Origin of the sequence: Stenotrophomonas sp. GD03794 (genome assembly GCF_029842145.1) — a bacterium.
Taxonomy (GTDB): domain Bacteria; phylum Pseudomonadota; class Gammaproteobacteria; order Xanthomonadales; family Xanthomonadaceae; genus Stenotrophomonas; species Stenotrophomonas riyadhensis.
On the sequence record NZ_JAOCFV010000008.1, the window covers coordinates 1 to 52,933 of the forward strand.

Consider the following 52,933-nt stretch of genomic DNA (forward strand, 5'->3'; position numbering starts at 1 on the left):
GCATCCCCACCCGCCCGGCCAAGCTCACCAATCCAACCGGGCGATCCGCGACCAACCCCACCCCCGCCACGAGGGGCTGCGCCGTTCGCTGAAAATCCATGTAACCGCTTACACGGAAACGGATTTTTGCCGTAGCGGGTATCATGACCGGCTGACTTCACACAGGAGCCACCCGCTCATGCGCCGCAAGATCGTCGCCGGAAACTGGAAGCTGCATGGCAGCCGTCAATTCGCCAATGAACTGCTGGGGCAGGTCGCCGCCGGGCTGCCGCTGGAGGGGGTGGACGTGGTGATCCTGCCGCCGTTGCCGTACCTGGGCGAGCTGGTCGAGGACTTTGGTGATACCGGCCTGGCCTTTGGCGCGCAGGACGTGAGCAGCAACGAGAAGGGCGCCTACACCGGCGAGGTCTGCGCGGCCATGCTGGTCGAGGTCGGCGCCCGCTATGGCCTGGTCGGCCATTCCGAGCGCCGCCAGTACCACCATGAGAGCAGCGAGCTGGTCGCGCGCAAGTTCGCCGCCGCCCAGCACGCCGGCCTGGTGCCGGTGCTGTGCGTGGGCGAGACCCTGGAACAGCGCGAGGCCGGGCAGACCGAAGCGGTCATCGCCAGCCAGCTGGCGCCGGTGCTGGAACTGGTCGGCGCAGCCGGCTTCGCCAAGGCCGTGGTCGCCTACGAGCCGGTCTGGGCCATCGGTACCGGCCGTACCGCGACCAAGGAGCAGGCGCAGCAGGTGCACGCGTTCATCCGTGGCGAAGTCGCGCGTATCGATGCTAGAATCGCTGATTCACTGCCCATTGTTTACGGCGGTAGCGTGAAGCCCGACAATGCCGGGGAACTGTTCGCGCAGCCGGATGTCGATGGTGGGCTGGTCGGCGGCGCCTCCCTGGTGGCCGCGGACTTCCTGGCCATCGCAAGGGCGGCGGCCGCGAACTAATCCTAGAAGTATTGTCCGAGGGCGGTTTCCAATGCTGATGTTGATCCTCAATGTCGTCTACGTGCTGGTCGCTGTGGCCATGATCGCGCTGATCCTGATGCAGCGTGGTTCGGGTGCGGCGGCGGGTTCGGGCTTTGGTGCCGGTGCCTCGGGTACGGTGTTCGGTGCGCGCGGCGCCTCGAATTTCCTGTCCAAGTCGACCAAGTGGCTGGCCGTCGTGTTCTTCGGCATCAGTCTCTTCATGGCCTGGTATGCCGGTCATGGCAGCCGCCCGGCGGCCGACCAGGATCTGGGTCTGATGTCCGCCCCGGCGGCAGTCGCTCCGGCGGCTCCGGCGGGCGAGCTGCCGGCCGTTCCGAAGGCCGATGCGGTCCCGGCCGCCCCGGTTCCGGCTGCGAATGTGCCGGCTCAGGCGGAATCTTCGGTTTCTGGTGAAGAAAAGCCTTCGGAAGGCTCCCAGAAACGCTGAAGCCGGTTACAATACGCGGCGCATCGGGAAGATAGTCTGATGTGATCGTTTGCCCAGGTGGCGGAATTGGTAGACGCACTACCTTGAGGTGGTAGCGACGCAAGTCGTAGGGGTTCGAGTCCCCTCTTGGGCACCATTTGTAAGTAAAGCGGGTTCGTCTGGCGCGCAAGGCGCCAGGCAGATTCCCGTCCACTCCCCCATGCCAAAGCGCCTGCAGGCGCAGCGGCAGAGGCAAGAGAGAATCGCTGTGCTGGCCGAATATTTGCCGTCTCTGCTGTTTCTGATCGTTGCCACCGGTATCGGCATTACGCTGATGCTGGTTGGTCGATTCCTCGGTCCCCGCCGCCCCGATCTGGAAAAGCTGTCGCCGTACGAGTGCGGCTTCGAGGCCTTCGAAGACGCGCGCATGAAGTTCGACGTGCGCTACTACCTGATCGCGATCCAGTTCATCGTCTTCGACCTGGAAATCATCTTCATCGTGCCGTGGACCCAGGTCTTCATGGAGCTGGGTGCCCGTTCGCTCATCACCATGGGCCTGTTCGTCGGCATGCTGTTCCTCGGTTTCATTTACGTCTGGAAGAAGGGAGCGCTGGAATGGGAGTGATTCAGACTCTCGATGGCCTCATGAACAACCCGTCGCCGGAAGGCCGGGTTGATGACATCCTGCGGCCGGAAGGCGACAACCCGCTGCTGGAAAAGGGCTTCGTCACCACCAGCGTCGACGCACTGCTGAACTGGGCGCGCACCGGCTCGATGTGGCCGATGACCTTCGGCCTGGCCTGCTGCGCGGTCGAGATGATGCACGCCGGCGCCGCGCGCCTGGACCTTGACCGCTACGGCGTGGTGTTCCGTCCGTCGCCGCGTCAGTCCGACGTGATGATCGTGGCCGGTACCCTGGTCAACAAGATGGCCCCGGCGCTGCGCAAGGTCTACGACCAGATGCCGGACCCGAAGTGGGTCATCTCGATGGGTAGCTGCGCCAACGGCGGTGGCTATTACCACTACTCCTATTCTGTGGTGCGCGGCTGTGATCGCGTGGTGCCGGTGGACGTCTACGTCCCGGGCTGCCCGCCGACCGCCGAGGCGCTGGTGTACGGGATCCTGCAGCTGCAGAAGAAGATCTGGCGTACACAGACCATCGCCCGCTGACCCCTTCACCTGACAAGAGCGCGCCAAGCCCCCATGGCAGAGCAAGCATCCTTCATCGACCGACTCTCCGCACGTTTCGCAGGTGCGAAGGTCATCGTGGTCGAACCCCGCGGCGAAGTGACGCTGGAAGTGCCTGCCGCCGAGTGGCACGCCACCGCCCTGGCGCTGCGTGACGAGTTTGGTTTCGAGCAGGCCGTGGATCTCTGCGGCGTCGACTACCTCGGTTATGGCTCCGACGAATGGGACACCGCCGACGTGTCCTCGCAGGGCTTCAGCCGTGGCGTCGAAGGCAAGGCCCAGGGCCGCTTCGCGTGGGGCGAGTTCCCCACCGAGGAAAACGGTGCCGACGGTGCCCGCCCGCAGCACATGCCGACCCAGCGCTTTGCCGTGGTCGCCCAGCTGCGTTCGTACCAGCACAACCTGATGATGCACCTGCGCTGCTTCGCCCCTGACGAAGCGTTGCCGGTAGTGTCCTCGCTGACCGGCATCTGGCCGGGCCTGAACTGGTTCGAGCGCGAAGCGTTCGACCTGTACGGCGTGATCTTCGAAGGCCACCCGGACCTGCGCCGGATCCTGACCGACTACGGTTTCGTCGGCCATCCGTTCCGCAAGGATTTCCCGCTGATCGGCAATGTCGAAGTCCGCTACGACGAAGAAAAGAAGCGCGTGATCTATGAACCGGTCACCTCGGTGGAGCCGCGTGTCGGTGTGCCGCGCGTGATCCGCGACGACGCCCGTCTGCAGACCGCAGAAGGTGAGCGCGCGCAGGAGGCAGTGAAGTGAGCGAGTTCCACCAGGCCCGCGAAGCGTTCGCGAGCAATCCGGCCGAAGCACGGCAGGAAATCCGCAACTACACCATGAACTTCGGCCCGCAGCATCCGGCCGCGCACGGTGTGCTGCGCCTGATCCTGGAAATGGACGGCGAAACCATCATGCGCGCCGACCCGCATGTGGGTCTGCTGCACCGTGGTACCGAAAAGCTGGCCGAGTCCAAGCCGTTCAACCAGTCGATCGGCTACATGGATCGCCTGGACTACGTGTCGATGATGTGCAACGAGCACGCCTACGTGCGCGCGATCGAGACCCTGATGGGCATCGAGGCGCCGGAGCGTGCGCAGTACATCCGCACCATGTACGACGAAATCACCCGCATCCTCAACCACCTGATGTGGCTGGGTTCCAACGCGCTCGACCTGGGTGCGATGGCGGTGATGCTGTACGCCTTCCGCGAGCGCGAAGAGCTGATGGACTGCTATGAAGCGGTCTCCGGCGCGCGCATGCACGCGGCGTACTACCGTCCGGGCGGTGTCTACCGCGACCTGCCGGACCACATGCCGAAGTACAAGGAATCGCGCTGGCACAAGGGCAAGGCGCTGAAGCAGCTCAATGCTTCGCGCGAGGGCTCGCTGCTGGACTTCCTGGAGAACTTCACCGTCGAGTTCCCCAAGCGCATCGACGAATACGAAACCCTGCTGACCGACAACCGTATCTGGAAACAGCGTACCGTCGGCATCGGCGTGGTCACTCCGGAACTGGCCCACCAGTGGGGCATGACCGGCGTGATGCTGCGCGGCTCGGGCATCGCCTGGGACCTGCGCAAGAAGCGTCCGTATGCCAAGTACGATGCCGTCGATTTCGACATCCCGCTGGGCAAGGAAGGCGACTGCTACGACCGTTACCTGGTCCGCGTTGCCGAAATGCGCGAGTCCAACCGCATCATCAAGCAGTGCGTGGCATGGCTGAAGGCCAACCCCGGCCCGGTCATGGTCAAGAACTTCAAGGTCGCTCCGCCCAAGCGCGAGGACATGAAGGACGACATGGAAGCGCTGATCCACCACTTCAAGCTGTTCAGCGAAGGCTATTGCGTGCCGGCCGGCGAGACCTATGCGGCAGTGGAAGCGCCCAAGGGCGAGTTCGGCTGCTACCTGGTCTCCGACGGCGCTAACAAGCCGTTCCGCGTGCACCTGCGCGCACCGGGCTTCGCCCACCTGTCCTCGATCGATTCGATCGTGCGCGGCCACATGCTGGCCGACGTGGTGGCGATGATCGGTACCTACGACCTGGTGTTCGGCGAGGTTGACCGGTAATGCCGTCCGCCACGCCAACGCCCGCTGCAGGCAGCCGGCGCAAGCCGGCGCCGCAGTTTCTGGAATTTCACGTTATGCATTTCGCTGAGGTCGGCCGATGAAGGCGACAGGTAATTTCGAGGCGGCGCGCGACGTCGACCCGATGGTGGTGCTGAGCGACAAGACCCGCGCTCACATCGATCACTGGCTGTCCAAGTTCCCGCCGGACCGCAAGCGCTCTGCCGTGCTGCAGGGCCTGCATGCGGCCCAGGAGCAGAACCAGGGCTGGCTGACCGACGAACTGATCGCCGGCGTGGCCAAGTACCTCGACCTGCCGCCGGTGTGGGCCTACGAGGTCGCCAGCTTCTACTCGATGTTCGAGACCGAGAAGGTGGGCCGCAACAACGTGGCCATCTGCACCAACATCAGCTGCTGGCTCAATGGCGCCGAGGACATCGTCCGCCATTGCGAGAAGAAGCTGGGCATCAAGCACGGTGAATCGACCCCGGACGGCCGCGTCTACCTCAAGCGCGAGGAAGAGTGCCTGGCCGGCTGCGGTGGCGCGCCGATGATGGTCATCAACGGTCACTACCATGAGCGTCTGACCCTGGAAAAGGTCGACGAGCTGCTGGACGGGCTGGAGTAAGGGCATGGCACATCACCACGAATCCAAGGGTCCGGTCGGCCCCGCGCCGCTGCCGCACCAGGTGGTCTACACCACCCTGCATTACGACACCCCGTGGTCGTACGAAAGCTACCTGAAGACCGGTGGCTATGCTGCCCTGCGCAAGATCCTCGAAGAGAAGATCCCGCCGGAGCAGGTCATCGAGATGGTCAAGGCCTCGGGCCTGCGCGGGCGCGGTGGCGCAGGCTTCCCGACCGGCCTGAAGTGGTCCTTCATGCCCAAGGGCAACATGCAGAAGTACATCCTCTGCAACTCGGACGAATCCGAGCCGGGCACCTGCAAGGACCGCGACATCCTGCGCTACAACCCGCATTCGGTGGTGGAAGGCATGGCGATCGCCTGCTACGCCACCGGTTCGACCGTGGGTTACAACTACCTGCGCGGTGAGTTCCACCACGAGCCGTTCGAGCACTTCGAGCAGGCCCTGGCCGACGCCTATGCGAATGGCTGGCTGGGCAAGAACGTGATGGGCTCGGGCGTGGACATCGACATCTACGGTGCGCTGGGCGCCGGTGCGTACATCTGCGGCGAAGAAACCGCGCTGATGGAATCGCTGGAAGGCAAGAAGGGCCAGCCGCGCTACAAGCCGCCGTTCCCGGCCAACTTCGGCCTGTACGGCAAGCCGTCGACGATCAACAACACCGAAACCTACGGTTCGGTGCCGGCGATCATCCGCAACGGTCCGGAGTGGTTCAAGGGCCTGAGCCTGACCGCCAATGGCGGCCCGAAGTGCTTCTCGGTGTCCGGCTGCGTGCAGAACGGCGGCAACTTCGAAGTGCCGCTGGGCACCAAGTTCCACGACCTGCTGGAAATGGCCGGTGGCCTGCGTCCGGGCCGCACCCTCAAGGGCGCGATCCCGGGCGGCGTGTCGATGCCGGTGCTCACCGCGGCCGAGCTGAAGGATCTGCCGATGGACTACGACACCATCCGTGCGCTGGGCTCCGGCCTGGGTTCGGGTGCGATCGTGGTGCTGGACGACAGCGTCTGCTGCGTCAAGTTCGCCTGCCGCATCAGCCAGTTCTTCCACAAGGAATCGTGCGGCCAGTGCACCCCGTGCCGTGAAGGCACCGGCTGGATGCACCGCGTGCTGGAGCGCATCGTCGCCGGCAAGGCCACGATGGAAGACCTGCACCAGCTGAAGGCGGTGGCCGGCCAGATCGAAGGCCACACCATCTGTGCGTTCGGTGAAGCGGCTGCATGGCCCATCCAGGGCTTCCTGCGCCAGTTCTGGGACGAATTCGAGTACTACATCGTCAACGGTCATTCGATGGTTGACGGCAAGAAGGTGGAGGCAGCCGCCGCATGAGCGCGCAACCCGTAAACCCGAACGTGCCACCGGATCACGTGACCATCGAAATCGATGGCAAGTCGCTGGTCGTGCCCAAGGGTTCGATGATCATCCAGGCGGCCGACAAGGCCGGCATTTCGATTCCGCGCTTCTGCTACCACGAGAAGCTGCCGATCGCCGCCAACTGCCGCATGTGCCTGGTGGACGTGGAAAAGTCGCCGAAGCCGGCGCCGGCCTGTGCCACCCCGGTGATGGATGGCATGAAGGTCGCCACCCGCAGCGAGAAGGCACTGAAGTTCCAGCGCTCGGTGATGGAGTTCCTGCTCATCAACCACCCGCTGGACTGCCCGATCTGTGATCAGGGCGGCGAGTGCGAGCTGCAGGACGTGTCGCTGGGCTATGGCCGTTCGGTCAGCCGCTTCAACGAGCGCAAGCGCGTGGTGCCGGACGAGGACATGGGCCCGCTGGTCGCCACCGAGATGACCCGCTGCATCCAGTGCACCCGCTGCGTCCGCTTCACTGCCGACGTTGCCGGTACCTACGAGCTGGGTGGCATGTACCGCGGTGAGAACCTGCAGATCGGTACCTTCGATGGCAAGCCGCTGACCACCGAGCTGTCCGGCAACGTCGTCGACGTCTGCCCGGTCGGCGCGCTGACCAACAAGGTGTTCCAGTTCCGCGCCCGCCCGTGGGAACTGACCGCGCGCGAATCGCTGGGCTACCACGACGCGATGGGGTCGAACCTGTTCCTGCACGTGCGTCGCGGCGAAGTGCTGCGCACCGTGCCGCGCGACAACGAAGCCGTGAACGAGTGCTGGCTGTCCGACCGTGACCGCTACTCGCACCAGGGCCTGTACAGCGAAGACCGTGCGGTCAAGCCGCTGCGCAAGGTCAATGGCGAGTGGAAGGAAGTGAGCTGGGCCGAAGGCCTGGCCGCGGCCGCCGAGATCCTCAAGGCCAACCAGGGCGACAACCTGGGCGTGCTGGTGCATCCGTCGACCTCGAACGAGGAAGGCGCGCTGCTGGCCCGCCTGGCCAAGGGCCTGGGCTCGAGCAACATCGACCACCGCATCAACAACCGCGATTTCTCCGACGCCGCAACCGCCGAAGTGTTCGGCCTGCCGCTCGCCGAGATCGAAGGCGCCGACCGCATCGTCGTTCTGGGCAGCAACATCCGCCACGAACTGCCGCTGCTGCACGCCCGCCTGCGCAAGGCGCAGACCACCAACGGCGCGAAGATCCACGTCGTCAACCCGGTGGACTTCGACTTCGCCTTCAGCATTGCCGGCAAGCAGATCGTCGCGCCGTCGAAGTTCGTCGACGCGCTGGCCAACGCCGAGCTGCGTTCGGCAGTGCAGGGCGGCAACAACACCGTGCTGATCGTCGGTGGCATCGCCGAAAACCACCCGCAGGCTGCCGCGATCCGCGCCGCCGCGCGTGACTTCGCCGCTGCGACCGGTGCCAAACTGTGCCGCATCCCGCAGGGTGCCAACGCCGTTGGCCTGACCCGCGCAGGTGTGCTGCCGGCCGGCAAGGACGTCGCCGCAATGCTGGCGCAGCCGCGCCAGGCCTACGTGGTGTACGGCCTGGAGCCGGGTCTGGACTTCGCCGACGCTCCCGCCGCGCGCAAGGCGCTGGTCGGCGCCAAGGTGGTGGCCTTCAGCCAGTTCGCCTGCGTCTCCACCCGCGACGTTGCCGACGTGATCCTGCCGATCGGTGCGCTGCCGGAAATCGACGCCACCCTGACCAACCTCGATGGTCGCGAGCAGTCGGCGCGTGCCGGCGGCAAGCTGCCGGGCGAGGCCCGTGAGGGCTGGCGCGTGCTGCGCGCCCTGGGCGGTGAGCTGGCGGTAGCCGGTTTCGACTTCACCGACCTGGCCGGCCTGCGCGCCAGCCTGGCCCCGGTGTCGGTCACCGTTGCCGCCTCGGCACAGCCGGTGGTTGCCGGCGAAGGCCTGGAAGTGGCTTCGACCGCCGCGATCTACCGCACCGATGCGGTGGTCCGTCGCGCCCCGGCGCTGCAGTCGCATCCGCTCAACAACGCCCCGCGCATCGTGCTGAACGCTGAAGATGCCGCTCGCCTGCAGCTGCAGGAAGGGCAGATGGCCAAGGTCGGCACCGATGCCGGCAAGGCCACCCTGCCGGTGGTGGTCGACGCCCGCGTCGCTGCGGGTTCGGTCTGGATTGAATCGGGCCACGGCGCGACCGCGCCGTTGGGTGCCGCTCGCGTAACGGTGGTGGCTGCATGAACGAATTGCTGTTGAACGCGGTCGATCCGCTGCACCAGTGGCTGCTTGGCCTTGGTGACATCGGCGCGCTGATCTGGATCATCCTGAAGATCCTGGTGATCACCGTTCCGGTGATCATCTCGGTGGCCTTCTACGTGGTCTGGGAACGCAAGCTGATCGGCTGGATGCACGTCCGCCACGGCCCGATGTACGTGGGCATGGGCATCTTCCAGGCCTTCGCCGACGTCTTCAAGCTGCTGTTCAAGGAAGTGGTCCAGCCGAGCAGCGCCAACAAGGCGATCTACCTGCTGGCCCCGCTGATCACCCTGGCCCCGGCTTTCGCAGCCTGGTCGGTGGTGCCCTTCGATTCGCAGATCGTGCTGTCCAACGCCAACGCCGGCCTGCTGTACCTGCTGGCGATGACCTCGCTGGGCATCTACGGCATCATCCTGGCCGGTTGGGCATCCAACTCGAAGTATGCGTTCCTGGGTGCGATGCGCGCCTCGGCGCAGATGATCAGCTACGAGATCGCCATGGGCTTCGCCCTGGTCGGCGTGATGATCGCGTCGGGCAGCCTGAACCTGAGCAACATCGTGATGGCGCAGGCCGGCAATTCCGGTTTCTTCGACTGGTTCCTGCTGCCGCTGTTCCCGCTGTTCGTCATCTACTGGGTGTCGGGCGTTGCCGAAACCAACCGCGCGCCGTTCGACGTGGTGGAAGGTGAATCGGAAATCGTCGCCGGCCACATGGTCGAGTACTCGGGCGGTGCGTTCGCGCTGTTCTTCCTGGCCGAATACGCCAACATGATCCTGATCAGCTTCCTGATCTCGATCTTCTTCCTTGGTGGCTGGCTGAGCCCGATCCAGGGCTGGGTCAACTTCGGCGACGTCTCACCGCTGGTCGACTGGATCTGGAAGGGCGGTGCACCGTGGCTGTTCGTCAAGGTGTTCTTCTTCGCCAGTGCCTACATCTGGTTCCGTGCCAGTTTCCCGCGCTTCCGCTATGACCAGATCATGCGCCTGGGCTGGAAGGTCTTCATCCCGCTGGCCATTCTGTGGATCGCGGTTACCGCCGTCATGGTGTTCTTCGGCGTGATTCAAAAGGGCGTCTAAGTGATGAACAGGATTACCCATTACTTCAAGAGCCTGCTGCTGCTCGAACTCCTGGGTGGCCTTTGGCTGACGCTGAAGTACAGCTTCAAGCCCAAGTACACGATGATGTACCCGATGGAGAAGTTCCCGCAGTCGCCGCGCTTCCGTGGCCTGCACGCCCTGCGCCGTTACCCCAACGGTGAAGAGCGCTGCATCGCCTGCAAGCTGTGCGAAGCGGTGTGCCCGGCGCTGGCCATCACCATCGACTCGGCCAAGCGCGAAGACGGCACCCGCCGTACCACGCGCTATGACATCGATCTGTTCAAGTGCATCTTCTGTGGCTTCTGCGAAGAAAGCTGCCCGGTGGACTCGATCGTCGAAACCCACATCCTCGAGTACCACTTCGAGAATCGTGGCGAAAACATCGTTACCAAGCCGCAGCTGCTGGCCCTGGGCGACCGTCTCGAGTCCGAGATCGCCGAGCGTCGCGCCGCCGATGCCGCTTACCGCTGAGGTCGAGAGATGGATTGGGTAAATATCGCTTTCTGGGTGTTCGCCATCGCGGCAACGGTTTCGGCCGGTGCGGTGATCAGCGTGCGCAACCCGGTTCACGCCGTGCTCTGCCTGGTGCTGACCTTCTTCTCCATTGCCTGCGTGTGGCTGCTGGTGGGTGCCGAGTTCCTCGGCGTCGCCCTGGTGCTGGTCTACGTCGGCGCGGTGATGGTGCTGTTCCTGTTCGTGGTGATGATGCTCGACATCGACCCCACCAAGCTGCGTGAGGGCTGGGTGCGCTACCTGCCGGTCGGCCTCATCGTCGCGGTGGCGATGCTGGCGCAGATGCTGATCCTGATCGGCGTCAAGGCGCGCTCTGTCACGCCGTTCCCGGCCGACAACGCCGCTGCGGTCGCCGCCGACAGCTCCAACGTCACCTGGCTGGCGCGCACGCTGTTCACCGAGTACCTGCTGCCGTTCGAGTTCGCCGCGGTCATCCTGACCGTGGCCGTGGTTGCCGCCGTGATGCTGACCCTGCGCCGCCGTACCGGCGTGAAGAGCCAGAACCCGGGCGAGCAGACCATGGTCAAGGCCGGCCAGCGCCTGCGCATGGTCAAGATGGGCGCCGAAGCACCGGTCGTGCACAGCAACAGCAAGCCGGCCGCCGGCGAGGAGACCCAGCCGTGATTACCCTTGGCCACATGCTTGCGCTTGGCGCGGTGCTGTTCGCCATCAGCCTGGCCGGCATCTTCCTCAACCGGAAGAACGTCATCGTCCTGCTGATGTCGATCGAACTGATGCTGCTGTCGGTGAACATCAACTTCGTCGGCTTCTCGCGTCAGCTGGGCGATCCGTCCGGCCAGCTGTTCGTGTTCTTCATCCTGACCGTCGCCGCCGCGGAAGCCGCCATCGGCCTGGCGATCCTGGTGACCCTGTTCCGTACCCGCCGCACGATCAATGTCGGCGAAGTCGATTCGTTGAAGGGCTGATCCACAGATGGAAATCACTCTCTCCAAGAGTCTGTTGATCGCAGTGGTGCTTGCACCGCTGTTCGGCAGCATCATCGCCGGCCTGTTCGGTCGCCAGGTCAAGCGCTTCGGCGCGCAGACCATCACCATCCTCGGCGTCGCGGTGGCCTGCGGCCTGTCGATGTACACGCTCTACCAGCTGCTCTGGGGCGGTGCGCAGCCGTTCAACCAGAACATCTACACGTTCTTCGAAGTCGGCCAGTACTCGGCCCACGTCGGCTTCATGGTCGACAAGCTGACAGCGATGATGATGGTGGTGGTGACCTTCGTGTCGCTGCTGGTCCACATCTACACGATCGGCTACATGCAGGACGATCCGGGCTACCAGCGGTTCTTCAGCTACATCTCGCTGTTCACCTTCTCGATGCTCACCCTGGTGATGAGCAACAACTTCCTGCAGCTGTTCTTCGGCTGGGAAGCGGTGGGCCTGGTGTCGTACCTGCTGATCGGCTTCTGGTTCAAGCGCCCGACCGCGATCTTCGCCAACATGAAGGCGTTCCTGGTCAACCGCGTTGGTGACTTCGGCTTCCTGCTGGGCATCGCCGGCGTGCTGTGGGTGTTCGGCACCCTGGACTACTCGCAGGTGTTCTCGCAGGCCGGCATGCTGGCTGACCCGCGCGCCCAGCTGCAGATCTGGGACGGCACCCTGTTCGGCATGCAGCTGCTGAACGAGCCGGTGATCTGGTCGATCGCCACCGTCATCTGCATCTGCCTGTTCATCGGTGCCATGGGCAAGTCGGCCCAGGTTCCGCTGCACGTGTGGCTGCCGGATTCGATGGAAGGCCCGACCCCGATCTCGGCGCTGATCCACGCCGCGACGATGGTGACCGCCGGTATCTTCATGGTCACCCGCATGTCGCCGCTGTTCGAGCTGTCGCAGACCGCGCTGAACTTCATCCTGTTCATCGGTGCCACCACGGCCTTCTTCACCGGCCTGATCGGCATCGTGCAGAACGACATCAAGCGCGTCGTCGCGTACTCCACGCTGTCGCAGCTGGGCTACATGACGGTTGCACTGGGCGTGTCGGCGTACTCGGCCGCCGTGTTCCACCTGATGACCCACGCCTTCTTCAAGGCGCTGCTGTTCCTGGGCGCCGGCTCGGTCATCATCGCGATGCACCACGAGCAGGACATGCGCAAGATGGGCGGCCTGCGCAAGTACATGCCGATCACGTTCGTCACCATGTGGATCGGTACCCTGGCCCTGGTCGGTACGCCGTTCTTCTCCGGCTTCTACTCGAAGGACACCATCATCGAGGCGGCCGAGATCCACGCCCACATGCAGAACAGCTGGGTGGCCACCTATGGCTACTGGGCAGTGCTGGGTGGCGTGCTGGTGACCAGCTTCTACAGCTTCCGCCTGCTGTTCCTGACCTTCCACGGCAAGGAGCGCTTCCGCGACGCGCATGATGATCACGGCCATGGCCATGACGATCACCATGCCGCCGACGCCCACCACGGCGATGCCCATGACGACCACGGCCATGGCCACGGTGCGCATGAGCCGCACGAAACCCCTTGGGTGGTGACGCTGCCGCTGATCCTGCTGGCCATTCCGTCGATCGCCATCGGTTTCTTCAGCATCGGTCCGATGCTGCACGGCACCGACTGGGCCGGCCACCATGCGCACGAGGCCATCAAGGGCCAGGCGCAGACGTTCTTCACCGGCATCGTGAACTTCTACGATCCGGCCAAGAACACCGTTGGCTTCCTGGGCGAAGAGTTCCATGGTCCGGTGGCGTTCGCGCTGCACGGCATGATGCTGCCGCCGTTCTGGCTGACCCTGGCGGGCTTCCTGCTGGCTGCACTGTTCTACCTGTGGAAGCCGGACCTGTCGGGCAAGGCGCGCAAGACCTTCGCCCCGCTGGTGTCGGTGCTGGAAAACAAGTACGGCTTCGACAAGCTGTGGATCGATGGCTTTGCCGGTGGCAGCGTCAAGCTGGGCAAGGTCGCACGCTGGATCGACAGCAACATCGTCGACGGCGTGGTCAATCTTTCGGCACGTGTTGTGGACGTCGCAGCCGGCGTGCTGCGTCGTACCCAATCCGGTTTCCTCTATCACTACGCCTTCGCGATGATCATCGGCCTGATTGCCCTTCTGGGCGTGCTGATGCATTACCTGCGTTGATGACCTGTACGGAATAAGAAGACGTGTCGAACTGGCCTCTACTCAGTGTCCTCATCTGGCTGCCGATCATCGGTGGTGCCCTGATCCTTGCGATCCGTGATGCGCAGACCGCCCGCTGGGCGTCGCTGGGCGTAGCGGTGCTGACGTTCGTGGCGAGCCTCTCGCTGCTGAGCGGCTACAACGCGGGCATCGACGGTCTGCAGTTCGTCGAGACCCATGCCTGGATCCCGGCGTACAAGATCGGCTACAACCTGGGCGTGGACGGCATCGCCGTGGCGCTGATCCTGCTGACCACCCTGGTCAGCGTGCTTGCCCTGATCGGCGCCTGGAGCGCCATCGACAAGCGCGTCAACCAGTACGTGGCCGCCTTCCTGATCCTGGAAGGCGTCACGGTCGGTATCTTCTCGGCCACGGACGCGATGCTGTTCTACGTGTTCTTCGAGGCGATGCTGATCCCGATGTTCCTGATCATCGGTGTCTGGGGCGGCCCGCGTCGCATCTACGCCGCGCTGAAGTTCTTCCTGTACACCTTCCTCGGCTCGGTGCTGATGCTGGTGGCGCTGATCTACCTGTACATGAAGGGGGGCAGCTTCCAGCTGGCCGACCTGTACGCGCTGCCGCTGTCGGCCAAGGAACAGACCTGGATCTTCTTCGCCTTCCTGATCGCCTTCGCGGTCAAGGTGCCGATGTTCCCGGTCCACACCTGGCTGCCGGATGCCCACGTGGAAGCGCCGACCGCCGGTTCGGTGATCCTGGCCGCCATCGCCCTGAAGATCGGTGGCTACGGCTTCCTGCGCTTCAACCTGCCGATCGTCCCGGACGCGTCGCAGGAATGGGCGTGGCTGGTGATCGCGCTGTCGCTGATCGCGGTGATCTACGTCGGCCTCGTCGCCCTGGTGCAGGACGACATGAAGAAGCTGATCGCCTATTCGTCGATCGCGCACATGGGCTTCGTCACCCTGGGCACGTTCATTGCCCTGTGGCTGGTGCGTGAAGCCGGCAACGCCGATGCCGCCCGCCTGGGCCTGCAGGGCGCCATGGTGCAGATGATCTCGCACGGCTTCGTGTCGGGCGCGATGTTCTCCTGCGTCGGCGTGCTGTACGACCGCATGCACAGCCGCCGCATCGCCGATTACGGCGGCGTGGTCAACGTGATGCCGTGGTTCGCCACCTTCGCCATGCTGTTCTTCATGGCCAACGCGGGCCTGCCGGGTACCAGTGGTTTCGTCGGCGAGTTCATGGTCATCCTGTCGGCCTTCCAGCGTAATCCGTGGATCGCGCTGGGCGCGGCCACCACCCTGATCATCGGCGCCGCCTACACCCTGTGGCTGTACAAGCGCATCTTCTTCGGTGAAGTGGCCAACAGCCATGTTGCCGAACTGAAGGACATCAACGGCCGCGAATGGCTGGTGCTGGGCGTGTTCGCCATCGGCGTGCTGGCCCTGGGCATCTACCCCAAGCCGCTGACCGACCTGATGGAGCCCTCGATCGCGAAGCTGGCGATGCAGATCGCATCCAGCAAGCTGCTGTAATTCCAGGATTTGATGATGACCACCTCGCCGCTGCTGCCATTGACCGCCGCTGACCTGCCACCGCTCGCTCCCGAGCTGGTGCTGATCGGCAGCGCCTTCGCCCTGATGATCCTCGACCTGTTCGTCAGCAACCGGAACAAGATCGTCACCCACCTGTTCTCGCTCGCTGCGCTGGCCGTGGTGCTGTTCATGCTGGCCACTGGCGTGGGCGGGCAGGGGGGGGTCTTCCATGGCATGTTCGTGCGTGATACCGCCGCGGACGTGATGAAGACCGGGATCGTGCTGCTCAGCGGCCTGACCCTGGTCTACGGCTGGCGCTATCTGCGCGACCGCAATCTGTTCCAGGGCGAGATTCCGGTGCTGATCCTGTTCGGCACCGCCGGCATGATGATCCTGGTCTCGGCCGGCAGCCTGCTGATGGTCTACCTGGGCCTGGAACTGCTGGCGCTGTGCTCCTACGCCCTGGTCGCCAGCAACCGTGAGAACGGCCTGGCCTCGGAAGCGGCGATGAAGTACATCGTGCTGGGTTCGCTGGCTTCTGGCCTGCTGCTGTACGGCATGTCGCTGATCTACGGCGCCACCGGCAGCCTGCACCTTGACGTCATCCGCGAGGCCATCCCGCACTCGGAAGAGCGCGTGCTGCTGATCACCGGTGCGGTGTTCATGATCGCCGGCGTCGCCTTCAAGCTGGGTGCCGCGCCGTTCCACATGTGGCTGCCGGACGTGTACCAAGGTGCCCCGGCACCGATCGCACTGTTCATCAGCTCGGCGCCGAAGCTGGCCGCGTTCGGCATGGCCTACCGCCTGCTGGAAATGGGCGTGGGCCCGCTGTCGACCGAACTGCAGCTGCTGATCGCCGGCCTGGCCGCGGTCTCGCTGGTCATCGGCAACCTGATGGCCATCGCGCAGAGCAACCTCAAGCGCATGCTGGCGTTCTCCACCGTCTCGCACATCGGCTTCCTGCTGATGGGCATTGCCGGTGGCGGTTCGCAGGGCTATGCCGCCGCACTGTTCTACGCACTGGCCTACGCCATCATGTCGACCGCCGCCTTCGGCGCGATCATCGCGCTGTCGCGTGCCGGCTTCGAAGCCGAGAACATCGAAGACTTCAAGGGCCTCAATGCCCGCAACCCGTGGATGGCCGGCCTGGTGCTGTGCATCATGGCGTCGCTGGCCGGCATCCCGCCGTTCCTGGGCTTCTGGACCAAGCTGGCGGTGCTGGGCGCGGCCGTCAACGGGGGCCTGCTGTGGCTGGCCATCCTTGGCGTGCTGTGTGCCGTGGTCGGCTGCTTCTACTACCTGCGCGTCATCAAGGTCATGTACTTCGATGAGCCGGTGGGCGAGGCCATGCCGCGCAGCAACGACCGCGTGCTGGGCCTGGTGCTGGGCGTGAACGCGCTGGCGCTGCTGGCGCTGGGCCTGGCCTGGAACCCGATCATGGTCTGGTGCCAGCAGGCATTTGCGCATCTTGCATAAAAGTTGACACAAAGCTGCGCGATTCGTGTAATATGCGCAGCCTGAGTTGTCACTGCAGCGGTTCAGCCAGAACATCGTTGCGGTAGCCCTCCTCGAAAGAGCAGGGCAGCAGTTCAAACACTTCCGGTGCGGGGTGGAGCAGTCTGGCAGCTCGTCGGGCTCATAACCCGAAGGTCGCAGGTTCAAATCCTGCCCCCGCTACCAACACATCGAATCGGCGCCAACCAGTTCGATGAATGAGGAAAAGCTTGCAGGTTTTGAAGTTATGCCTCATAATTCCGCTTCTGATGCGGGGTGGAGCAGTCTGGCAGCTCGTCGGGCTCATAACCCGAAGGTCGCAGGTTCAAATCCTGCCCCCGCTACCAAGTAAAGAGATCGCCTTCGAAGTCCTGCTTCGAGGGCGTTTTTCTTTGGGGCCTGCATCGTTTCTGCGTGATTGGGGTCAGATCCCTTTTCCCGTGGAAAAGGGATCTGACCCCGGGTCCGCACCTTGCACCAGCGCGGTGCAGTCGCTATCATCAGCGACCTAGCAGTACCCCTGAAGGCGGCCTCCCAGCGGGAGTCCGGACCCGGAAGGAGGGCCGCAACCGGCAGGCACTGCAGGTTGCAACCGGAATCCAGTCACCGGAGTCTTTCCGGAAAAGGGGCCCAGCGGGCCCTTTGTCGTTTCCGGGGCGTCATGTTTTCACGCCGGCCAAGGCCGGCACCCAACCAAGAGATCAAGGCAGGCTGTGAGCGACAAGGCAACCGACATCGCGAATCTGCTCGCCCCGACCGTTGTGTCGCTGGGCCTGGAGCTGCTGGGCGTTGAGTATCTGCCGGCCCCCGGCGGTGCGACCCTGCGCCTTTACATCGACGTGCCGCTGGCTGAACAGCCCGAGCGCATCATCAATGTCGACGACTGCGAGCGGGTCAGCCGCGAAGTGTCGGCGCAGTTGGACGTCGAAGACCCGATCAGCGGCAATTACACGCTGGAAGTGTCCTCGCCGGGCGTCGACCGCCCGCTGTTCAACCTGGAGCAGTTCGCCCGCCACCAGGGTGAATCGGCCAAGGTCACGCTGAAGCTGCCGCAGGACAATCGCCGTCGCCTGCAGGGCCGCATCGAAGCGACCGACGAGGCCGCGGGCACCATCACCTTCATCGTCGACAGGGCCGAAGTGGTCGTGTCGGCCGACAACATCGACAAGGCACGGATCATGCCCGACTGGGTGGCGCTGGGGCTGGCCCCGAGCAAGCCGACCGGTCCGGCACCGAAGCGTCCGAAGCCGAACACGAATTCTTCTTCCAACGAGCCGGCGGCAAAGAAGCCGCGCGCGGAGTGAGCCAATGAGCAAGGAACTGTTGCTGGTAGTCGACGCGGTCGCCAACGAGAAGGGCGTGCCGCGTGAAGTGATCTTCGATGCCATCGAGGCCGCCCTGGCCTCGGCAGCGAAGAAGCGCTATCCCGACGAGGAAGTGCTGACCCGCGTGGTCATCGACCACAAGGATGGCAGCTACGAAACCTTCCGCCGCTGGGAAGTGGTGGCCGATGACGTGGTCATGGAATCGCCTGATCGCCAGATCCGCCTGATGGACGCCGTCGATGAAGCCGAAGGCGTGGACGTCGGCGACTACATCGAAGAGCAGATCGAGAACCCGGACTTCGGCCGCATTGCTGCCCAGGCCGCCAAGCAGGTCATCGTCCAGCGCGTGCGCGAAGCCGAGCGCCAGCAGGTCGTGGATGCATGGAAGGATCGCGTGGGTGAGCTGATCACCGGCGTGGTCAAGCGCGCCGAGCGCGGCAACATCTATGTCGACCTCGGTGGTAACGCCGAAGGCTTCATCCCGAAGGACAAGGGCATTCCGCGCGACGTGCTGCGCGCCGGTGACCGCGTGCGCGGCTACCTGGCCGAAGTCCGTTCGGAACCGCGTGGCCCGCAGCTGTTCATCAGCCGCGCCGCCCCGGAATTCATGATCGAGCTGTTCAAGCTGGAAGTGCCGGAAGTCGGCCAGGGCCTGGTGGAAATCAAGGCCTGCGCCCGCGATCCGGGCGACCGCGCCAAGATCGCCGTGCTGGCCCACGACCAGCGCACCGATCCGATCGGTGCCTGCATCGGCATGCGCGGTTCGCGCGTGCAGGCCGTGTCCAACGAGCTCAATGGCGAGCGCGTGGACATCGTGCTGTGGAACGACAACCCGGCCAACTTCGTCATCAACGCGATGGCGCCGGCCGAAGTGCAGTCGATCATCGTCGATGAAGACAAGCACTCGATGGACCTGGCTGTCGCTGAAGACCGCCTGGCCCAGGCGATCGGCAAGGGCGGCCAGAACGTGCGCCTGGCCAGCCGCCTGACCGGCTGGCAGCTCAACGTGATGACCCAGGACCAGGTCACTGCCAAGTCGGAGGCCGAGCAGGCTTCGGCCCGCCAGCTGTTCATGGACAAGCTGGAAGTGGACGAAGAGATCGCCGGCATCCTGGTCAGCGAAGGCTTCGGCACCGTCGAGGAAATCGCGTATGTCCCGGTTGGCGAACTGCTGGCCGTGGAAGGTTTCGACGAAGACATCGTCGAAGAGCTGCGCGCTCGTGCCCGCGATGCGCTGCTCAATGAGGCCCTGGCAGTCGAGGAAGGCCTTGAAGACGGCCAGCCGGCGCAGGACCTGCTGTCCCTGAAGGGCATGGACGAAGCCACCGCGTATGCGCTGGCCGGCCACGGCGTGCGCACCAGTGAGGACTTGTCCGACCTGGCCGCCGACGAGGTCATGGACTTCGGCATCGAAGGGCTGGACCAGGCGCGCGCCGCTGCGCTGATCCTGGCCGCGCGTGCCGAGGAGATCGCCCGACTGGAACGCGGCGAATGAGCCGGCAATGAACAGGGCCCTGAGCCGCTCAGGGCGTAGAATCCGCGCCACCTCCAGATGCGGGGGGGCGCCCACAAGATCATAGGATCCGAATGTCGCAGCAAACCACCATCCGCAAGCTTGCCGAACTGGTCAACACGCCGGTCGAAAAACTGCTGGAACAGCTGGCCGGTGCCGGCATGAAGTTCAGCGGTCCCGACCAGGTCGTGACCAGTACCGAGAAGGTGAAGCTCCTGGGCTTCCTTCGTCGTTCGCATGGCAAGCCCGAGCAGGCCCCGGAAGAGACGGATCAGTCCGCAAAGAAGATCACGCTCAACCGCCGGAAACAGCAGGAAGTGACGGTCAGCTCCGGTCGCAGCAAGACGACCGTGAATGTCGAGGTGCGCCAGAAGCGTACCTACGTCAAGGATGGTGCTCGCGCCATGACCCCGGACGAAGAGCGCGCCGACATCCTGCGCAAGCTGGAAGAGTCGCGTGCGCGCAACCTCGCCGAACAGCAGGCCCTGGCCGAGAAGGATCGTCTGCGCGACGAAGCCATCGTCCGTGCCCGTGAGGAAGAGGTTGCGGCCAAGGAACGCGCAGAGGCCGAGAAGAAGGCCGCCGAGGAAGCTGCGGCCGCCGCCAAGGCTGCCGAGGCGCTGGCTGCCAGCAAGCCCAAGCGCGCTCCGATCGATGAAACCGCGCCGCGCCCGCCGCGTGCTCCGGCCGCCGCTCCGGCTGCGCCGCGCAGCGCTCCGCCGCCGCCGCGCAACGACGACCGCAACAACCGCAGCGCGCCGCGCAACGAGCGTGGCCCGGGCGACCGTTTCGCCGGCCAGATGCACCTGTCGGCTGCCGACCGCGCGCGTCGTGGCAACAGCAACAACAGCAACACCCGTGGTCGTCCGGGCGGGCGTAACCAGGCCGGTGGCCGTCGCGACATGTCGCGCGGTGGCAACAATGCAGGTCCGCACGCCTTCGAGCGTCCGACCGCGCCGGTGGTGCGTGAAGTGGCGATCGGCGACACGATCACCGTGGCCGACCTGGCGCAGAAGCTCGCGCTGAAGGGCGGTGAGGTGGTCAAGGCGCTGTTCAAGATGGGCGTGATGGCCACCATCACCCAGTCCATCGACCATGACACCGCCGCGCTGGTGACCGAAGAACTCGGCCACAAGGCGATCCGTGCCAACGACAACGATGCCGAAGACGCACTGCTGGCCTCGACCGGTGAAAACCAGGGCGAAGCCACCCAGCGTCCGCCGGTGGTCACCATCATGGGCCACGTCGACCACGGCAAGACCTCGCTGCTGGATTACATCCGCCGCACCAAGGTCGCCACCGGCGAAGCCGGCGGCATCACCCAGCACATCGGTGCCTACCACGTGGATACGCCGAAGGGCGTGATCAGCTTCCTGGATACCCCGGGCCACGCGGCATTCACCTCGATGCGTGCGCGCGGCGCCAAGCTGACCGACATCGTGGTGCTGGTCGTGGCCGCCGATGACGGCGTCATGCCGCAGACCAAGGAAGCGATCCAGCACGCGCGTTCGGCGGGTGTGCCGCTGATCGTGGCGATCAACAAGATCGACAAGTCCGACGCCGACCCGATGCGGGTCAAGAACGAACTGCTGTCCGAGCAGGTCGTGGCCGAAGACTTCGGTGGTGACACCCAGATGGTGGAGATCTCGGCCAAGACCGGCCTGGGCATCGACGACCTGCTGGACGCCATCTCGATCCAGGCCGAACTGCTGGAACTGAAGGCCGTCGACGAAGGCCGCGCTTCGGGCGTGGTGATCGAATCGTCGCTGGACAAGGGCCGTGGCCCGGTCGCCACCGTGCTGGTGCAGCAGGGCCGCCTGAAGAAGGGCGACTACCTGGTGTGCGGCATCCAGTACGGCCGCGTGCGTGCGCTGTTCGACGAAACCGGCAAGCAGCCGGAGTTCGCCGGCCCGTCCATCCCGGTGCAGGTCCTGGGCCTGTCCGGCGTGCCGGAAGCGGGTGACGACTTCGTGGTGGTCGAGGACGAGCGCCTGGCCAAGGACGTTGCCCAGCAGCGCGAAACCAAGCGCCGTGAATCGCGCCTGGTCGCCACCGCCGGCAGCCGCATGGAAGACATCATGGCGACCCTGGGCAAGGGCGAGGGCCAGCAGGTCCTCAACCTGGTCATCAAGGCCGACGTGCAGGGTTCGGTGCAGGCCCTGAGCCAGGCACTGGTCGCGCTGTCCAACGAAGACATCCGCATCAACGTGATCCACTCCGGCGTGGGCGGCATCACCGAGTCGGACGCCAACTCGGCGGCCGCTTCGAAGGCCACCGTCATCGGCTTCAACGTGCGTGCGGATGCTTCGGCCCGTCGCATCATCGAATCCAACGGCGTTGACCTGCGTTACTTCTCGATCATTTATGACGTGATCGACCAGGTGAAGCAGGTGGCCTCCGGTCTGCTGGGCGTGGAGATCCGCGAAGAGATCATCGGTATCGCCGAGGTCCGCGACGTCTTCCGCAGCTCCAAGCTGGGCGCCGTCGCCGGTTCGATGGTCATCGAGGGCGTGGTCAAGCGCAACAAGCCGATCCGCGTGCTGCGCGACAGCGTGGTGATCTTCGAGGGCGAGCTGGAATCGCTGCGTCGCTTCAAGGAGAACGTCGAGGAAGTCCGCAACGGTACCGAGTGCGGTATCGCGGTGAAGGCCTACAACGACGTCAAGCCGGGTGACCAGATCGAGTGCTTCGAGCGTATCGAAGTGCCGCGCACCCTGTAATTGCTGCAACGGACCAGCCCTCACGGGCCGGTCCGCCCCCTGGTGGGGCCCGACCAATGTCGGGCCGCTCCTCCTGGTAGGACCCGACCTTGGTCGGGTCACATTTGAATCGAGAGCCCGACCGCGTGCCCAAGACTTTCCATCGAACCGACCGTGTCTCCGCCCAGCTGCGCCGTGAACTCGGCACCCTGGTGCACAACGCCGTGCGCGAGCACGGGTTGCCCTCGGTGAGCGTGTCCGACGTGGAAATCACCCGCGACATGGCCCATGCCAAGGTATTCGTCACTGCGTTGATGCCGGAACGTTCGGCTGAAGCCGTGGCCGGCCTGAAGGAGCTGGGCTATCGCCTGCGCATGGACCTGGCCCGAGCGATGAAGCTGCGCCACGTGCCGGAGCTGCATTTCCACTACGACGACTCGGTCGACCGTGGTGAACACATCGACAACATCCTGCGCGACCTGCCCGATACGCTGGCCGCCGAGAAGCGTCGCGAGAGCGACGAAGAATAACCGCGCGACGCCGGGCATGCCCGGCGTTGTTGCATTCCGGCTGCGCGATGTCTGATGCAGACCGCGCTGCAGCAGTCGAGCATGGCTCGACTCTACAAACTCCTGTCATGACCCGAATTCAGTTCCGCCGCCTGGATGGCATCCTGCTGCTCGACAAGTCGACCGGCATGAGCTCCAACGCCGCCCTGCAGGTGGCCCGTCGCCTGTTCCGTGCCGAAAAGGGTGGCCATACCGGCAGCCTCGATCCGCTGGCCACCGGCCTGCTGCCGCTGTGCTTCGGCGAGGCGACCAAGATTGCCGGACTGTTGCTCGGCTCGGCCAAGGCCTACGACGCCGAGATCATGCTGGGCCAGACCACCGACACCGATGACTCCGAAGGCCAGGTGCTGCTGCAGCGCGCGGTGCCGGCGATCAGTGCCGAGGCCCTGCAGGCGGCGCTGGTGCCGCTGACCGGCAACATCCGCCAGCGTGCCCCGATCTATTCGGCGCTGAAGCAGGGTGGGGAGCCGCTGTATGTGAAGGCCCGCCGCGGTGACGTCATCGAAGCGCCGGAACGCGAGGTGCAGGTGCATGCCATCGAGGTACTGGAGCAGCAGCCGGAACGGCTGCGGCTGCGCGTGACCTGTGGCTCCGGCACCTATATCCGCAGCCTGGCCCGCGACCTCGGCGAAAGCCTGGGCTGTGGCGCCCACATCAGCGCGCTGCGCCGGCTGTGGGTCGAGCCGTTCCGCGAGCCTGCCATGGTCACGCTGGATCAACTGCGGGCGATGGTCGAGGCGGGCGACGAGGCCGGCATGGACGCGCTGCTGCTGCCGCTGGCGGCCGGCCTGGCTGAATACCCGCGGGTCGACCTCGATGCCGACCAGGCCCACCGCTTCTGCGTCGGCCAGCGCCAGCGCGACCTGTCCTGGCCGCATGGCCTGGTGGCCGTGTTTGGCCCGGACGATGCTGTCCAGGGCCTGGGCCAGGTCGATGACAGTGGCCTGCTGGCCCCGCAGCGTCGTTTCAACCTCTGACCTGGGCCGGGCGGTTCAGCCCCGGTCCTTGTCCCGGAAGCCCCCGGCCGTTACAATTTCGCGGCCGTTTTCCGGCAGCCTGCCTCGCGCAGGTTTCATCCTCGTAGTCCACGGCGAGCCTGGCGGTGCGCGAAGCGCGTTCCTGCCGGCCACGCATCACAGAGAAAAAAGAAATGTCGATCGACACCCAGAAGGTCATTGAAGACAACAAGCGCAGCTCGGCTGACACCGGCTCCCCGGAAGTCCAGGTTGCACTGCTGACCGCCCGCATCGAACTGCTGACCGGCCACTTCAAGACCCACAAGAAGGACCACCACAGCCGCCGCGGCCTGCTGCAGATGGTCAACCGCCGTCGCAGCCTGCTCGACTACCTGAAGAAGAAGGACGTCGAGCGTTACAAGGCCCTGATCGAGAAGCTTGGCCTGCGTCGCTAAGCAACGAATCCCCCGCGGCGCAGCGATGCGCCGCGGTTTTGTTTTGTAGCACCGCAATCCCCGATTCAGGCCGGAACGATCCGGCCACCCGCTGGCGGCAAGGGTCGCCGACGGTCCAAATTCGCAGACAGCATCCCCAAGGACACCCTCCGTGGCAAAAATCACCAAAACCTTCCAGTACGGCAAGCACACCGTCACGCTTGAGACCGGCGAAGTCGCCCGTCAGGCCAGCGGCGCCGTCATCGTCAAGATGGACGACACCGTACTGCTGGTCACCGCCGTCGCCGCCAAGAGCGCGCGCGAAGGCCAGGACTTCTTCCCGCTGACCGTCGATTATCAGGAAAAGTTCTACGCCGGCGGCCGTATCCCGGGTGGTTTCTTCAAGCGTGAAGGCCGTGCGACCGAGAAGGAAACCCTGATCTCGCGCCTGATCGACCGTCCGATCCGTCCGCTGTTCCCGGAAGACTACAAGAACGAAGTGCAGATCATCGCCACGGTCATGTCGCTGAACCCGGACGTGGACGGTGACATCCCGGCCCTGATCGGCGCCTCGGCTGCTCTGGCCCTGGCCGGCACCCCGTTCATGGGTCCGATCGGCGCTGCCAAGGTCGGCTACAAGAACGGCGAGTACATCCTGAACCCGACCGTCAGCGAACTGGCTGACTCGCAGCTGGAACTGGTTGTCGCCGGTACCTCCAACGCCGTGCTGATGGTCGAATCCGAAGCCGCGCTGCTGTCCGAAGAAGTGATGCTGGGCGCCGTGACCTTCGGTCACCGCGAAATGCAGAAGGTCATCAACGCGATCAACGAGCTGACCGTCGAAGCCGGCACCAAGCCGTCGACCTGGGAAGCCCCGGCCAAGAACGACGCGCTGATCTCCGCCCTGAAGGAAGCCATCGGCCCGCGCCTGGGCGAAGCCTTCCAGGTGCGTGACAAGCTGCAGCGCCGTGACGCCATCTCGGCGATCAAGAAGGACGTGGTCGAAACCCTGGCTGGCCGCGTGGCCGCTGAAGGCTGGAACCCGGCCGAGCTGTCGAAGGAATTCGGCGAGCTGGAGTACCGCACCATGCGTGACTCGGTGCTGGACACCAAGGTCCGTATCGACGGCCGTGCGCTGGACACCGTCCGCCCGATCGCCGTGAAGACCGGCGTGCTGCCGCGTACCCACGGTTCCTCGCTGTTCACCCGCGGCGAAACCCAGGCCATCGTGACCATCACCCTGGGCACCGCCCGTGACGGCCAGGTCATCGACGCCGTTGCTGGTGAGTACAAGGAAAACTTCCTGTTCCACTACAACTTCCCTCCGTTCTCGGTGGGTGAGTGCGGCCGCATGATGGGCCCGAAGCGCCGCGAAATCGGCCACGGTCGCCTGGCCAAGCGCGGCGTGCTGGCTGTCATGCCGTCGCTGGAAGCCTTCCCGTACACCATCCGCGTCGTCTCGGAAATCACCGAGTCGAACGGTTCCTCGTCGATGGCCTCGGTCTGCGGTTCGTCGCTGGCCCTGATGGACGCCGGCGTGCCGGTGAAGGCGCCGGTTGCCGGTATCGCCATGGGTCTGGTCAAGGAAGGCGAGCGCTTCGTCGTCCTGTCCGACATCCTGGGTGACGAAGATCACCTGGGCGACATGGACTTCAAGGTGGCCGGTACCGCTGAGGGCATCTCCGCCCTGCAGATGGACATCAAGATCGAAGGCATCACCGAAGAGATCATGAAGCAGGCCCTGCAGCAGGCCAAGGCTGGCCGTCTGCACATCCTGGGCGAAATGGCCCACGGCCTGACCGCTCCGCGTGAAGAGCTGTCGGACTACGCGCCGCGCCTGCTGACCATCAAGATCCACCCGGACAAGATCCGCGAAGTGATCGGCAAGGGTGGTTCGACCATCCAGGCCATCACCAAGGAAACCGGCACCCAGATCGACATCCAGGATGACGGCACCATCGTCATCGCTTCGGTCAATGCCATCGCTGCCCAGGCCGCCAAGGCCCGCATCGAGCAGATCACCTCGGACGTCGAGCCGGGCCGCATCTACGAAGGCAAGGTCGCCAAGATCATGGACTTCGGTGCGTTCGTCACCATCCTGCCGGGCAAGGACGGTCTGGTCCACGTGTCGCAGATCTCCAGCGATCGCGTCGAGAAGGTCGGCGACGTGCTGAAGGAAGGCGATGTGGTCAAGGTCAAGGTGCTGGAAGTCGACAAGCAGGGCCGTATCCGCCTGTCGATGAAGGCCGTGGAAGAAGGCGACGCCGTCAGCGCCGAATAATCGGCGGTGGGTGTCAACCTTGGTTGACACGCTCCTGGAATCGCTGAAATGAAAAAGCGGGCTTCGGCCCGCTTTTTCTTTGCCTGTCATCCAGTGCGCTCCAGCCGCTATGCTTCGGCCATGGACACCCTGCGCCTGCTCGACCTGGACATCGATCGCCCGGCGCAGCGCGTCAGTCGCAACGGTGAGGCATTGCCGGTCAGCGGCCTCAGCTGGATCCTGCTGGATGTGCTTCTTGCGCACGGCACCGACGTTGTGGATTTCGACACGCTGGCCGCACGGGTCTGGGCCCCTGCGGTGGTCGGCGAAGCTGCGGTCAGCCAGCGGGTGAAGCTGCTGCGCCAGGCCCTCGGCGATGACAGTCGGCGTCCGCGCTACATCCGCTCGGTTCGTGGTCGCGGCTACCAGCTGTGCGCGCCGCCACGGCCGGCCAGCGCGTCGCCCACGCGATCATCGCGCGCCCGCAGGCTCGGTTGGGGTGTGGTGGCTGTCGCGGTGCTGGGCACGGCCGCCACACTGTTGCTGTTGCCCCGGTCGACGCCGCAGGGCGCAGGGCAGTCGCTGTTGCAGCGCGCCGATTACTACGCTGGCATCGGCCAGGCCAACAACAACAGCGTGGCCATCACCCTGTACCGGCAGGCCCTGCAGGCTGATCCGGAATCCGTGCCTGCCCGGCGTGGCCTGTCCCGTGCACTGGCTGCACAGGGGTGTCTGTTCAACGGCACGCCCGAGCAGTTGCGCGAAGCTCTGGCATTGGCCGAGCAGGAGCGCCAGCGCGCGCCCCGCGATGCCGCGGCGCACGCCCTGTGGGGGTATGCGCAGGACTGCCTGGGCGATATGCGGCAGGCGATCACCGGCTACAGCCGTGCCATCGAACTCGAGCCCGGCGACGAGCGCAGTCGCGCATCGCTGGCCTACCTGCAGCAGGAGCGCGGCCAGCTTGCCATCGCGCTGCAGGCCAACCTGTCCTTGAAGGCCCCCGAGCGCATCCGCTTCCGTGATGTGCAGGTCGCGCGCGAGCTGGAACTGCTGGGTTTCACCCAGGCTGCCGCGGTTCGCCACGCGCGCAATTTCCAGCTGTACCCGGACAACGTCTTTTCCAACATCGCCTGGCCGCGCAGCCTGTACTTGGCCGGCGCGCCGCAGCAGGCCAGGCAGGCGTTGGACGAGGCGCTGGCGCGTGACACGCCGCATCCGCAGCTGCTGCGCCTGCAGGGTGAACTGGCGTTGCTGGCCGGCGACGACGCAGGCGCCGCCGACGCGTTCGAGCGTGGTCGCCAGCTGCGGCCGCAGCAGTCGCTGGGCCAGACCCTGGCGATGTTGCACGGCGCGCGGGAGGCAGACGGCGCGTGGATCGACCAACGCCTGCAGCAGCTCGCTGCCAACGCGGGCGCCGGCGACGGCTGGCCTGATGCGGCGCTGGAACGGGCGCTGCTGTTGCAGGCCCGGGGCCATGCAGGCGACGCTGTGGCTGCACTGCAGCAGGCGGTCGATGATGGTTTCCGCGACGTAGCGTGGCTGCGTGCCACACCTCTGTTCGTCCCCCTGCGCAGCGCGCCCGGCTGGCCGGCCCTGCTGCAGCGGCTGGACGCCGACATCGCCCGGCAACGTGCGCAGGTGCTGGCCGCCAGCTGGCGGCCGGACGAGCTGGCCGCGCTCAGTGCAGCGCCGGCAGCAGGAACTCGGTGAGGATCCGTCGCGACTGTGGATGGGCGAAGCTGCGGTTGAACGCCTGGCTGGTGACCACCGCGACCACGCGTTGCTCCGGCACCACGAACACATAGTTGCCGCCATTGCCGGACATCGCCCACACCGTGCGCGGTGAACCCTGCACGCCCAGCTTCAGGCCCCACCACTGGTAGCCGTAGTCGCTGCCATCGGAAGTGGTTGCCTGCGCCCGCACCATCGCCTCGATGTAGTCCTTGGGGACCAGCTGGCGGCCCTGCCATCGGCCATCATCGAACACGAGCTGGCCGAAGCGGGCCAGATCACGCGTGCGGTAGCGGGTGCCGCCGCCGCCCATGCCGATACCCTCCGGCGAACGGTTCCACTGGCTGTGGATGATGCCCAGCGGCCGCTCCAGCATCCGTGCAGCGTAATCGGCCAACGGCTGCCCACTGGCGTGCTCAAGCACCGCGCCCAGTACGAAGGGGTTGGCGGTGCAGTAAGCGAACGCGCGCCCGTGCGGGCTGTCCTGCGGCCGCTGCATCCACGGCGCGAAGCCCTTCACCGGCAAGCTCAGTGCAAAGTCCAGCCACTTCTCGGTCACGTACATGCGTTCCTCGTGGCCGGCCGAGAACGGGTTCTCGTCATCGCACTCCCACAGGCTGCTCATGGTCAGCAGGTCCTGCACGGTGGTGGCGCGCAGGCGGGGGTCGACCGCGTGCCGGGCAGTGAAGGTCGGAAAGTAGTCGTACACACGGGCCTGCACGCCGGGCAGGGTGCCATCGCCAATGGCGGTACCGACCAGCAGCGCGGTCACGCCCTTGCTGGCCGATCGCACGTCGTGCAGGGTCTGCGCGTCGGCGCCGTTGAAGTAGCCCTCGTAGACCACCTTGCCATCGACCTGCAGCAGCACGCTGCGGATCTGTTTCAGTTCATCGCTGGCGATGGCCTGCTGCAGGGCCTGCAGACGGGCCGGATCGGGGGGGGTGGCGCGGGCCGCGAAGGGCAGGGTGCAGACCGCGCAGAGCAGGGTGAGGACAGACAGGATCGAACGCATCGTCGGACTCCATCGAAAGGGAACCCGATTGAGCCTGCGCTGCGTCTGAAGTGCTGGAAGCCGGCCTGAAGAATTCTGAAGGCCTTGTGCCACAAGGCCCGGCGCTCGACCCTACTCGGCCTCTTCGTCCTCACCCAGCCACCAGACCTGGCCTGGCTCCGGGTCGCTCAGCGGGTGCTCGCGCTGTTCGATGGCCTCCAGCACCCGGCCGGGGGCTGCAGCGATCCACACCGCCATGAGCTTTTCCACCGCAGCCCGGCCCTGTGCGGCCACGCCGAGGTCACGTTCGCGTCTCCATTGGTCTTCATCTGGCGCCTCATCACCATGCTGGTGCGGCGTGCCGTAGCTGCAGCGACGGCACAGCCGGCGCACGGTGGCTGTCCAATCCTCGACCATGCCGATGCCGGGCAGGGTGATGGCCTCCAGGGCAGCGATGTCATCGGCCGAATCGCACTGCACGAACACGGTGAAGGTCGCCATGTCCGATGCCTGCAGGCGCTGCATCGCGTTGAACACCGGCACCTGGCGCTCGCCGTAGGCACGCTGGCCGGTCGAGGCGCCGTCGTGCAGCACGATGTCGCCGAAGCGGAAGCCGCTTTCGGGCAGCGGTACGTTGTCGATGCGTGCACGCACCGGATCAATGCGGCTCATGTACACCACTTCGGCGTCGGACCATGGCGCCAGGCGCACGCAGGCCACGCCGAAGTGGCCCTCGATCGGGCCCTCGCCTTCGGGCAGGGTGATGCCACAGCGGGTCCACTGGCGGCGTGCTTCGGCCCAGTCACCGGCGCCGGTGGCGGCGATGCCGGCATTCCAGGCAGTGGCGACATCGAACTCGCCGCGCAGCTGCTCCGATTGCAGGTTGTCCTGCAGTGAGGCAGCCCAGTCGCGCAGGTACTTGTGCGCCAGCCCGCGCATGTAATGCAGGTACGGCACTTCGGGGGCGAGTGCGATCAGCTCGCCGAACAGCGCCACCGCCTGCTGCAGGTCGCCTTCGTGGAAGGCGTCGTAGGCGCGTGCCTCCAGGGCCTGGCCTTCGTCGAGGGTTTCGTCGTCCAGCAGGTCGCCGTCGTCGAGGTTGTCGTGGTTGGTGCTCATGTCCATGCGCGGTTGAAGGTCCGCGGCTACCTTAGCCGATGCGCGAGCCCGCGAACGCGGCGTCGGCGTGTGTCCTGCTGCAGTGCATGAGGGTCGTTGCATGACTGGCGCGTTGTCGTCATTCGGCGGGATGCACCTGTCCACTGGACGACATGCCACGACAACCGTCCCACAGCCCCATCCGTTTGCTAACGTGGCTGCGCCTTCAAACCGGGAGATCCCATGTTCCGCCAGACCGTGGCTGCCCTTGCCGTGCTGATTGCCGGTGCCTTGCCCATTGCCGTGCATGCGGCACCCGCGCAGCCGTCGATCTTCGGTGCCTACTACCCCGGTGGTTCGGCCGAGCGCTACCCGGTGTCGAGCATTCCGGCCGAGCGCCTCACCCACCTGTTCTACGCGTTCTCCACCATCGAGGACGGGCGCTGCACGATCGGCGCGGAAGCGCCGAAGAATTTCGCGGCGCTGGCCGAGCTGAAGAAGGCGCACCCGCATCTGCGCACGCTGATTTCGATCGGTGGCTGGGGGGCAGGCGGATTCTCCGATGCAGCGCTGACCGAGGCCAGCCGCAAGCGCCTGGTCGACTCATGCATGGCGCTGTTCTTCGATCGTCATGCTGGCAGTTTCGATGGCGTGGACATCGACTGGGAGTTCCCGGTCAGTGGCGGGCCGAAGGAGCTGGCACACCGTCCGCAGGACCGCGCCAATCTGACCCGGCTCGCGCAGGCGTTCCGCGTGGCCCTTGATGCGCATGGACGCAAGGCGGGGCAGCCGATGCTGTTGACCGCCGCACTGGCCGCCGGTCGCCTGCAGACCGATGGCCCCTACGATCCAGCGGCAAGCTATGACCTGCCGGCGCTGGCCAAGGTGTTCGATTTCATCAACCTGATGAGCTACGACATGGGCACCGGTTTCTCATCGGTGTCGACCTTCAATGCGCCCCTGCATGAAGTGCCGACCGATCCGCTGGCGCCGGAACTGCGGCGCTGGAACAACGTCGCCGGCGCGGTGCAGTACTACCGCGAGCGCGGGGTGCCAGCCCACAAGCTGGTGCTGGGTGTGCCGTTCTACGGGCGCGGCTTCAAGGTCACCGGCGATGCACCGGACGGTCTGTATCAGGCCTACAGCGCACCGGCCGATGCCGGCGATTGGCGGGTGATCAAGGCGCGTTATCTCGACCAGCCGGGCTGGACGAAGCACTGGCAAGCACAGGCGCAGAGCCCGTGGCTGTACAACACCGAGCAGAAGGTTTTCATCAGCTATGAAGACCCGCGCTCGATCGGCCTGCGTGCGCAGTTCGCCCGTGAGCAGGGCCTGGCCGGCGTCTTCATGTGGGAGCTGACCGGCGACGACGAACAGGCGAGCCTGCTCAACGCCATGCTGGGTCCCTGGCAGAAGGCACGCATCGGCGATTGAACCTCGCCTGGCTGCGCCGGGTCATGCCTGGCGCAATGCCGCAACGTCATCGGCCCGACACCGCACACTACCGCCACGTCCGCAGCGCTACGCTGCGGGCATGATCCATCTCGAACGCTTGGACCACCTGGTCCTCACCGTCGCCGACATCGAACGCAGCTGTGATTTCTACCAGCGCGTGCTCGGCATGCAGGTCGTGCGCTTCGGCGCGGGCCGCACCGCACTGCAGTTCGGCCAGCAGAAGATCAACCTGCATCCGGCCAGCGCCCCGCTGCAACCGCATGCGCTGCGGCCCACGCCGGGCAGCGCCGATCTGTGCCTGGTCACGCGCACGGCGACGCCCGATGTGCTGGCCCACCTGCAGGCGCAGTCCGTTGCAGTGGAGGAGGGGCCGATCGCACGTACTGGCGCGCTGGGGCCGATCGAATCGGTGTACTTCCGCGACCCGGATGGCAACCTGATCGAAGTGAGTCGTTACCCGGATCCGGCGGACCTTCGGTAGCGCCGGGTCATGCCCGGCGACGGCTCAGTTGGCCCAGACGCTGTTGGGATCGCCGTTGCGGGCGCGGCGTTGGCTGGCCACTGCCAGGCGGGCGAAGCCGAAGGCCATGGCCAGCGCGATGGCATCGACCCAGAACAGCGGCCAGTGGCCACGCGCGGCAGCACGCCACAGCCAGTCACCATTGAGCGCGCCATGCAGGATCGGCACCAGCGCGGTGCTGATCGCCGCCGCCCACAGCAGTTCGCGTGCGGCCTGCGCCGGGCGTCGCAGCGCGGCCCACAGCGCACAGGCCGCCCAGCTGCCGAAGCAGGCCCAGCGGATGCCGTGGTCGACCGCGGACGGTGCCAGCCGCTCCAGCACCAGTGCGGTGACGAACGCCACCGAAATCGCAACGCACAGCCCGATGCAGACGCCGACCGTGGCCCGTGCCATGTTCACCCCGGCACGCGGTTGCTGCGGCTGGCGACGCTTGCGCCGCGATTCGATCCACAACAGGTTGCCGGAGTAGAACAGGAAGGCACCGCCAAGGCCGAGCAGGAAGTACAGCCAGACCACTACGCCGTTGCCGAACTCGCCGAAGTGCAGGGCATAGGCCGCGCTGAGCGTGGCGTGGTTGGCGTCGCGCTGGCCGGGCAGCTGCGAGGCCAGGACGTTGCCGGTGGCCACGTCCAGTGCCACCGCGCCGAGCGGGCCGAGCGTTCCGGTGGATTCGCCGGTGATCTCGATGGTGGCGTTGGCATCGCCGGAGTTGGCCAGCTTCAGGTAGGCCGGTTCGAAATTGGCCACGCCCTGTGCGCGGGCCACTTCAAGCGCGCGTGCATGCAGCACGCGCAGGCTGCCCGGCGGTGCCGGGATGCCGCTGGCGTCGCGCACGGGCGCGGTGTCCATTGCGGTCGGTACCGCCTGCAGGGCCTTGCCGTCGTAGATCAGCGGGTTGAGCAGGGCCATCTGCACGAACACCAGGCAGAGCAGGGCGCCAGTGACCGCGAACATCAGGTGGAAGGGCAGGCTGAGCACGCCGATCACGTTGTGCGCGTCCTGCCACAGTTGTTTCAGGTTGCGGCCCGGACGCAGTGCGAACAGATCACCGAACAGCTTTGGCAGGTGGATCACCAGGCCACTCAGCAGTGCCATGCCATACAGCAGGCTGACGATGCCCATCACGTAGATGCCGGCCACCGGCAGTCCGAGGCTGTAATGCAGCTCGTTGACCAGTTCGGCCAGCCCGGTCTGTGGCGGCGTCGGGCTGCCGGCGATCTGTCCCGGCCAGGCGTAGCGCCAGCTGCCGTCATCGGTCTGCCAGTAGGCCAGTGGCTGCGGGTGTTCGGTGCCGGGGAAGGTCATGCCGACGTGGCGGCGCGCTTCCGGATGCGCGGCAAGCACGTCCTCCAGCAGGTACTGCGCGTCGTCTAGGCCGGCGGGGAGTGCGGTGGCTGCACCGGGCGTCTGCCACAGCGGCAGGTCGTGGTGGAACAGGGTCAGCGCACCCGCGTAGAAGGCCACGAACAGGCCGAAGCCGGCAACCAGGCCGACCCAGGTGTGCAGGGTGGTGAATGTGCGCAGCGTCTGTGAGCTGAACTTCATGGGGTGGGTCTCATTGCACCGCGCCGGTCAGGCGCAGCAGCGTCAGCACGGCGAATCCGGCCGCAGCGCTGCCGACCAGTGTCACCCAGGCGCGCAGCGCGCTGCGGAAGCTGAACGCCCACAGGGCGGCCAGCATCCACAGCGGGATGAACGTGATCAGGCTGGGCACCAGTGCGTTCTGCCACGGCCCGGGAGGCAACCAGGTCACCAGCCCGGTCGCGGCGGCGGCCAGGAAGAAGCCGGCCACGATGCCGGCGAAGGCGCGCGGCCACATCAGGGCGACTCCGCGTCGGCGCGGTGCCAGGCGGCCAGCGCCGGCAGCAGCATCGCCGCCAGCATCCAGGTGCACAGCATCGCCACCAGGCCAGCGGCGAAGCCGAGCTCGGCCATCCACAGCCACAGCGCGGCAGCGGCAGCGACCAGGCCGATCTGGCGGCCAAGGCGGCCGGCACGGCGCAGGCGTGGCCAGCGACAGTGCGGCGAGGCGGCATAGAAGGCCAGCGCCGAGAACATCGCCGCCAGCATGCCCAGGCTGCAGAAGCCGAGCGTGGAAAGGCCGACGGTGATCATCGCGGGCAGCCGGCGCGGCGGCGGGCCGGCGAACGCGGGACACGGGCGGGGCCGGCGGGAGCCGGTCGGAGCGGGTGGCGCATCACGGGGTCCTGGGGGAAAGCGGGCAGGCTGGCACGGGGCGACCTGCGGCGACATGGTAATCATTGCAATTTCCCCCCGCCAGCGAGGCCCATTCAGCGGACCGTACGGTAGCCCTTGGGCTTTCCGCCGGGCTGGTTTAAGATCATCGCAGAACCCTGACTGGAACAAGGTGGCCCGCGCCCAGCGCCGGCCGAGCGTGCGACATGAGCACTACCACCGCCCACTGTTGACCTGCCCCCGAAGGCCCTGTGTTCCAGGCGCCCTCGCGGCGCTTTTTTATTGCCCGGGCGCCGCCCCGGGAACGCTTTCCAGCCCGCCCAGCGGGCCCCGCACGAAGCCACTGCGATGATCAACATTACTCTTCCCGACGGCAGCCGCCGCGAATTCGAAAATCCCGTCAGCGTCATGGAGGTCGCCCAGTCGATCGGCGCCGGCCTGGCCAAGGCCACCATCGCCGGTGCCGTGGATGGCGTGCTGGTCGATGCCAGCGACGTCATCGACCACGATGCCAGCCTGCGCATCATCACCGCCAAGGACGAGGAGGGCGTTGAGATCATCCGCCACTCCTGCGCCCACCTGGTCGGCCACGCCGTCAAGCAGCTGTACCCGGACGTGAAGATGGTGATCGGCCCGGTGATCGCCGAGGGCTTCTACTACGACATCTACTCCGAGCGCCCGTTCACCCCGGACGACATGGCCGCGATCGAGAAGCGCATGGGTGAACTGATCGCCCAGGACTACGACGTCATCAAGAAGGTGACGCCGCGCGCCGAAGTGATCGAGATCTTCAAGGCCCGTGGCGAGGACTACAAGCTGCGCCTGATCGAGGACATGTCCGACGACATCCAGGCGATGGGCATGTATTACCACCAGGAATACGTGGACATGTGCCGCGGCCCGCACGTGCCGAACACGCGCTTCCTGAAGGCCTTCAAGCTGACCCGCATCTCCGGCGCCTACTGGCGCGGTGACGCGCAGAACGAGCAGCTGCAGCGCATCTACGGCACCGCCTGGGCCGACAAGAAGCAGCTCGAGGCGTACATCAAGCGCATCGAAGAAGCCGAGATGCGCGACCACCGCCGCATCGGCAAGCAGCAGGACCTGTTCCACCTGCAGGAAGAAGCGCCGGGCCTGGTGTTCTGGCACCCGAAGGGCTGGGCGCTGTGGCAGGTGGTCGAGCAGTACATGCGCAAGGTGTACCGCAAGACCGGCTACGGCGAAGTGCGCTGTCCGCAGATCCTGGACGTGAGCCTGTGGCAGAAATCCGGCCACTGGGACAACTACCAGGACGCGATGTTCTTCACCGAATCGGAGAAGCGCACCTACGCGCTCAAGCCGATGAACTGCCCGGGCCACGTGCAGGTGTTCAACCAGGGCCTGCACAGCTACCGCGACCTGCCGATCCGCTACGGTGAGTTCGGTGCCTGCCACCGCAACGAGCCGTCCGGCGCGCTGCACGGCATCCTGCGCGTGCGTGGTTTCACCCAGGACGACGGCCACGTGTTCTGCACGGAAAACCAGGTCGAGGCGGAAGTGACCGCGTTCCACCAGCAGGCGCTGGCGGTCTACCAGCACTTCGGCTTCGATGAGATCCAGGTCAAGATCGCGCTGCGTCCGGAATCGCGCCTGGGTGACGACGCCACCTGGGACAAGGCCGAGGGCGCGCTGCGCTCGGCACTGTCCAGCAACGGGGTGGAGTGGCAGGAGCTGCCGGGCGAGGGCGCCTTCTACGGCCCGAAGATCGAGTACCACCTGAAGGACGCGATCGGCCGTACCTGGCAGCTGGGCACGATGCAGGTCGACTTCATGATGCCGGGCCGACTGGGCGCCGAGTACGTGGACGAGAACAGCCAGAAGAAGCATCCGGTCATGCTGCACCGCGCCATCGTGGGCTCGATGGAGCGCTTCCTGGGCATCCTGATCGAGCACCATGCCGGCCAGTTCCCGACCTGGCTGGCGCCGACCCAGGTGGTGGTGGCCAACATCACCGACGCCCAGGCCGACTACGTCTCGGGCGTGACCAAAACCCTTGCGGAGCAAGGCTTCCGCGTCAGCTCGGATTTGCGTAACGAGAAGATCGGCTATAAAATCCGCGAGCATACGTTGCAGCGCGTGCCCTACCTGCTGGTCATTGGTGACCGCGAGAAGGAAAATGGGGCTGTGGCGGTGCGTACGCGTTCTGGCGAAGACCTGGGCAGCATGAGCCTGCAGGCCTTCATCGAGCGGCTCCAGGCCGAGGGCGCGTAAGCAAAGGTCCGGTCCGGGGGCACAGGCACCCGGACCGGTTCGATACCCTTGGGAGAACGTAATATCAGCACCCCTGACAACAAACAGAACCGCAAGAATCAGGAAATCCGTGTGCCGCGCGTCCGCGTGATCGGCAGTGACGGAGAAATGATCGGCGTGTTGTCGCGCGACGAAGCGCTGTCCATGGCCGAAGATGAAGGCCTGGACCTGGTCGAAATCCAGCCGCAGGCCGATCCGCCGGTCTGCAAGATCATGGACTTCGGCAAGTTCAAGTTCGAAGCGCAGAAGAAGGCCAGCGAGGCCAAGAAGAAGACCAAGCAGGTCGAGATCAAGGAAGTGAAGTTCCGTCCGGTCACGGACGAGGGCGACTACCAGATCAAGCTGCGCAAGATGCGCGGGTTCCTCGAGGATGGTGACAAGATCAAGGTCAACATCCGTTTCCGTGGCCGTGAAATGAGCCACCAGGAACTGGGCCGCGAAATGGCCAACCGGATCGAGACCGATCTGGGCGAGGACATCGTCATTGAATCCCGTCCGCGCTTGGAAGGGCGTCAGATGGTCATGATGATCGCGCCGAAGAAGAAGACCTGAGACCTGACGGGCCGCCTTCCGGGGCGCCTGGCTGAATGGTTCAGGGTAAAGGGACGCCATGGGCGTCCCTTTGCTTTTGCAGGAAGCCGGTGAATTGCCGGCGAAAGGGTTGCAGGGGCTGGTGGCAGGGCGGTTTTGCCTGTATCATGCCCGGCTCGACCCACCCAGGACGGGTCGTACGCCGATCATGGCAGGACGGAAAGAGCGGCCCAGGCCGCCGCCAGATCAGTCAGAAACCAGGGTCATATCCCATCAAGGACATTGCAATGCCCAAGATCAAGACCAACCGGGCAGCGGCCAAGCGTTTCCGCAAGACCGCCTCGGGCAAGTACAAGTGCGGCCACGCCAACCGTAGCCACATCCTCACGAAGAAAGCGACCAAGCGTAAGCGTAATCTGCGTCAGACGGGCCATGTCCGTGCAGAAGACGCAGGCCGTCTGGACCGCATGCTCCCTTACCTCTGAGGAACTGAAAAATGGCACGAGTTAAGCGTGGCGTACAGGCGCGTCGCCGCCACAAGAAAATCCTGGATCTCGCCAAGGGCTATTACAACGCCCGTCGCAAGGTCTTCCGCGTCGCCAAGCAGGCGGTCATCAAGGCACAGCAGTACGCCTACATCGGCCGTAAGCAGAAGAAGCGCAACTTCCGTTCGCTGTGGATCACCCGTATCAATGCGGCTGCCCGCATCAACGGCCTGAGCTACAGCCGCTTCATGAACGGTCTGCTGAAGGCCGGCATCACCCTGGATCGCAAGGTCCTGGCTGACATCGCCGTGCACGACGCAGCCGGCTTTACCGCGCTGGCCGAAAAGGCCAAGGGCGCGCTGGCGGCATAAGTCCTTCCCGATGCCGTAACCGTTCACTCGGAACGGTGTCAGGTCAAGGCAATGCATGGGGAAGGGCGCAAGTCCTTCCCCATTTTTTTTTGGGTCCCGGCGAGGCCACAGCGGCAGCGCAGGGACGGCGGTGGCGACAGGGGTCGGCCCTTCGCGCATCGCGATGGCAGATCGACTGGAGTTCCGGCCCCCCATGAGCGACATCCAATCCCTCACCACCCAGGCGCTGGCCGATGTGGCCGCCGCACAGAGCCCCGACGTGCTGGAACAGCTGCGCGTGGCCCTGCTTGGCAAGAGTGGCAGCATCACCTCGCAGCTCAAGCAGCTCGGTGCCCTGCCGGCCGACGAGCGCAAGTCCGCCGGTGAAGCGATCAACCAGGCCCGCGACACGCTGACCCGCGCGCTGGGCGAGCGCAAGGCGCTGCTGGAAGACGCGGCTCTGGACGCGCGCCTGGCTGCCGAAGCCATCGACATCACCCTGCCGGGCCGCAATGGCGACCGCGCCGGCCTGCATCCGATCACCCGCACCCTGGAGCGCATCACCGGCATCTTCGGCCGGCTGGGCTACGAGCTCTCTGAAGGGCCGGAGATCGAGGACGACTGGCACAACTTCGAGGCGCTGAACTTCCCGCCGCACCATCCGGCGCGTGCCATGCACGACACCTTCTACTTCGGCGACGGCCGCCTGCTGCGCACGCATACCTCCGGTGTGCAGGTGCGCTACATGGGCGACCACGCGCCGCCGCTGCGCATGATCGCCGCCGGCAAGGTGTACCGCAGCGACAGCGACCAGACCCATTCGCCGATGTTCCACCAGGTGGAAGGCCTGCTGGTGGACGAGCATTCGACCTTCGCCGACCTGAAGGGCACGCTGGCCGAGTTCGTGCGCGCGTTCTTCGAGCGCGACTTCGAGATGCGCTTCCGCCCCAGCTACTTCCCGTTCGTTGAACCGGGCGCGGAAGTGGACATCGCCTGGCAGCAGCCCGATGGCAGCACCCGCTGGCTGGAAGTGCTCGGCTGCGGCATGGTCCATCCGAACGTGCTGCGCAACGTCGGCATCGATCCGGAGCGCTACACCGGCTTCGCCTTCGGCATGGGCGTGGAGCGCTTCGCGATGCTGCGTTATGGCGTCAACGACCTGCGCGCGTTCTTCGAGAACGACGTGCGGTTCCTCAAGCAGTTCGCGTAACGCATCAGGTAGCGCCGGGCCATGCCCGGCGGACTCAACAACGCAGGCCCAGGCGCATGCGCCGGGCCCACCAGGGTGACACCATGAAATTCTCCGAAAACTGGCTGCGCAGCCACGTCCCGACCCGCGCTTCGCGCGATGAACTGAGTGCGGTGCTGACCGCCATCGGCCTGGAAGTGGAAGACGTGACCGCGCTGGGCGAAGGCCTCGAGCACGTGGTCGTGGCGCGCATCGTCGACGCCGTACGCCATCCGGAAGCCGACCGCCTGCAGGTGTGCAAGGTCGATGCCGGGCAGGGCGAGCTGCTGCAGATCGTGTGCGGCGCACCGAACGCACGTCCGGGCCTGGTTGCGCCGCTGGCGATGGTCGGCGCGCAGATTGGCGAGCTGAAGATCAAGCCGGCCAAGCTGCGCGGTGTCGAGTCCAACGGCATGCTGTGCTCGGCCAAGGAGCTGGGCCTGGACAACGATGCCTCCGGCCTGCTGGAGCTGCCGGATGACGCACCGGTCGGCCAGGCTCTGGTCGAGTACCTGGGCCTGCCGGACGCCAGCATCGAGATCAAGCTGACCCCGAACCGCGCCGACTGCTTCAGCCTGCGCGGTATCGCCTACGACGTCGCCGCCGCCACCCGCAGCGACGTGCTGGATTTCACCACCGAGACGATTCCCGCCATCGGCAACCGTGAGCTGGCCATCCAGCTCGACGCCGGCGCCGAAGCACCGCGTTACCTGGGCCGCGTCATCGAAGGTGTCAACGCCGCCGCCGAGACCCCGCTGTGGATGGCCGAGCGCCTGCGCCGCAGTGGCGTGCGCCCGGTCTCGCTGCTGGTCGACATCACCCAGTACGTGATGCTCGAGCTCGGCCAGCCGATGCATGCCTACGACCTGGGCACCCTGCAGGGCAGCATCGCCGTGCGCCGTTCGCGTGCCGGCGAGAGCCTGAAGCTGCTGGACGGCCGCGATGCTGCGCTGGACGACAGCTTCCTGGTGGTCACCGACGCCGATCGTGCGGTCGGCCTGGCCGGCCTGATGGGCGGTTTCGACACCCGTGTCACCGATGCCACCACTGCCGTGTTCCTGGAGGCCGCGCATTTCGCGCCAGCCGCGATCATGGGCCGTGGCCGCAAGCTGGGCTTGCACACGGATGCCGGCCACCGCTTCGAGCGCGGTGTCGACCCGGCACTGCCGCGTACCGCCATCGAGTACGCCACCCGCCTGGTGCTGGACCTGGCCGGCGGCACCCCGGCGCCGGTCACCGAGGCCGTGCGTGAGGCCGATCTGCCGCAGCCGGCAACCATCGTGCTGCGCCGCGCCCGCATCACCCGCGTGCTCGGCATCACCATCGAAGATGCGGAAGTCGAGCGCATCCTGCGCGCGCTGGGCATGGACGTGGTTGCCACCGCCGACGGCTGGCAGGTCACGGCGCCGAGCCGCCGCTTCGACATCGCCATCGAAGAAGACCTGATCGAAGAGCTGGCCCGCATCCACGGTTACGAGCAGATCCCGACCACGCTGCCGGGCGGCGCCTCGCGCGTGGCGATGCCGAGCGAGACCCAGCTGGACGCGCTGAGCGTGCGCCGCCAGCTGATCGCCCGTGACCAGCAGGAAACCGTCAATTTCGCCTTCGTCGACGATGCGCTGCTGAGCCAGTGGCAGCTGCGCGACGGCCTGGTACCGCTGGCCAACCCGCTGTCGGCCGAACTGGCGGTGATGCGCCCGTCGCTGCTGCCAGGCCTGGTCGCCACGTTGGGCCGCAACGCCGCCCGCCAGATCGGCCGCGTGCGCCTGTTCGAACTGGGCCGCGTGTTCGCCCAGCAGGCCGGCGACGGCCGGCCGGCGCCGCTGGAAACCCCGCGCGTGGCCGCTGCGGTCTGTGGCGATGCACAGGCACTGCAGTGGGGCCTGCCGGCCCGCAAGGTCGATTTCCATGACCTGAAGGGCGACCTGGAGTCGCTGGCCGCTGCCAGTGGTGCGGTACTGGAGTTCCGCCCGTCGGCCCGCCCTTACGGCCACCCGGCCCGTTCGGCCGAGGTGTTCCGCGATGGCGTGGCGATCGGCTGGATCGGCCAGATTCACCCGCGTCTGGCCAAGGCAATGGACATCGAAGCCGACGTCTATGCCTTCGAACTGGACCTGGAGCCGCTGACCGCCCGCCGCCTGCCGCGTGCCGGCGAACTGTCGCGCTTCCCGGCAGTGCGTCGTGACCTGGCATTCCTGGTGCCTGAACAGGTGGCCTGGGCCGATCTCGCGGCCACCGTCCGCCAGGCCGCTGGCCCGCTGCTGCGCGACCTGAACCTGTTCGACCGCTACGTCGGCCAGGGCGTCGAGCCGGGATTCAAGAGTCTCGCTATGGGCTTGATTTTGCAGGACAAGTCGCGCACTCTGACGGACCGCGACGTGGATGCGGTGGTGGCCGAGGCGGTCACTGCCATCGAGCGTGAACATCACGCCCGGATCCGCGGCTGAGCGGGCAGCACTCGGGGGTAGCAGGCAATGGCATTGACCAAGGCGGAGATGGCGGAAAAGCTGTTCGACGAAGTCGGTCTGAACAAGCGGGAAGCCAAGGAATTCGTCGACGCGTTTTTCGATGTGCTGCGTGAAGCATTGGAACAGGGACGTCAGGTGAAGCTGTCGGGCTTCGGCAATTTCGATCTGCGGCGCAAGAACCAGCGCCCGGGTCGCAACCCCAAGACCGGCGAGGAAATTCCGATTTCCGCCCGTACGGTGGTCACCTTCCGTCCGGGCCAGAAGCTCAAGGAGAGGGTGGAAGCTTATGCTGGATCCGGGCAGTAACCGCGAACTACCGCCGATCCCGGCCAAGCGCTACTTCACCATCGGTGAAGTCAGCGAGCTGTGCGACGTCAAGCCGCACGTGCTGCGCTACTGGGAAACCGAGTTTCCCAGCCTTGAGCCGGCCAAGCGCCGAGGCAACCGCCGCTACTACCAGCGCCACGACGTGCTGATGGTGCGGCAGATCCGCAGCCTGCTGTACGAACAGGGCTACACCATCGGTGGTGCACGCCTGCGTCTGGATGGCCCCGATGCCCGCGAGGAATCGGCGCTGAGCAACCAGATCATCAAGCAGGTGCGCATGGAGCTGGAAGAAGTGCTGCAGTTGTTGCGCCGCTGATCCCATTTCCATCGTAATCCGCTATACTTCACGGCCCGCCGCACTGGCGGGCACATCGCAGCATCAGTCGGGGCGTAGCGCAGCCTGGTAGCGCATCTGCCTGGGGGGCAGAGGGTCGTCGGTTCGAATCCGGCCGTCCCGACCAAAAGCAGCGATAGAACAAGGGCTTGCGCCATACGGTGCAGGCCCTTTTTCGTTGTGGTCACTACGCGTCCACTATTCCACCACTATCGCGGCAGCGCGATACCTGTGGTGACTGGCTGCCATGGTGCTTCGTGGCCACCCAGGTAATGCTCGGTCATCGATATGTTGCCGTGTCCCATGAGCGCCTGAATCTGCTCTGTGGTCCAGCCAGCATCGCGCAGCAGCGCACCGCCCAGGCTGCGGATCTCGTGGAAGGTTGGTGGTGCATCGCCACCCACGCCGGCGGCATCGCGTGCTGCGGCGAATGCGCGTGAAAGCTGCTCGGGCAGCACCTGTGTGTGGTGCTTGCGCGTCTTGGCGCGCTTGTCGCTGGGCCTGGCCTTCTCCGGCAGGCGGTGGATCACGAACGGCGAAGCCACGTCATCCTTGCACCGCTTGAGCAGGTCCGCCAGCGGGCCGGCGGTGGCGATCTGTAGCCGAACGTTCGTCGAGCCCCCGGTTTTCGATGGCACCACCCACAGGTGGCCGTCGCGCACGTCGGCGAACTTCACCGTCACCACGTCCTCGCGGCGCAGCAGCGTCACCAGCGACAGGTCCATGGCGTTGCGCAGCCACGGCGCTGCCTGGTCCCATATGGCTCGGTACACGTCGAGGGTCAGGCGCACGCGCTTCCGCTCGTGCTGGAACCGGCGAGTCGCCAGCGCGGGGTTGGTATCTATCCAGCCTTCTTCCACGGCGCAGGCCAGGATCCAGCCCAGCACCAGCCGGAACTGCTGGCGCGCGCGGTCGGATTCGGTCACCTCGCGGATGAAGGTGGCGCACACCTTCACCGTCACGTCGGCCACCGGCTTCGAACCCAGCCCGGCCTCGATGCGTCGGATCACGCTTTCGTAGACCTCGGCTGTCTTCGGCGCCCACTTTCTGCCGGGCACGTCATCGCGGCGGAACACGACAATCGCATCGGCCACCGTCTCGCCAGGGGTCAGCACCTTCGATACCAGGTCGTTGCTGGGCATCAGCAGGGCGTTGAGTTTCTTGGCCGCGGCGAAGGCCTTGGCCTTGTCCTTGCCCATGGAATGCTCTTTCCGGGTGATCGGGTGTCGGTACTTGAACCCGTCCCGGTGAGCGTAGAGATTCTGCGGCCAGTCGCGGCGGCCGGGCTTGCGGGCACGTCCCATCATGGCCGGTTACGCCGCATCAGCCAGGACGCGCGCCACCAGGTCGTCGCCGCCGGCGAGCCACGCATGCTCATCGATGTACCAGGAGCCACCGACCTTGCGGCCGGGGATCTTCCCTTCCCTCAGCCAGCGCTGCAGCTTCTGCGTGTCCGGACGGCTGCTCGGATCGAAGTAGCGTTCCAGCCATGCCTCTTCGGTCATCAGTTTCATAGGTCTGTCTCTTCAGTCCGCGCGCACCATTTTGAGGTGATGCGCAATATGGTCAGTTCGTGGCCAGCGCAGCGCGCAGCTGCTCGGTGGCGGTGTTCATGCGGCATCAGCGGCCAAGCCGGGCATGCAGCTCTCGGAATGCTCTTGCAGCCACTCGCGGAACCTGGCCATTTCGAATGGCGTCGGTTCGGTCCAGCCGATTGGCCATCCCATCACCAGTTCCTCGAACTCGGGTGAACACATCGAGCCAATGACGGTCCCACGCAAAGGGTTGCTGCTGCCCCCCCATTCGTCCACGCGGCCCATCGTGTGATTCCTGCCACCGTTGACCCCGCTCGGGGTGGGCAGCGAGGATCCACATCCGCGCCCGTTGGTGAGGGAAGCCGACGGCATCTGCTCCCAACACGCACCACTCCGCATCGAACCCGAGCGCGGCCAGGTCGGCAAGGACGACGTCGATCCCCCTAGTAGACAGGGCTGAGCTGTTTTCCACCCACACGTATCCGGGTCGAACGTCGCCAACGATCCGAGCAAACTCCGCCCATAGACCGGACCGCTCGCCGCGGATGCCTGCGCCTTTTCCGGCAGGACTGATGTCCTGACAAGGAAATCCGCCAGAAACGACGTCAACAGCGCCTCGCCACGGTCGTCCGTCAAAACTGCAGACGTCAGACCAGATCGGGAAAGGTCGGAGGCATCCATCGTTTTGCCTCTGCGCCAGAACGGATGCGCAGTGGGCATCACGTTCAACTGCGCAGACGGTTCGCCATCCGAGAATTTCCCCGCCGAGTATGCCGCCACCAGCGCCTGCGAAAAGAGCCAGCTCACGCACAGATCCTCCTTTGAATCTTGGTACGGCACCTCCGCCAGCACCAGCGCAGCCCTGCGCGCGCGGCGCGGCATGCGCGGCTGATCGCCCACAGGGTGGCGATGCCGGCCAGGAACCCGGCCAGGGCGAACACGTGGACCATTGCAGCGGTGAGCAGCTGGTCAGCCATTGGTCGGCTCCTTCTGCTGGAAGTGGTGCACGACGATGACGGCGCCGGGCAGACCGCTGTCGATCAAGGCGCGACGGTTTGCCTCGCCATATGCGATCAGGCAGATAGGGCCGCCACTGTTGCCACGGGCGCGGGTGCCGTCTGGCCGGTGGAAATGAGGGCGGTTCGCCAACATCAGGACAGCACTGGCGCGACGCCACACGTAGCGCTGGAACATCGCCGTCTCGGTACGAGCGAAGGCCAATGCGATCCCATTGCCGTGATCGGCCATGCGCGCCAGCCATGCCTCGGTGTGCCGACCGAACGGCGGGTTGCACCACACCCGGCCCTGCCACTCTGCCGACAACCCGTCTTCCGGCAGTTCGATGTGTCGAGCGGCGGTCGTCCACGGACGCGGCGACGGAGCGGCGCACGGGTCCAGATCGAATGCACCAAGGGCCGCGATGATCTCTGGAGGGGTCAGCCACGTGTGAGTGGCTGCCTCCGGTCGTGCGGCGTAGGGATGCGCACGGCTCATTTGCCCACCGCTTGGCTGTCTGCCTTCCGTGACTCGGTGTTACGGAACGGGCCATGGATTTCGGCAGCTGCTTGACAATAGGCAGCGTGGGCCTCGTTCTTGTCGTAGAAGTAGCCGACATGGATTGTTCGCTTTCCCTTCATGATCTTTGCCCTCCATCGACCCATCTGAGGAACCCAATAGACCCCACGCAATCCAGACCGACCCGGACGAGATTTCGCGCTACTTTGGTTCTCGCTGTTGTTCGCCAGCCGTAGATTCTCCGGTCGGTTGTCGGTCTTGATTCCATTGATGTGGTCGATCTGCATGTCATCTGGAGGCCAGTACCCGGTGTGCAGAGCCCACACAACTCTGTGTGCGGCAAGCCTGGATCCATCTACTTCCACACGGATGTACCTGTTCCCGCAGAGTGATCCGGCCACATCGCCAGCTGCCGCCCCGCGACGCCTATCAACGATCCAATGGATTAGGCCCGTCACAGGATCAAGTCGCACGAACTGACGGAGACGCTCGATAGGGATCTTGTTCATGGCTCCCCCACCGGCTGTCGGGCGGCGAGTGGCGTTCCAATTCCCTGGCCTTCGCATACAGGGCACAACTCATTCTCCGACGCATCCTTCCAGCCTGAGCCATCGCACACGGCGCAGAAAGAGCGTGTGTCGTACTGATCCGGCATGGGGCCCCACTCGCCGGACTGCACTCGCTGATCGAATGCAGCCTTCTCTGCTTCGGCTTTCCCTCGGAGTGCGGCTGCCATCTTTGCCATCGGTGACTCAGACACCGGCTGGCGGGCGGCGAGGGCGGATTTCAGTTCGTGCGCGCACACGTCCAGTGATTCGGCCACTACGCTGAACTCATTCTTGCCGAAGCGCTCCTTTGATTCGCGCCGCCACTTGGCTGTCAGCTCCGTCAGCGCCTCTCCCTGACCGCCCGGGGAGGGCTGGGCGGAGAGGGCGGCGCCGATCACCTTCGCAAGCGTGATGCGGGCGGCGACCAGTGCGTTTGCAAACTTGTAGTCGCCAGCATGCCGAGCGGCGTTGGCCGCTGCGTTGACGTGGGTAAGGGCAACTCGTGCGTCTTCGGGCAGACCCTCTCCGAGGCCATTCCAGACATTCACCCTCCCACCGGGCTGCGCGTCCGCCAGGGTCTTGTCGTTGGTCTTCATGCAACCTCCTGCAGTTGGGAGGCCTGCTCGGCCTCGATCAGGGCATAGCCGATGGCGTCGACGCGCTCGCGCAGCTGTCGGCGTGCGATCAGCAGCTGCAGCGCGATGTGCCGGCGGTGGTCGTTGAGCTGGAACGTCCGCGTCTCGATGTGCAGCTTCCCGGCCAGGTCGCGGCGGAACAGGCGGTAGGTGAGGACGTGGCCGCCCAGCACCTTGTCGATAGACCGGCCCCAGGCGAAGCCCTCGGTGCGCTTCGGCAGCCGGCGGTCGTAGCGGTGGTGGGTCATGCCTGTTCACCCCAGCGCACGTACAGCCACACGTCCACGAACTGGCCGCAGCTGGAGCCGATATCGGCCTTGTACCCAAGGTCGCGCAGCTCTTTGAGGATCGCCTTGCACAGCGCCGGGTAGTTGTCTTCGGCGGTGTAGCAGGAGCCGTCGCCGAAGCCGTACTCGCGGGTGATGTACTCGCGCTTCCCGTTTACGGCAGCGGCCCTTATCCCTTTCAGGATGGTGTCGACAGCGAAGGCTGGATCCTTCGAGCGGGTGATGTTCTCGGCCATCGCGGCCGTCAGACGTTCCGTGGTCATGCGTGGCTCCGAAGCGGCACGCGGCGCACTGGCCCGTGCCACAGGTTGTGGTTTGAATTCATCGGGACATCCTCTTGCCGGCGCCGATTGCTACCGCGACCGGGTGACGCTTCAGGCGGTAGTGCAGGCCGGACCGGGTGATGCCGATCTCGCGTGCCCACTGCGACAACGTCTGCGTGCGGCCCTGGTAGGTCAGGTGCAGGTTGTCGCGGCGGTTGGTGGACTGCTGCTCGAGCGTTGCCCAGCGGCAGTTGCTGGGCTCGTAGTCGCCGTTGCTGTCGATCCGATCCAGGGAGAGTTCAGGCGACGGCTTCCGGCCCATGTCGGCCAGGAAGTTCTCGAACGAGTTCCACCTGTCGCAAACCTTGATCCCGCGAGCGCCGTACTGCGCCCACCCGGTTGCGGATGGTTCGGTGCAACGGGCATGCATGCCCCGCCAGGTCTGGTGCTCGGTCGACCGGCTCTCGCCGTGCTTGGTGGTGGCTTCCCGCCACAGGCAGCCGCAGGACCGCGTGTGACCTGACCGAGCATGGGTGGCCAGAGTGGTTGTCTCTCCGCCGCAGTCACACGCGAACAGCCAACGGGCACTGCCGGATCGGTCGTTCCCGACCTGTCGAATGGCGGTCAAACGATGGAATCGCTGGCCGGTGATGTCGCGCTTACGGTTCATGGCAGGCGCGCCTTCTGCAGGTCGGCCCAGGTGAGCGGGTGAGGGCGCCGCTTGATCCGCTCGTATGCGGCGCTGTGGGATATGTCCAGGATCTCGGCCACCTGCGCGGTGGTGTAGCGCTTGCCCTCGATGACGTGGGCGAACAGCTGGGCGCGAGCCTGTCCAGCACGGCGCAGGCTCTTGGCGTGGCAGGGGTACAGGGCGACGTCCATCAGGCGGCCACCTTCAGGCCGAACACCTGGCGCGCTGCGTGGTACTCGCGCAGGAAGCGGTCGAGGTGGCCCTGCAGCTTCTCGGTGAAGCCGTCGCGGTGCACGCGCACGATCAGGGCGTCGTAGCCGGGGCAGTACGACATGAAATCCCACCACTCGCGCTCGGTGATGATCAGGCTGCCGTGCACCTGGGGCTTGTGTTCGTCCGGCACGCCGCCGGCGCGCAGCCACTTCACGTGGGTCGGGCCGTCCGGGCATTTGATTTCCAGTCCACCCTCAGCCTCGACCAGGCTGTCCGGGCTGCAACCCAAAGTGCCGGCGTCGTTGAGGATGAAACCCACCTGCTGCGGCACCACGTCCTGCTCGAAGGCATAGAACTCGCGCGCGTCCGGTTCCAGATCCCTGCCGCGCTGCGTGTGCCGGTTGCCGCCGAACGACTCGGCCGCCTGCGGCCGCATCAGCTCGTCGATCAGCTGGTTGATGTAGGTGTCAGCGGCGGTTGCGTAGTCGCCGCGCTTCGGGGTGATGATGCTGCCGAACTCGCTGGCGGTCGGGACGCCGAGCCGCGCGGCGAACCACTCCGGAGAACCCTGCTCGACGTCCAGGATCTTCATGGGTCAGTCCTTCGGGGTAACGCGGGCCTTGGCCCGGTTGAAGGCGTTGCGCACCTCGGTGGGCAGGTTGGACGCGCCGCCGTAGTCCTTCAGCAGTTCCTGCCGCTTCGCCTGGTAGGCCTGGGGGTGTTCCAGCTCGTTGGCCACGTCGATCCAGTTCACGGCCTTGTCGTCGAGCTTCTGGCCTCCCAGCAGGCCGTCGTCGTCCTCGCCGTGGGTGGTCAGGTTCAGCAGGGCGCTGGCGGCGTAGCGCTTGCCGTAGCTCACGCTGGACCCGACCGACTGCACGCCGTTCTTGGAACCGCTGGTGTCCGCCGGCAGGTGGATCTCGGTCTCCTCGCTGTGGCCACCCTTGTGGGCCAGGACGCCGGTCACTTCGACCATCTGGTCACGGGTCTTGGTGCGGAACGACAGGGCGAAGCCGAACTCCTGCAGCACCGGCTTGATCGCGGCGTTGATGTCTTCCCACAGCGCGTAGGTGCTCTGCACGTTGCCCGAGCGGTCCTTGATCGCGCCGCGTTCCTTGATCGACGGCAGGCGCGGTTGCATCGCTGCCAGGGCGGCGGTGTAGGCCGATGCCGCCTCGCGGTCCAGCATGCGCTCGTGCATCTGCAGCAGCCGCTCCATCTTGTCGATATCGGCGTTCGGGTCCGTGGCCACGCGCTCGATGACGGCCAGCATCGAGGCCGGGGCGGTGGGGTCTGCGGCCGGTGCCGCGGCGATAGCGAGTTCGCTCATGGGATTTTTCTCAACATGAAATGAGGTGCCCGGCTTTCGGAGCCGCCTCCGGGCAGGCGGGTGCGTGGTGTGGATCAGTCGCGGCTTTCGGGACTTATCGTCAGACGCCACTTGATTGCCTCGGGGCTGAATGCGCCTGCTGCCAGGCCCTCCGCGATCTGCTTGATCAGAGGCGAGTTCTTCTTCGTGAGCTGGGCAACCATCTGCTCCTTGAGCGCCGCCTGCAGCGTGCCGATCTGCTCCTCGATAGCTGCGCGCGCGGCTTTGCGAATGGCGTCCCCGATGGCCCAGTCAAGCCAGGTCTTATGGGATGAGTGGTGGTAGTTGCTCGGCTTTCCTTCGCCGTCCACCTGTGTTGAGAGGATCGTGCTGATCGCCTTTTCCAGAACGTTTGCACTGCCGCCCAGGGCCTGCGCAATGGCGGCCGTGATGTTGGCCTGGATGATCGGCTGGATAACGTCCTGTGGAATCTGGAAAGTGGGTGCTGACATGGAAATTCCTTGTTCTCGGGGAAAGGTGCCGGCTTTGTGGAAGGTCTGGCCGGCGCAGGCACCCGCAGGGGGGGCGGGCGGGGGGATTTCGTTACGCGGCCAGGTCGGCCTGCTGCGCGGCGGCGCTCGGCGGGGTGAGGGTCAGACGCACCTCACCGCGGCGCCAGGCGGAGATCAGCTCGGCGTCTTCGTCCTCGTCCAGCAGCACCGAGACGGTGAAGCCCATGGCCACGCTGCCGCCTTCGAGCGGCTTCCAGGTGATCTTTTTCACCTTGGCGTCGGCGAAGAACACCGCTTCGATGTGGTCCATCAGGGAGCCGATCGACAGCTCGTAGCCTTCGAACTTGCCGGTGATGTCCTGCTCGCCCAGCAGCGGCAGGTTGAGCGCCACCAGGTCGGTGCTGCCTTCCATCGGCAGCGACTGCTGCTGGCCCTTTTCGGCCTTCTTCCAGAACGCGCGCACGATGTTCGGGTCGATCGTGTCGAGGATCGTGTTCTGGGCGTTCAGGGTGAACTTCAGGTCAGCGGCGGCGGCATCGTCTTCGCCGTGCTTTTCCTTCCGCAGGTTCAGATGCGAGAACACCGCATCGTGTTGATCGAGTTGGAACATCGGTGGTGCCTCTCGTAGGAGCCGGCCGCGCCGGCGGGAAGGGGGAGCAGTCAGCCGCGCACGCTGCTCGTGGCAACCCAGCGCGGCGGGCTTGCATCGCGGTCGGCGTGTGCCTGCACGATCTCGGCGATGCGCAGCGGAACGACCGCGGCGGCGACCAGGGCGAGCACGGCCCAGGCGATGCGAAGGCGCTTACTCATCGGTGCTTTCCTCCACGCAGAGGCCGGAGATCGCCTCGCGGTTGTTCATCTCGATATCGGCGTTGCCCAGCAGCAGGCCGGTGCAGTCGGTGGCCACAAGGTCGGCGATGCGCGCGGGCGGGGTGATTGGCGGCAGACCGCCGAACTGCTCGGCAAAGGCCGCATCCAGTCGCTCGAAGTGCTTCATGCGAACACCGCCTGCGCCGTGACGGTCGCCAGCACACCGAGGCAGAAGAAGAAGGCGTAGAACGCCAGATGGCGCAGCGCGTAGCGGTGGGCGGCGGTCATGCGGCACGCTCCTTCGTACGCTGCAGTTGGCCGAATTCCACTCCCTCGCGATACAGCTTCACGCTGCGGTCGGTCTTGTAGGGGCAGGCGACGTCAATGCCATTCCGCCCGACGAGGGACCCAAGGCGGAATGCGGTCACCGTCCGGCCGCCGCGTCGAATCTCGGCGCGCAAATCCTCCAGCACATCGACAGGGGCGCTCATGGCTGGTCCTTTGCGGTGGTGATCTGGATGCGGCGCAAAGCAGCGGCGATTTCATCGCTTACCGCTTCGTCGTTTCGCGCGAACTTCTGGTCGCCTGTATCCAGCTGGCGCAAGTAGCGGCCAGCGTTGGTCATGGGCTCCGGCGCTCCTGACAGGAGGTAGCTGAAGACTGAGAACGAGAAAGGATTGAAGTCGTCGCTCATGCCGCCACCTGCATGGCCTTCAAGGCGCGGTCGGTGTCGTTGGCGCACATCTGCGCCCGGGCCAGCATGTCGGCCTCCAGCAGGCCGCTGCAGGGGCGCATGGCACGCGTGCGGTACAGGTCGTAGTTGTGCCGGCGGTCGGCCGCGCGGCGCTCGCTCATGGCCCAGCCGAAGCGGCCCTTGCGGTACTTCGCCACCAGCAGCAGCGGGTCGATCAGGCCGTCGGCAATCTCGCCCTCGCCGCCGCAGCGGCCGCAGGCCACGCCGTACTCGCATTGCGGATCGCCACTGGCGCTGTCGTTGCGGACGTGTTCGCCGGTGCCGTCACAGTCCGGGCAGGCGATGAAGTCATTGGCCGGGTGCAGCGGCAGGCCCCGTTCCTCGCGGCAATTGTCCTGGCAGCGCAGGTGCGACCGCAGGCCCAGGTAGCCGGACCGCGTGGTGTTCCTTGGCAGGTTCTCGAACATCTGGGCCTCCGACGTTCCAGCGGGGTGCTGGCGGGTCGGAGCCTAGTATGCCTATAGGAATTGGCTGGTCAATGCCTATAGGAATAAAATTTTGCAGCAGCCGACGAACGGTAGGTGCCGGTTCATCGGAAACAGCGTGGCTTAGCGGTCGCGGACTTGCTTCAGGATGTTGCCGATAGTGGGACGATCCCGATCAGCTTCCGGGCTCGTTGCGGCTTGGCCAGAGGCAGGTGCAACAAGTGCCCGAAGGAGGGCGTTCGTCTCGTCCTGCTTTTGAACCAGCTGAGCTAGTAGCCGCCGGATGGCAAGAACAGCGAAAGGCACGAAGAGCCAGACAATGGCCATGATCAAGAACAGCACCTGGAGAATCAGGTTCCCCGGTCCAAGAATCGAATCCATGCTTCCTCCATGGCCGGCGACTGGCCGGCCTAAGCCCATCATGCCACCCAGGTGCAGGTGGCGCCCCTGATCAGCCCAACCTCCACGAACGGGACCCCGTCGTGTACCGCCTGTTCCGCTCGCAGGAGGGTCGCGATAAGACCTTCCAGCTCCTCATCAGGTAAGCACTCCAAGACACCATAGACGTGCATGGTTTCCTGCCGCACCAGCCACCCGAGCTGATATAGGGTCTGGAGGTCGATGATCCTGCGGAGCATCGCATCCCGCCTCGTGGCTGACTCTTTGCGCCTCTCTTCGGGCCGCCGCATCTCATCGGCGATCAACGCTGCAAGCTCGTCACGAAGCAACGGATTCATGTTTCCTCCACCGTCATCATTATTCCCGCCAGAAGCGCTTGCACGGTCTGTGGCGTGCTCGCGGCCAGTTCCGGATCGTGGGCATAGAGGGTGGCTACCATCCGAGCCTTTAGGCGGGCAGGAATTGTCCGTCCGCTTTGCTCTGCTGCCGCCTCAACCGTTTCGATCAGGGAGGCCAGCTTCGCAGGCTCCAATCCCACAGCCTGAGACGGTCGGCTGGGGCCGTCTGCTTCCAGGTCACGCCAGACCAGATCGTCCATGGAAACGCCGAAATGACGTGCCAGCCCTGCAACTGTGGCGTAGCCAGGCATCTTGGTTGTGCCGTTGATGATCTTGCTAATTGCCGGCTGCCCGAC

At 65.5% G+C, this 52,933-nt stretch carries 62 protein-coding genes and 4 tRNA genes (1 of these 66 cut by a window edge); 38 read left to right on the plus strand and 28 right to left on the minus strand.

The annotated features are described in order from the left end of the window. The first annotated feature begins 178 nt into the window (after positions 1-178). The 27 genes from tpiA (at position 179) to N5D91_RS06610 (ending at position 28,050) form a co-directional block, all read left to right on the plus strand. Positions 179-934, plus strand: a complete 756-nt coding sequence (gene tpiA, locus N5D91_RS06480) for a triose-phosphate isomerase (protein ID WP_153855817.1) — start codon at positions 179-181, stop codon at positions 932-934. Between the two features lie 31 nt (positions 935-965). Further along, on the plus strand, positions 966-1,403 hold the full coding sequence (secG, locus tag N5D91_RS06485) for a preprotein translocase subunit SecG (RefSeq protein WP_164161536.1): 438 nt from the start codon (positions 966-968) through the stop codon (positions 1,401-1,403). Positions 1,404-1,454: 51 nt separating this feature from the next. Continuing rightward, positions 1,455-1,539 (plus strand) — tRNA-Leu (locus tag N5D91_RS06490). 111 nt (positions 1,540-1,650) lie between these two features. Beyond that, entirely contained in the window at positions 1,651-2,007 is a 357-nt protein-coding gene (locus tag N5D91_RS06495; RefSeq protein WP_008265012.1) for an NADH-quinone oxidoreductase subunit A, read from the plus strand. After that, positions 1,998-2,552 (plus strand): NADH-quinone oxidoreductase subunit B, encoded by a 555-nt coding sequence (locus tag N5D91_RS06500; protein WP_005417936.1) that lies wholly within the window; start codon positions 1,998-2,000, stop codon positions 2,550-2,552. The genes N5D91_RS06495 and N5D91_RS06500 overlap by 10 nt, the downstream gene beginning before the upstream one ends. Before the next feature lie 33 nt (positions 2,553-2,585). Beyond that, positions 2,586-3,335, plus strand: a complete 750-nt coding sequence (locus N5D91_RS06505; RefSeq protein WP_005410462.1) for an NADH-quinone oxidoreductase subunit C — start codon at positions 2,586-2,588, stop codon at positions 3,333-3,335. Further along, complete coding sequence (locus N5D91_RS06510; RefSeq protein ID WP_110712985.1) at positions 3,332-4,639, plus strand: NADH-quinone oxidoreductase subunit D; 1,308 nt, start codon at positions 3,332-3,334, stop codon at positions 4,637-4,639. Before N5D91_RS06505 ends, N5D91_RS06510 begins: the two co-directional genes overlap by 4 nt. A 97-nt stretch (positions 4,640-4,736) precedes the next feature. Then, the gene (gene nuoE, locus N5D91_RS06515) at positions 4,737-5,264 is read left to right on the plus strand and encodes an NADH-quinone oxidoreductase subunit NuoE (protein WP_005410460.1); all 528 of its coding nucleotides are present in this window, start codon (positions 4,737-4,739) and stop codon (positions 5,262-5,264) included. A gap of 4 nt (positions 5,265-5,268) precedes the next feature. Beyond that, positions 5,269-6,609 carry an NADH-quinone oxidoreductase subunit NuoF gene (nuoF, locus tag N5D91_RS06520; protein WP_005410459.1) on the plus strand — a complete coding sequence of 447 codons (1,341 nt, stop codon included), beginning with the start codon at positions 5,269-5,271 and terminating at the stop codon, positions 6,607-6,609. Beyond that, a complete protein-coding gene (nuoG, locus tag N5D91_RS06525; RefSeq protein WP_110712984.1) occupies positions 6,606-8,840 on the plus strand; it encodes an NADH-quinone oxidoreductase subunit NuoG in 2,235 nt (744 codons plus the stop codon). Before nuoF ends, nuoG begins: the two co-directional genes overlap by 4 nt. Beyond that, positions 8,837-9,931: an NADH-quinone oxidoreductase subunit NuoH gene (gene nuoH, locus N5D91_RS06530; protein WP_006381129.1), complete on the plus strand. Its 1,095-nt coding sequence runs from the start codon at positions 8,837-8,839 to the stop codon at positions 9,929-9,931. Before nuoG ends, nuoH begins: the two co-directional genes overlap by 4 nt. Before the next feature lie 3 nt (positions 9,932-9,934). Continuing rightward, positions 9,935-10,423, plus strand: coding sequence for an NADH-quinone oxidoreductase subunit NuoI (gene nuoI / locus N5D91_RS06535; protein WP_006381128.1), 489 nt, complete (start codon positions 9,935-9,937; stop codon positions 10,421-10,423). A gap of 9 nt (positions 10,424-10,432) precedes the next feature. After that, positions 10,433-11,089 (plus strand): NADH-quinone oxidoreductase subunit J, encoded by a 657-nt coding sequence (locus N5D91_RS06540; protein WP_075677133.1) that lies wholly within the window; start codon positions 10,433-10,435, stop codon positions 11,087-11,089. Further along, positions 11,086-11,391: an NADH-quinone oxidoreductase subunit NuoK gene (gene nuoK, locus N5D91_RS06545; protein WP_005410454.1), complete on the plus strand. Its 306-nt coding sequence runs from the start codon at positions 11,086-11,088 to the stop codon at positions 11,389-11,391. The genes N5D91_RS06540 and nuoK overlap by 4 nt, the downstream gene beginning before the upstream one ends. 7 nt (positions 11,392-11,398) lie before the next feature. Further along, a complete protein-coding gene (gene nuoL, locus N5D91_RS06550; RefSeq protein WP_110712983.1) occupies positions 11,399-13,558 on the plus strand; it encodes an NADH-quinone oxidoreductase subunit L in 2,160 nt (719 codons plus the stop codon). Positions 13,559-13,581: 23 nt separating this feature from the next. Then, complete coding sequence (locus N5D91_RS06555; protein WP_049437087.1) at positions 13,582-15,090, plus strand: NADH-quinone oxidoreductase subunit M; 1,509 nt, start codon at positions 13,582-13,584, stop codon at positions 15,088-15,090. Positions 15,091-15,105: 15 nt separating this feature from the next. Then, positions 15,106-16,566, plus strand: a complete 1,461-nt coding sequence (nuoN, locus tag N5D91_RS06560) for an NADH-quinone oxidoreductase subunit NuoN (RefSeq protein ID WP_180853736.1) — start codon at positions 15,106-15,108, stop codon at positions 16,564-16,566. A gap of 127 nt (positions 16,567-16,693) precedes the next feature. After that, positions 16,694-16,770: transfer RNA gene (locus N5D91_RS06565), tRNA-Met, on the plus strand. An 84-nt stretch (positions 16,771-16,854) separates the two neighbouring features. Further along, positions 16,855-16,931, plus strand: a tRNA-Met gene (locus N5D91_RS06570). Between the two features lie 366 nt (positions 16,932-17,297). Further along, complete coding sequence (gene rimP, locus N5D91_RS06575; RefSeq protein ID WP_180853735.1) at positions 17,298-17,888, plus strand: ribosome maturation factor RimP; 591 nt, start codon at positions 17,298-17,300, stop codon at positions 17,886-17,888. 4 nt (positions 17,889-17,892) lie between these two features. Next, complete coding sequence (nusA, locus tag N5D91_RS06580; RefSeq protein ID WP_005410449.1) at positions 17,893-19,404, plus strand: transcription termination factor NusA; 1,512 nt, start codon at positions 17,893-17,895, stop codon at positions 19,402-19,404. Between the two features lie 92 nt (positions 19,405-19,496). Next, positions 19,497-22,142: a translation initiation factor IF-2 gene (infB, locus tag N5D91_RS06585; protein WP_032128650.1), complete on the plus strand. Its 2,646-nt coding sequence runs from the start codon at positions 19,497-19,499 to the stop codon at positions 22,140-22,142. 125 nt (positions 22,143-22,267) lie between these two features. Next, positions 22,268-22,651, plus strand: a complete 384-nt coding sequence (rbfA, locus tag N5D91_RS06590; protein ID WP_005410447.1) for a 30S ribosome-binding factor RbfA — start codon at positions 22,268-22,270, stop codon at positions 22,649-22,651. A 107-nt stretch (positions 22,652-22,758) separates the two neighbouring features. Next, entirely contained in the window at positions 22,759-23,667 is a 909-nt protein-coding gene (gene truB / locus N5D91_RS06595) for a tRNA pseudouridine(55) synthase TruB (protein ID WP_110712981.1), read from the plus strand. 173 nt (positions 23,668-23,840) lie between these two features. Then, the gene (rpsO, locus tag N5D91_RS06600; RefSeq protein ID WP_005410445.1) at positions 23,841-24,101 is read left to right on the plus strand and encodes a 30S ribosomal protein S15; all 261 of its coding nucleotides are present in this window, start codon (positions 23,841-23,843) and stop codon (positions 24,099-24,101) included. 151 nt (positions 24,102-24,252) lie between these two features. Further along, on the plus strand, positions 24,253-26,361 hold the full coding sequence (pnp, locus tag N5D91_RS06605) for a polyribonucleotide nucleotidyltransferase (protein WP_032128652.1): 2,109 nt from the start codon (positions 24,253-24,255) through the stop codon (positions 26,359-26,361). A gap of 120 nt (positions 26,362-26,481) precedes the next feature. After that, complete coding sequence (locus tag N5D91_RS06610; protein ID WP_164161558.1) at positions 26,482-28,050, plus strand: winged helix-turn-helix domain-containing protein; 1,569 nt, start codon at positions 26,482-26,484, stop codon at positions 28,048-28,050. On the opposite strand, the gene N5D91_RS06615 is transcribed toward N5D91_RS06610, so the two are convergent. Beyond that, on the minus strand, positions 28,019-29,083 hold the full coding sequence (locus N5D91_RS06615) for a serine hydrolase (protein WP_279908216.1): 1,065 nt from the start codon (positions 29,081-29,083) through the stop codon (positions 28,019-28,021). The genes N5D91_RS06610 and N5D91_RS06615 overlap by 32 nt on opposite strands. A gap of 111 nt (positions 29,084-29,194) precedes the next feature. Beyond that, positions 29,195-30,181 (minus strand): hypothetical protein, encoded by a 987-nt coding sequence (locus N5D91_RS06620; protein ID WP_258011450.1) that lies wholly within the window; start codon positions 30,179-30,181, stop codon positions 29,195-29,197. Positions 30,182-30,403: 222 nt separating this feature from the next. On the opposite strand from N5D91_RS06620, the gene N5D91_RS06625 reads away from it, so the two are divergent. Both N5D91_RS06625 and N5D91_RS06630 read left to right on the plus strand, forming a co-directional pair. Further along, on the plus strand, positions 30,404-31,594 hold the full coding sequence (locus tag N5D91_RS06625; protein ID WP_180853732.1) for a glycoside hydrolase family 18 protein: 1,191 nt from the start codon (positions 30,404-30,406) through the stop codon (positions 31,592-31,594). Between the two features lie 100 nt (positions 31,595-31,694). After that, complete coding sequence (locus N5D91_RS06630) at positions 31,695-32,096, plus strand: VOC family protein (RefSeq protein ID WP_180853731.1); 402 nt, start codon at positions 31,695-31,697, stop codon at positions 32,094-32,096. Between the two features lie 24 nt (positions 32,097-32,120). Here the strand turns inward: N5D91_RS06630 and N5D91_RS06635 are convergent, their stop codons facing one another. From N5D91_RS06635 to N5D91_RS06645, 3 genes are read right to left on the minus strand one after another with little or no spacing between them, the layout of a single operon-like run. Further along, entirely contained in the window at positions 32,121-33,680 is a 1,560-nt protein-coding gene (locus N5D91_RS06635) for a PepSY-associated TM helix domain-containing protein (protein WP_180853730.1), read from the minus strand. 10 nt (positions 33,681-33,690) lie between these two features. Beyond that, positions 33,691-33,954 (minus strand): hypothetical protein, encoded by a 264-nt coding sequence (locus N5D91_RS06640; RefSeq protein WP_164161543.1) that lies wholly within the window; start codon positions 33,952-33,954, stop codon positions 33,691-33,693. Next, positions 33,954-34,250: a hypothetical protein gene (locus N5D91_RS06645; RefSeq protein ID WP_164161544.1), complete on the minus strand. Its 297-nt coding sequence runs from the start codon at positions 34,248-34,250 to the stop codon at positions 33,954-33,956. The genes N5D91_RS06640 and N5D91_RS06645 overlap by 1 nt, the downstream gene beginning before the upstream one ends. 429 nt (positions 34,251-34,679) lie before the next feature. On the opposite strand from N5D91_RS06645, the gene thrS reads away from it, so the two are divergent. The 9 genes from thrS to N5D91_RS06690 all read left to right on the plus strand — a co-directional run bounded on the left by thrS (position 34,680) and on the right by N5D91_RS06690 (position 42,470). Then, positions 34,680-36,581, plus strand: a complete 1,902-nt coding sequence (gene thrS, locus N5D91_RS06650; protein WP_180853729.1) for a threonine--tRNA ligase — start codon at positions 34,680-34,682, stop codon at positions 36,579-36,581. A 63-nt stretch (positions 36,582-36,644) separates the two neighbouring features. Continuing rightward, positions 36,645-37,172 (plus strand): translation initiation factor IF-3, encoded by a 528-nt coding sequence (gene infC / locus N5D91_RS06655; protein ID WP_074725076.1) that lies wholly within the window; start codon positions 36,645-36,647, stop codon positions 37,170-37,172. Positions 37,173-37,438: 266 nt separating this feature from the next. Then, on the plus strand, positions 37,439-37,636 hold the full coding sequence (gene rpmI / locus N5D91_RS06660) for a 50S ribosomal protein L35 (RefSeq protein WP_005410436.1): 198 nt from the start codon (positions 37,439-37,441) through the stop codon (positions 37,634-37,636). An 11-nt stretch (positions 37,637-37,647) separates the two neighbouring features. Next, positions 37,648-38,007, plus strand: coding sequence for a 50S ribosomal protein L20 (gene rplT, locus N5D91_RS06665; protein ID WP_006380762.1), 360 nt, complete (start codon positions 37,648-37,650; stop codon positions 38,005-38,007). Positions 38,008-38,200: 193 nt separating this feature from the next. Further along, the gene (locus N5D91_RS06670) at positions 38,201-39,196 is read left to right on the plus strand and encodes a phenylalanine--tRNA ligase subunit alpha (RefSeq protein ID WP_110712975.1); all 996 of its coding nucleotides are present in this window, start codon (positions 38,201-38,203) and stop codon (positions 39,194-39,196) included. Between the two features lie 83 nt (positions 39,197-39,279). Beyond that, the gene (pheT, locus tag N5D91_RS06675) at positions 39,280-41,661 is read left to right on the plus strand and encodes a phenylalanine--tRNA ligase subunit beta (protein ID WP_180853728.1); all 2,382 of its coding nucleotides are present in this window, start codon (positions 39,280-39,282) and stop codon (positions 41,659-41,661) included. A gap of 27 nt (positions 41,662-41,688) precedes the next feature. Continuing rightward, positions 41,689-41,988, plus strand: a complete 300-nt coding sequence (locus N5D91_RS06680) for an integration host factor subunit alpha (RefSeq protein WP_005410432.1) — start codon at positions 41,689-41,691, stop codon at positions 41,986-41,988. Further along, the gene (locus tag N5D91_RS06685; protein ID WP_005410431.1) at positions 41,969-42,325 is read left to right on the plus strand and encodes a MerR family transcriptional regulator; all 357 of its coding nucleotides are present in this window, start codon (positions 41,969-41,971) and stop codon (positions 42,323-42,325) included. The genes N5D91_RS06680 and N5D91_RS06685 overlap by 20 nt, the downstream gene beginning before the upstream one ends. Positions 42,326-42,393: 68 nt before the next feature. Beyond that, positions 42,394-42,470, plus strand: a tRNA-Pro gene (locus N5D91_RS06690). An 82-nt stretch (positions 42,471-42,552) separates the two neighbouring features. Here the strand turns inward: N5D91_RS06690 and N5D91_RS06695 are convergent. From N5D91_RS06695 to N5D91_RS06805, 23 genes are all read right to left on the minus strand, one after another. Then, complete coding sequence (locus N5D91_RS06695; RefSeq protein ID WP_180853727.1) at positions 42,553-43,650, minus strand: tyrosine-type recombinase/integrase; 1,098 nt, start codon at positions 43,648-43,650, stop codon at positions 42,553-42,555. Between the two features lie 6 nt (positions 43,651-43,656). After that, positions 43,657-43,857 (minus strand): helix-turn-helix domain-containing protein, encoded by a 201-nt coding sequence (locus tag N5D91_RS06700; protein ID WP_171955635.1) that lies wholly within the window; start codon positions 43,855-43,857, stop codon positions 43,657-43,659. A 106-nt stretch (positions 43,858-43,963) separates the two neighbouring features. Then, on the minus strand, positions 43,964-44,689 hold the full coding sequence (locus N5D91_RS06705) for a DNA cytosine methyltransferase (protein ID WP_180853726.1): 726 nt from the start codon (positions 44,687-44,689) through the stop codon (positions 43,964-43,966). Further along, positions 44,682-44,855, minus strand: coding sequence for a hypothetical protein (locus tag N5D91_RS06710; protein WP_180853725.1), 174 nt, complete (start codon positions 44,853-44,855; stop codon positions 44,682-44,684). The genes N5D91_RS06705 and N5D91_RS06710 overlap by 8 nt, the downstream gene beginning before the upstream one ends. Next, entirely contained in the window at positions 44,848-45,372 is a 525-nt protein-coding gene (locus tag N5D91_RS06715) for a DNA N-6-adenine-methyltransferase (RefSeq protein WP_180853724.1), read from the minus strand. The genes N5D91_RS06710 and N5D91_RS06715 overlap by 8 nt, the downstream gene beginning before the upstream one ends. Beyond that, positions 45,369-45,959, minus strand: a complete 591-nt coding sequence (locus tag N5D91_RS06720; RefSeq protein ID WP_343238091.1) for an HNH endonuclease signature motif containing protein — start codon at positions 45,957-45,959, stop codon at positions 45,369-45,371. The genes N5D91_RS06715 and N5D91_RS06720 overlap by 4 nt, the downstream gene beginning before the upstream one ends. Then, positions 45,899-46,537 (minus strand): hypothetical protein, encoded by a 639-nt coding sequence (locus N5D91_RS06725; RefSeq protein WP_180853722.1) that lies wholly within the window; start codon positions 46,535-46,537, stop codon positions 45,899-45,901. Before N5D91_RS06725 ends, N5D91_RS06720 begins: the two co-directional genes overlap by 61 nt. Beyond that, the gene (locus N5D91_RS06730; protein ID WP_180853721.1) at positions 46,534-46,824 is read right to left on the minus strand and encodes a hypothetical protein; all 291 of its coding nucleotides are present in this window, start codon (positions 46,822-46,824) and stop codon (positions 46,534-46,536) included. The genes N5D91_RS06725 and N5D91_RS06730 overlap by 4 nt, the downstream gene beginning before the upstream one ends. After that, positions 46,821-47,126: a hypothetical protein gene (locus N5D91_RS06735; RefSeq protein WP_219634847.1), complete on the minus strand. Its 306-nt coding sequence runs from the start codon at positions 47,124-47,126 to the stop codon at positions 46,821-46,823. The genes N5D91_RS06730 and N5D91_RS06735 overlap by 4 nt, the downstream gene beginning before the upstream one ends. A gap of 58 nt (positions 47,127-47,184) precedes the next feature. Further along, the gene (locus tag N5D91_RS06740) at positions 47,185-47,796 is read right to left on the minus strand and encodes a hypothetical protein (protein WP_180853720.1); all 612 of its coding nucleotides are present in this window, start codon (positions 47,794-47,796) and stop codon (positions 47,185-47,187) included. Further along, positions 47,793-48,008, minus strand: a complete 216-nt coding sequence (locus N5D91_RS06745; protein ID WP_180853719.1) for a hypothetical protein — start codon at positions 48,006-48,008, stop codon at positions 47,793-47,795. Before N5D91_RS06745 ends, N5D91_RS06740 begins: the two co-directional genes overlap by 4 nt. Continuing rightward, the gene (locus N5D91_RS06750; protein ID WP_180853718.1) at positions 48,008-48,622 is read right to left on the minus strand and encodes a lambda exonuclease family protein; all 615 of its coding nucleotides are present in this window, start codon (positions 48,620-48,622) and stop codon (positions 48,008-48,010) included. The genes N5D91_RS06745 and N5D91_RS06750 overlap by 1 nt, the downstream gene beginning before the upstream one ends. Positions 48,623-48,625: 3 nt before the next feature. Next, positions 48,626-49,360, minus strand: coding sequence for an ERF family protein (locus N5D91_RS06755; protein WP_180853717.1), 735 nt, complete (start codon positions 49,358-49,360; stop codon positions 48,626-48,628). A gap of 74 nt (positions 49,361-49,434) precedes the next feature. Continuing rightward, positions 49,435-49,851 carry a hypothetical protein gene (locus tag N5D91_RS06760; RefSeq protein WP_123958937.1) on the minus strand — a complete coding sequence of 139 codons (417 nt, stop codon included), beginning with the start codon at positions 49,849-49,851 and terminating at the stop codon, positions 49,435-49,437. Positions 49,852-49,942: 91 nt separating this feature from the next. Further along, complete coding sequence (locus N5D91_RS06765) at positions 49,943-50,461, minus strand: hypothetical protein (protein WP_180853714.1); 519 nt, start codon at positions 50,459-50,461, stop codon at positions 49,943-49,945. Between the two features lie 50 nt (positions 50,462-50,511). After that, positions 50,512-50,661: a hypothetical protein gene (locus N5D91_RS06770; RefSeq protein ID WP_180853713.1), complete on the minus strand. Its 150-nt coding sequence runs from the start codon at positions 50,659-50,661 to the stop codon at positions 50,512-50,514. Then, positions 50,654-50,848: a hypothetical protein gene (locus tag N5D91_RS06775; RefSeq protein WP_180853712.1), complete on the minus strand. Its 195-nt coding sequence runs from the start codon at positions 50,846-50,848 to the stop codon at positions 50,654-50,656. The genes N5D91_RS06770 and N5D91_RS06775 overlap by 8 nt, the downstream gene beginning before the upstream one ends. Before the next feature lie 97 nt (positions 50,849-50,945). Continuing rightward, positions 50,946-51,152 carry a hypothetical protein gene (locus N5D91_RS06780; protein ID WP_180853711.1) on the minus strand — a complete coding sequence of 69 codons (207 nt, stop codon included), beginning with the start codon at positions 51,150-51,152 and terminating at the stop codon, positions 50,946-50,948. Beyond that, entirely contained in the window at positions 51,149-51,355 is a 207-nt protein-coding gene (locus N5D91_RS06785; protein ID WP_180853710.1) for a hypothetical protein, read from the minus strand. The genes N5D91_RS06780 and N5D91_RS06785 overlap by 4 nt, the downstream gene beginning before the upstream one ends. Beyond that, positions 51,352-51,822: a hypothetical protein gene (locus N5D91_RS06790; protein ID WP_180853709.1), complete on the minus strand. Its 471-nt coding sequence runs from the start codon at positions 51,820-51,822 to the stop codon at positions 51,352-51,354. Before N5D91_RS06790 ends, N5D91_RS06785 begins: the two co-directional genes overlap by 4 nt. Positions 51,823-51,963: 141 nt before the next feature. Next, positions 51,964-52,221 carry a hypothetical protein gene (locus N5D91_RS06795; protein WP_180853708.1) on the minus strand — a complete coding sequence of 86 codons (258 nt, stop codon included), beginning with the start codon at positions 52,219-52,221 and terminating at the stop codon, positions 51,964-51,966. Positions 52,222-52,259: 38 nt separating this feature from the next. Continuing rightward, positions 52,260-52,577, minus strand: a complete 318-nt coding sequence (locus N5D91_RS06800) for a hypothetical protein (protein WP_180853707.1) — start codon at positions 52,575-52,577, stop codon at positions 52,260-52,262. Beyond that, on the minus strand, positions 52,574-52,933 hold the 3' portion of the coding sequence (locus N5D91_RS06805; protein WP_180853706.1) for a helix-turn-helix transcriptional regulator. Its footprint extends 84 nt past the window's final position; 360 of the gene's 444 nt are visible here — the last part of the coding sequence; its start codon lies beyond the right edge, outside the window; it ends in the stop codon at positions 52,574-52,576. Before N5D91_RS06805 ends, N5D91_RS06800 begins: the two co-directional genes overlap by 4 nt.

What these genes read in the sequence shown, in the direction of transcription:
- nuoF (WP_005410459.1), top strand. Translation starts at nt 5,269, where the DNA reads ATGGCACATCACCACGAATCCAAGGGTCCGGTCGGCCCCGCGCCGCTG.
- rpmI (WP_005410436.1), top strand. Translation starts at nt 37,439, where the DNA reads ATGCCCAAGATCAAGACCAACCGGGCAGCGGCCAAGCGTTTCCGCAAG.
- N5D91_RS06505 (WP_005410462.1), top strand. Translation starts at nt 2,586, where the DNA reads ATGGCAGAGCAAGCATCCTTCATCGACCGACTCTCCGCACGTTTCGCA.
- N5D91_RS06760 (WP_123958937.1), bottom strand. Translation starts at nt 49,851, where the DNA reads ATGTCAGCACCCACTTTCCAGATTCCACAGGACGTTATCCAGCCGATC.
- N5D91_RS06685 (WP_005410431.1), top strand. Translation starts at nt 41,969, where the DNA reads ATGCTGGATCCGGGCAGTAACCGCGAACTACCGCCGATCCCGGCCAAG.
- N5D91_RS06630 (WP_180853731.1), top strand. Translation starts at nt 31,695, where the DNA reads ATGATCCATCTCGAACGCTTGGACCACCTGGTCCTCACCGTCGCCGAC.
- N5D91_RS06795 (WP_180853708.1), bottom strand. Translation starts at nt 52,221, where the DNA reads ATGGATTCGATTCTTGGACCGGGGAACCTGATTCTCCAGGTGCTGTTC.
- N5D91_RS06735 (WP_219634847.1), bottom strand. Translation starts at nt 47,126, where the DNA reads ATGACCACGGAACGTCTGACGGCCGCGATGGCCGAGAACATCACCCGC.
- N5D91_RS06770 (WP_180853713.1), bottom strand. Translation starts at nt 50,661, where the DNA reads ATGAGTAAGCGCCTTCGCATCGCCTGGGCCGTGCTCGCCCTGGTCGCC.
- N5D91_RS06635 (WP_180853730.1), bottom strand. Translation starts at nt 33,680, where the DNA reads ATGAAGTTCAGCTCACAGACGCTGCGCACATTCACCACCCTGCACACC.
- N5D91_RS06785 (WP_180853710.1), bottom strand. Translation starts at nt 51,355, where the DNA reads ATGAGCGACGACTTCAATCCTTTCTCGTTCTCAGTCTTCAGCTACCTC.
- N5D91_RS06710 (WP_180853725.1), bottom strand. Translation starts at nt 44,855, where the DNA reads ATGGCTGACCAGCTGCTCACCGCTGCAATGGTCCACGTGTTCGCCCTG.
- N5D91_RS06670 (WP_110712975.1), top strand. Translation starts at nt 38,201, where the DNA reads ATGAGCGACATCCAATCCCTCACCACCCAGGCGCTGGCCGATGTGGCC.
- N5D91_RS06750 (WP_180853718.1), bottom strand. Translation starts at nt 48,622, where the DNA reads ATGAAGATCCTGGACGTCGAGCAGGGTTCTCCGGAGTGGTTCGCCGCG.
- N5D91_RS06620 (WP_258011450.1), bottom strand. Translation starts at nt 30,181, where the DNA reads ATGAGCACCAACCACGACAACCTCGACGACGGCGACCTGCTGGACGAC.
- N5D91_RS06500 (WP_005417936.1), top strand. Translation starts at nt 1,998, where the DNA reads ATGGGAGTGATTCAGACTCTCGATGGCCTCATGAACAACCCGTCGCCG.
- N5D91_RS06725 (WP_180853722.1), bottom strand. Translation starts at nt 46,537, where the DNA reads ATGAAGACCAACGACAAGACCCTGGCGGACGCGCAGCCCGGTGGGAGG.
- N5D91_RS06800 (WP_180853707.1), bottom strand. Translation starts at nt 52,577, where the DNA reads ATGAATCCGTTGCTTCGTGACGAGCTTGCAGCGTTGATCGCCGATGAG.
- N5D91_RS06540 (WP_075677133.1), top strand. Translation starts at nt 10,433, where the DNA reads ATGGATTGGGTAAATATCGCTTTCTGGGTGTTCGCCATCGCGGCAACG.
- N5D91_RS06765 (WP_180853714.1), bottom strand. Translation starts at nt 50,461, where the DNA reads ATGTTCCAACTCGATCAACACGATGCGGTGTTCTCGCATCTGAACCTG.
- N5D91_RS06645 (WP_164161544.1), bottom strand. Translation starts at nt 34,250, where the DNA reads ATGATCACCGTCGGCCTTTCCACGCTCGGCTTCTGCAGCCTGGGCATG.
- N5D91_RS06720 (WP_343238091.1), bottom strand. Translation starts at nt 45,959, where the DNA reads ATGCGAAGGCCAGGGAATTGGAACGCCACTCGCCGCCCGACAGCCGGT.
- N5D91_RS06625 (WP_180853732.1), top strand. Translation starts at nt 30,404, where the DNA reads ATGTTCCGCCAGACCGTGGCTGCCCTTGCCGTGCTGATTGCCGGTGCC.
- tpiA (WP_153855817.1), top strand. Translation starts at nt 179, where the DNA reads ATGCGCCGCAAGATCGTCGCCGGAAACTGGAAGCTGCATGGCAGCCGT.
- N5D91_RS06610 (WP_164161558.1), top strand. Translation starts at nt 26,482, where the DNA reads ATGGACACCCTGCGCCTGCTCGACCTGGACATCGATCGCCCGGCGCAG.
- N5D91_RS06615 (WP_279908216.1), bottom strand. Translation starts at nt 29,083, where the DNA reads ATGCGTTCGATCCTGTCTGTCCTCACCCTGCTCTGCGCGGTCTGCACC.
- nuoI (WP_006381128.1), top strand. Translation starts at nt 9,935, where the DNA reads ATGAACAGGATTACCCATTACTTCAAGAGCCTGCTGCTGCTCGAACTC.
- pheT (WP_180853728.1), top strand. Translation starts at nt 39,280, where the DNA reads ATGAAATTCTCCGAAAACTGGCTGCGCAGCCACGTCCCGACCCGCGCT.
- N5D91_RS06730 (WP_180853721.1), bottom strand. Translation starts at nt 46,824, where the DNA reads ATGACCCACCACCGCTACGACCGCCGGCTGCCGAAGCGCACCGAGGGC.
- nuoG (WP_110712984.1), top strand. Translation starts at nt 6,606, where the DNA reads ATGAGCGCGCAACCCGTAAACCCGAACGTGCCACCGGATCACGTGACC.
- rplT (WP_006380762.1), top strand. Translation starts at nt 37,648, where the DNA reads ATGGCACGAGTTAAGCGTGGCGTACAGGCGCGTCGCCGCCACAAGAAA.
- N5D91_RS06695 (WP_180853727.1), bottom strand. Translation starts at nt 43,650, where the DNA reads ATGATGGGACGTGCCCGCAAGCCCGGCCGCCGCGACTGGCCGCAGAAT.
- N5D91_RS06745 (WP_180853719.1), bottom strand. Translation starts at nt 48,008, where the DNA reads ATGGACGTCGCCCTGTACCCCTGCCACGCCAAGAGCCTGCGCCGTGCT.
- N5D91_RS06680 (WP_005410432.1), top strand. Translation starts at nt 41,689, where the DNA reads ATGGCATTGACCAAGGCGGAGATGGCGGAAAAGCTGTTCGACGAAGTC.
- N5D91_RS06755 (WP_180853717.1), bottom strand. Translation starts at nt 49,360, where the DNA reads ATGAGCGAACTCGCTATCGCCGCGGCACCGGCCGCAGACCCCACCGCC.
- N5D91_RS06790 (WP_180853709.1), bottom strand. Translation starts at nt 51,822, where the DNA reads ATGTTCGAGAACCTGCCAAGGAACACCACGCGGTCCGGCTACCTGGGC.
- nuoL (WP_110712983.1), top strand. Translation starts at nt 11,399, where the DNA reads ATGGAAATCACTCTCTCCAAGAGTCTGTTGATCGCAGTGGTGCTTGCA.
- secG (WP_164161536.1), top strand. Translation starts at nt 966, where the DNA reads ATGCTGATGTTGATCCTCAATGTCGTCTACGTGCTGGTCGCTGTGGCC.
- nuoE (WP_005410460.1), top strand. Translation starts at nt 4,737, where the DNA reads ATGAAGGCGACAGGTAATTTCGAGGCGGCGCGCGACGTCGACCCGATG.
- N5D91_RS06740 (WP_180853720.1), bottom strand. Translation starts at nt 47,796, where the DNA reads ATGAACCGTAAGCGCGACATCACCGGCCAGCGATTCCATCGTTTGACC.
- N5D91_RS06640 (WP_164161543.1), bottom strand. Translation starts at nt 33,954, where the DNA reads ATGTGGCCGCGCGCCTTCGCCGGCATCGTGGCCGGCTTCTTCCTGGCC.
- N5D91_RS06775 (WP_180853712.1), bottom strand. Translation starts at nt 50,848, where the DNA reads ATGAAGCACTTCGAGCGACTGGATGCGGCCTTTGCCGAGCAGTTCGGC.
- truB (WP_110712981.1), top strand. Translation starts at nt 22,759, where the DNA reads ATGACCCGAATTCAGTTCCGCCGCCTGGATGGCATCCTGCTGCTCGAC.
- rpsO (WP_005410445.1), top strand. Translation starts at nt 23,841, where the DNA reads ATGTCGATCGACACCCAGAAGGTCATTGAAGACAACAAGCGCAGCTCG.
- nusA (WP_005410449.1), top strand. Translation starts at nt 17,893, where the DNA reads ATGAGCAAGGAACTGTTGCTGGTAGTCGACGCGGTCGCCAACGAGAAG.
- thrS (WP_180853729.1), top strand. Translation starts at nt 34,680, where the DNA reads ATGATCAACATTACTCTTCCCGACGGCAGCCGCCGCGAATTCGAAAAT.
- infB (WP_032128650.1), top strand. Translation starts at nt 19,497, where the DNA reads ATGTCGCAGCAAACCACCATCCGCAAGCTTGCCGAACTGGTCAACACG.
- N5D91_RS06700 (WP_171955635.1), bottom strand. Translation starts at nt 43,857, where the DNA reads ATGAAACTGATGACCGAAGAGGCATGGCTGGAACGCTACTTCGATCCG.
- N5D91_RS06780 (WP_180853711.1), bottom strand. Translation starts at nt 51,152, where the DNA reads ATGAGCGCCCCTGTCGATGTGCTGGAGGATTTGCGCGCCGAGATTCGA.
- nuoN (WP_180853736.1), top strand. Translation starts at nt 15,106, where the DNA reads ATGACCACCTCGCCGCTGCTGCCATTGACCGCCGCTGACCTGCCACCG.
- N5D91_RS06715 (WP_180853724.1), bottom strand. Translation starts at nt 45,372, where the DNA reads ATGAGCCGTGCGCATCCCTACGCCGCACGACCGGAGGCAGCCACTCAC.
- nuoH (WP_006381129.1), top strand. Translation starts at nt 8,837, where the DNA reads ATGAACGAATTGCTGTTGAACGCGGTCGATCCGCTGCACCAGTGGCTG.